52 protein-coding genes (2 of these 52 running past the window's edge) are annotated in these 57671 nt (G+C 43.8%); 21 read left to right on the forward strand and 31 right to left on the reverse strand.

What is annotated here, in order from left to right; translation table 11 throughout:
• Positions 1–493: the final stretch of an 8-oxoguanine deaminase gene (locus tag ACO05V_RS02630; protein ID WP_421847219.1), read on the forward strand. The gene continues 869 nt to the left of window position 1, outside the view; 493 of the gene's 1362 nt are visible here — the last part of the coding sequence; its start codon lies off the left edge, out of view; the stop codon is at positions 491–493.
• A 120-nt stretch (positions 494–613) separates the two neighbouring features.
• Here ACO05V_RS02630 and ACO05V_RS02635 read toward each other — a convergent pair whose 3' ends face one another.
• Complete coding sequence (locus ACO05V_RS02635; RefSeq protein ID WP_421847221.1) at positions 614–1672, reverse strand: NAD(P)-dependent alcohol dehydrogenase; 1059 nt, start codon at positions 1670–1672, stop codon at positions 614–616.
• Between the two features lie 186 nt (positions 1673–1858).
• Between ACO05V_RS02635 and ACO05V_RS02640 the strand changes: the two genes are divergently transcribed.
• The 8 genes from ACO05V_RS02640 to ACO05V_RS02675 all read left to right on the forward strand — a co-directional run bounded on the left by ACO05V_RS02640 (position 1859) and on the right by ACO05V_RS02675 (position 9820).
• Complete coding sequence (locus ACO05V_RS02640) at positions 1859–2737, forward strand: AraC family transcriptional regulator (RefSeq protein WP_421847223.1); 879 nt, start codon at positions 1859–1861, stop codon at positions 2735–2737.
• Positions 2738–2841: 104 nt separating this feature from the next.
• Complete coding sequence (locus tag ACO05V_RS02645) at positions 2842–3513, forward strand: TetR family transcriptional regulator C-terminal domain-containing protein (RefSeq protein ID WP_421847225.1); 672 nt, start codon at positions 2842–2844, stop codon at positions 3511–3513.
• Positions 3514–3583: 70 nt separating this feature from the next.
• On the forward strand, positions 3584–4570 hold the full coding sequence (locus ACO05V_RS02650; RefSeq protein ID WP_421847227.1) for an MDR family oxidoreductase: 987 nt from the start codon (positions 3584–3586) through the stop codon (positions 4568–4570).
• A gap of 72 nt (positions 4571–4642) precedes the next feature.
• Positions 4643–5800, forward strand: a complete 1158-nt coding sequence (locus ACO05V_RS02655; protein WP_421847229.1) for a glycerate kinase — start codon at positions 4643–4645, stop codon at positions 5798–5800.
• Positions 5801–5932: 132 nt separating this feature from the next.
• Entirely contained in the window at positions 5933–7003 is a 1071-nt protein-coding gene (locus ACO05V_RS02660; RefSeq protein WP_421847231.1) for a sensor histidine kinase, read from the forward strand.
• Positions 7000–7689 (forward strand): response regulator transcription factor, encoded by a 690-nt coding sequence (locus tag ACO05V_RS02665; protein ID WP_421847233.1) that lies wholly within the window; start codon positions 7000–7002, stop codon positions 7687–7689. The genes ACO05V_RS02660 and ACO05V_RS02665 overlap by 4 nt, the downstream gene beginning before the upstream one ends.
• A gap of 108 nt (positions 7690–7797) precedes the next feature.
• Positions 7798–8451: a potassium channel family protein gene (locus ACO05V_RS02670; RefSeq protein WP_421847235.1), complete on the forward strand. Its 654-nt coding sequence runs from the start codon at positions 7798–7800 to the stop codon at positions 8449–8451.
• Positions 8417–9820: a TrkH family potassium uptake protein gene (locus tag ACO05V_RS02675; RefSeq protein ID WP_421847237.1), complete on the forward strand. Its 1404-nt coding sequence runs from the start codon at positions 8417–8419 to the stop codon at positions 9818–9820. The genes ACO05V_RS02670 and ACO05V_RS02675 overlap by 35 nt, the downstream gene beginning before the upstream one ends.
• A gap of 101 nt (positions 9821–9921) precedes the next feature.
• Here the strand turns inward: ACO05V_RS02675 and ACO05V_RS02680 are convergent, their stop codons facing one another.
• The 6 genes from ACO05V_RS02680 to rpmH all read right to left on the reverse strand — a co-directional run bounded on the left by ACO05V_RS02680 (position 9922) and on the right by rpmH (position 15275).
• Positions 9922–10356: a type II toxin-antitoxin system death-on-curing family toxin gene (locus ACO05V_RS02680; RefSeq protein WP_100187224.1), complete on the reverse strand. Its 435-nt coding sequence runs from the start codon at positions 10354–10356 to the stop codon at positions 9922–9924.
• Position 10357: 1 nt separating this feature from the next.
• Positions 10358–11377 (reverse strand): DNA-binding protein, encoded by a 1020-nt coding sequence (locus ACO05V_RS02685; protein WP_421847239.1) that lies wholly within the window; start codon positions 11375–11377, stop codon positions 10358–10360.
• Positions 11378–11458: 81 nt separating this feature from the next.
• Entirely contained in the window at positions 11459–12838 is a 1380-nt protein-coding gene (gene mnmE / locus ACO05V_RS02690; protein ID WP_421847241.1) for a tRNA uridine-5-carboxymethylaminomethyl(34) synthesis GTPase MnmE, read from the reverse strand.
• A 145-nt stretch (positions 12839–12983) separates the two neighbouring features.
• A complete protein-coding gene (gene yidC / locus ACO05V_RS02695) occupies positions 12984–14639 on the reverse strand; it encodes a membrane protein insertase YidC (protein WP_421847243.1) in 1656 nt (551 codons plus the stop codon).
• A gap of 94 nt (positions 14640–14733) precedes the next feature.
• Positions 14734–15132 (reverse strand): ribonuclease P protein component, encoded by a 399-nt coding sequence (gene rnpA / locus ACO05V_RS02700; RefSeq protein WP_100636222.1) that lies wholly within the window; start codon positions 15130–15132, stop codon positions 14734–14736.
• 8 nt (positions 15133–15140) lie between these two features.
• Positions 15141–15275, reverse strand: coding sequence for a 50S ribosomal protein L34 (rpmH, locus tag ACO05V_RS02705; protein ID WP_012072147.1), 135 nt, complete (start codon positions 15273–15275; stop codon positions 15141–15143).
• Between the two features lie 512 nt (positions 15276–15787).
• On the opposite strand from rpmH, the gene dnaA reads away from it, so the two are divergent.
• The 4 genes from dnaA (at position 15788) to gyrB (ending at position 22097) form a co-directional block, all read left to right on the forward strand.
• Entirely contained in the window at positions 15788–17338 is a 1551-nt protein-coding gene (gene dnaA, locus ACO05V_RS02710; RefSeq protein WP_421847246.1) for a chromosomal replication initiator protein DnaA, read from the forward strand.
• 32 nt (positions 17339–17370) lie between these two features.
• On the forward strand, positions 17371–18468 hold the full coding sequence (dnaN, locus tag ACO05V_RS02715; protein ID WP_421847248.1) for a DNA polymerase III subunit beta: 1098 nt from the start codon (positions 17371–17373) through the stop codon (positions 18466–18468).
• A 98-nt stretch (positions 18469–18566) separates the two neighbouring features.
• Positions 18567–19673 (forward strand): DNA replication/repair protein RecF, encoded by a 1107-nt coding sequence (gene recF, locus ACO05V_RS02720; protein ID WP_421847250.1) that lies wholly within the window; start codon positions 18567–18569, stop codon positions 19671–19673.
• Positions 19674–22097 (forward strand): DNA topoisomerase (ATP-hydrolyzing) subunit B, encoded by a 2424-nt coding sequence (gene gyrB / locus ACO05V_RS02725; RefSeq protein WP_421847252.1) that lies wholly within the window; start codon positions 19674–19676, stop codon positions 22095–22097.
• Between the two features lie 193 nt (positions 22098–22290).
• Here the strand turns inward: gyrB and ACO05V_RS02730 are convergent, their stop codons facing one another.
• From ACO05V_RS02730 to ACO05V_RS02780, 11 genes are all read right to left on the reverse strand, one after another.
• Entirely contained in the window at positions 22291–23277 is a 987-nt protein-coding gene (locus ACO05V_RS02730; protein ID WP_421847254.1) for a hypothetical protein, read from the reverse strand.
• The gene (locus tag ACO05V_RS02735; protein ID WP_421856849.1) at positions 23274–24863 is read right to left on the reverse strand and encodes a hypothetical protein; all 1590 of its coding nucleotides are present in this window, start codon (positions 24861–24863) and stop codon (positions 23274–23276) included. The genes ACO05V_RS02730 and ACO05V_RS02735 overlap by 4 nt, the downstream gene beginning before the upstream one ends.
• Positions 24836–26083 (reverse strand): metallophosphoesterase, encoded by a 1248-nt coding sequence (locus ACO05V_RS02740; RefSeq protein WP_421847256.1) that lies wholly within the window; start codon positions 26081–26083, stop codon positions 24836–24838. The genes ACO05V_RS02735 and ACO05V_RS02740 overlap by 28 nt, the downstream gene beginning before the upstream one ends.
• Positions 26084–26111: 28 nt before the next feature.
• Complete coding sequence (locus tag ACO05V_RS02745) at positions 26112–27167, reverse strand: DNA cytosine methyltransferase (RefSeq protein WP_421847258.1); 1056 nt, start codon at positions 27165–27167, stop codon at positions 26112–26114.
• A gap of 318 nt (positions 27168–27485) precedes the next feature.
• Entirely contained in the window at positions 27486–28313 is an 828-nt protein-coding gene (locus ACO05V_RS02750; RefSeq protein ID WP_421847260.1) for a sulfite exporter TauE/SafE family protein, read from the reverse strand.
• A gap of 43 nt (positions 28314–28356) precedes the next feature.
• Positions 28357–29949 (reverse strand): gamma-glutamyltransferase, encoded by a 1593-nt coding sequence (gene ggt / locus ACO05V_RS02755; RefSeq protein ID WP_421847262.1) that lies wholly within the window; start codon positions 29947–29949, stop codon positions 28357–28359.
• Positions 29950–30007: 58 nt separating this feature from the next.
• Positions 30008–30703, reverse strand: coding sequence for an ABC transporter permease (locus ACO05V_RS02760; protein ID WP_421847264.1), 696 nt, complete (start codon positions 30701–30703; stop codon positions 30008–30010).
• A 13-nt stretch (positions 30704–30716) separates the two neighbouring features.
• Positions 30717–31415: an ABC transporter permease gene (locus ACO05V_RS02765; protein WP_421847266.1), complete on the reverse strand. Its 699-nt coding sequence runs from the start codon at positions 31413–31415 to the stop codon at positions 30717–30719.
• A 167-nt stretch (positions 31416–31582) separates the two neighbouring features.
• On the reverse strand, positions 31583–32419 hold the full coding sequence (locus ACO05V_RS02770; protein WP_421847268.1) for a transporter substrate-binding domain-containing protein: 837 nt from the start codon (positions 32417–32419) through the stop codon (positions 31583–31585).
• Positions 32420–32507: 88 nt separating this feature from the next.
• On the reverse strand, positions 32508–33176 hold the full coding sequence (locus ACO05V_RS02775) for a GntR family transcriptional regulator (protein ID WP_421847270.1): 669 nt from the start codon (positions 33174–33176) through the stop codon (positions 32508–32510).
• Positions 33177–33438: 262 nt separating this feature from the next.
• On the reverse strand, positions 33439–34284 hold the full coding sequence (locus ACO05V_RS02780) for an SDR family oxidoreductase (protein WP_421847272.1): 846 nt from the start codon (positions 34282–34284) through the stop codon (positions 33439–33441).
• Positions 34285–34367: 83 nt separating this feature from the next.
• Here ACO05V_RS02780 and ACO05V_RS02785 point away from each other — a divergent pair, with 83 nt between their 5' ends.
• Positions 34368–34781: a winged helix-turn-helix transcriptional regulator gene (locus ACO05V_RS02785; RefSeq protein WP_421847274.1), complete on the forward strand. Its 414-nt coding sequence runs from the start codon at positions 34368–34370 to the stop codon at positions 34779–34781.
• A 77-nt stretch (positions 34782–34858) separates the two neighbouring features.
• On the opposite strand, the gene gmhB is transcribed toward ACO05V_RS02785, so the two are convergent.
• The 7 genes from gmhB to def all read right to left on the reverse strand — a co-directional run bounded on the left by gmhB (position 34859) and on the right by def (position 42295).
• The gene (gmhB, locus tag ACO05V_RS02790) at positions 34859–35416 is read right to left on the reverse strand and encodes a D-glycero-beta-D-manno-heptose 1,7-bisphosphate 7-phosphatase (RefSeq protein ID WP_421847276.1); all 558 of its coding nucleotides are present in this window, start codon (positions 35414–35416) and stop codon (positions 34859–34861) included.
• A 69-nt stretch (positions 35417–35485) separates the two neighbouring features.
• Positions 35486–35959 carry a Cys-tRNA(Pro) deacylase gene (gene ybaK, locus ACO05V_RS02795; protein ID WP_421847278.1) on the reverse strand — a complete coding sequence of 158 codons (474 nt, stop codon included), beginning with the start codon at positions 35957–35959 and terminating at the stop codon, positions 35486–35488.
• A gap of 30 nt (positions 35960–35989) precedes the next feature.
• On the reverse strand, positions 35990–37438 hold the full coding sequence (locus ACO05V_RS02800; RefSeq protein ID WP_421847280.1) for a TrkH family potassium uptake protein: 1449 nt from the start codon (positions 37436–37438) through the stop codon (positions 35990–35992).
• Positions 37439–37531: 93 nt separating this feature from the next.
• On the reverse strand, positions 37532–38905 hold the full coding sequence (trkA, locus tag ACO05V_RS02805; RefSeq protein WP_421847282.1) for a Trk system potassium transporter TrkA: 1374 nt from the start codon (positions 38903–38905) through the stop codon (positions 37532–37534).
• 405 nt (positions 38906–39310) lie between these two features.
• Positions 39311–40681, reverse strand: coding sequence for a 16S rRNA (cytosine(967)-C(5))-methyltransferase RsmB (rsmB, locus tag ACO05V_RS02810; RefSeq protein ID WP_421847284.1), 1371 nt, complete (start codon positions 40679–40681; stop codon positions 39311–39313).
• Entirely contained in the window at positions 40678–41694 is a 1017-nt protein-coding gene (gene fmt, locus ACO05V_RS02815; protein ID WP_421847286.1) for a methionyl-tRNA formyltransferase, read from the reverse strand. The genes rsmB and fmt overlap by 4 nt, the downstream gene beginning before the upstream one ends.
• A gap of 85 nt (positions 41695–41779) precedes the next feature.
• Entirely contained in the window at positions 41780–42295 is a 516-nt protein-coding gene (gene def / locus ACO05V_RS02820) for a peptide deformylase (protein ID WP_421847288.1), read from the reverse strand.
• A 256-nt stretch (positions 42296–42551) separates the two neighbouring features.
• Between def and dprA the strand changes: the two genes are divergently transcribed.
• The gene (gene dprA / locus ACO05V_RS02825; protein ID WP_421847290.1) at positions 42552–43865 is read left to right on the forward strand and encodes a DNA-processing protein DprA; all 1314 of its coding nucleotides are present in this window, start codon (positions 42552–42554) and stop codon (positions 43863–43865) included.
• Positions 43866–43922: 57 nt separating this feature from the next.
• Here the strand turns inward: dprA and ACO05V_RS02830 are convergent, their stop codons facing one another.
• Positions 43923–44339, reverse strand: coding sequence for an RNA-binding S4 domain-containing protein (locus ACO05V_RS02830; protein ID WP_421847292.1), 417 nt, complete (start codon positions 44337–44339; stop codon positions 43923–43925).
• 44 nt (positions 44340–44383) lie between these two features.
• Here ACO05V_RS02830 and cysQ point away from each other — a divergent pair, with 44 nt between their 5' ends.
• From cysQ to ACO05V_RS02850, 4 genes are all read left to right on the forward strand, one after another.
• Positions 44384–45253, forward strand: a complete 870-nt coding sequence (gene cysQ / locus ACO05V_RS02835; protein WP_421847294.1) for a 3'(2'),5'-bisphosphate nucleotidase CysQ — start codon at positions 44384–44386, stop codon at positions 45251–45253.
• Between the two features lie 174 nt (positions 45254–45427).
• On the forward strand, positions 45428–47485 hold the full coding sequence (locus ACO05V_RS02840; protein ID WP_421847296.1) for a phospholipase effector Tle1 domain-containing protein: 2058 nt from the start codon (positions 45428–45430) through the stop codon (positions 47483–47485).
• 33 nt (positions 47486–47518) lie between these two features.
• Positions 47519–48328 (forward strand): hypothetical protein, encoded by an 810-nt coding sequence (locus tag ACO05V_RS02845; RefSeq protein ID WP_421847298.1) that lies wholly within the window; start codon positions 47519–47521, stop codon positions 48326–48328.
• Positions 48315–48911, forward strand: a complete 597-nt coding sequence (locus tag ACO05V_RS02850) for a hypothetical protein (RefSeq protein WP_421847300.1) — start codon at positions 48315–48317, stop codon at positions 48909–48911. The genes ACO05V_RS02845 and ACO05V_RS02850 overlap by 14 nt, the downstream gene beginning before the upstream one ends.
• Positions 48912–48917: 6 nt before the next feature.
• Here ACO05V_RS02850 and ACO05V_RS02855 read toward each other — a convergent pair whose 3' ends face one another.
• Positions 48918–49499, reverse strand: coding sequence for a TetR/AcrR family transcriptional regulator (locus ACO05V_RS02855; protein WP_421847302.1), 582 nt, complete (start codon positions 49497–49499; stop codon positions 48918–48920).
• Positions 49500–49640: 141 nt separating this feature from the next.
• Between ACO05V_RS02855 and fabF the strand changes: the two genes are divergently transcribed.
• Positions 49641–50909: a beta-ketoacyl-ACP synthase II gene (gene fabF, locus ACO05V_RS02860; protein WP_421847304.1), complete on the forward strand. Its 1269-nt coding sequence runs from the start codon at positions 49641–49643 to the stop codon at positions 50907–50909.
• 103 nt (positions 50910–51012) lie between these two features.
• Here fabF and ACO05V_RS02865 read toward each other — a convergent pair whose 3' ends face one another.
• From ACO05V_RS02865 to ACO05V_RS02880, 4 genes are all read right to left on the reverse strand, one after another.
• Positions 51013–52335, reverse strand: coding sequence for a TRAP transporter large permease (locus ACO05V_RS02865; RefSeq protein WP_421847306.1), 1323 nt, complete (start codon positions 52333–52335; stop codon positions 51013–51015).
• Positions 52332–52886, reverse strand: a complete 555-nt coding sequence (locus ACO05V_RS02870) for a TRAP transporter small permease subunit (RefSeq protein ID WP_421847308.1) — start codon at positions 52884–52886, stop codon at positions 52332–52334. The genes ACO05V_RS02865 and ACO05V_RS02870 overlap by 4 nt, the downstream gene beginning before the upstream one ends.
• A 345-nt stretch (positions 52887–53231) precedes the next feature.
• Positions 53232–54257 carry a TRAP transporter substrate-binding protein gene (locus ACO05V_RS02875; protein ID WP_421847310.1) on the reverse strand — a complete coding sequence of 342 codons (1026 nt, stop codon included), beginning with the start codon at positions 54255–54257 and terminating at the stop codon, positions 53232–53234.
• 399 nt (positions 54258–54656) lie between these two features.
• Positions 54657–56552, reverse strand: coding sequence for a methyl-accepting chemotaxis protein (locus ACO05V_RS02880; RefSeq protein ID WP_421847312.1), 1896 nt, complete (start codon positions 56550–56552; stop codon positions 54657–54659).
• Positions 56553–56968: 416 nt separating this feature from the next.
• Here ACO05V_RS02880 and ACO05V_RS02885 point away from each other — a divergent pair, with 416 nt between their 5' ends.
• Positions 56969–57671, forward strand: partial view of a LysR family transcriptional regulator gene (locus tag ACO05V_RS02885; RefSeq protein ID WP_421847314.1) — the 5' portion only. Its footprint extends 233 nt past the window's final position; the window shows 703 of its 936 coding nt (coding positions 1–703); its start codon is at positions 56969–56971; its stop codon lies beyond the right edge, outside the window.

Raw genomic sequence — 57671 nt, forward strand, 5'->3', positions numbered from 1 at the left:
TCCAACCTCAAACATGATGTTGGGTTCAGGGATTGCAAGAAACAATGAATTAGAAGCGGCTGGTGCCTTGGTTGGACTCGGTGTTGATGGTTCCGCATCAAACGACGGCTCGAATATGATTATGGAAGTTCGCCAAGCCTTATATATCCAACGATTACGCTATGGTTCCGCCAATGTTTCTCACTTCGATGCTTATCGTTGGGCGACCAAAGGTTCCGCTGCCGTACTGGGGCGTGAAGACATTGGTGAAATCGCTGTTGGGAAGCAGGCTGATTTGGCGCTTTTTAAATTGGATGAATTACGCTTTTCAGGCAGTCATGACCCTTTAGCGGCACTTCTATTATGTGGTGCACAAAAAGCCAATCGAGTAATGATCGCGGGAAAATGGACGGTAGAAGATGGTCATGCAATTGGTATTGATAGACAACAATTGATGGCTGAGCACTCTGCTCATGCACAGCGTTTAGCGAATAAGTTACTAGCAAAAAAATAACGTAATTGTTCTTAACTCTCTAAATAGGGAACAATAGAAAATAGAACAAAAAAAGCGCCCATCAAAGGCGCTTTTTAACTATTAAGCTATTTTAAGGCAGCCCAAAGGAGCTACGCTCGATTAAGCTTCTTCTTTCAAGCTTTTCATATCAATAATAAAGCGGTATTTCACATCGCCTTTTTTCATGCGCTGATAAGCTTGATTAATATCTTGGATATTGATCATCTCGGCATCGCATTCGATATTATGCTCCGCACAGAAATCCAACATTTCTTGTGTTTCTGCAATACCACCAATCATAGAGCCTGTAATAGTACGACGTTTCGTAATTAAACTTGCTGTGTGAGGTGCTGGTTCCATCGGCTCTACTAAGCCAACTAGAATATGAACACCATCAACTTTTAAGCAATTAAGATAACCATTCAACTCATGTTGTACAGGAATCGTATCTAATAAGTAGTCAAACGTCATCGCGGCCGCTTTCATTTGCTCTTCATCTGTCGACACAATGACGTGATCTGCGCCTTGTTTTTTCGCTTCCGTAATTTTGCTTTCAGAACGAGTGAAAATAGTCACTTCCGCGCCAAAGGCTTTAGCGAATTTCACGCCCATATGGCCTAAACCACCCATACCGAGTACGCCGACTTTATCACCTGCTTTAATGCCGTGATGACGAAGTGGGGAATACGTCGTAATACCAGCACACAATAAAGGCGCAGCTTTACTCAATTCCAAGGCTTGAGGAATGGATAAGACGAATTTTTCACGCACAACGATGTGATCAGAATAACCGCCGTAGGTTAAAGTACCGTCGATTAAATCGTGAGCACCATACGTTCCAACTGGGCCATTATCGCAATATTGCTCTAAGTCAGCCACACAATGGGAACAATGTTGGCAAGAGTCGACCATACAACCCACGCCGACAATATCGCCTACCTTGTATTTAGAGACTTTACTGCCAACTTCTGTTACTTTACCGACGATTTCATGGCCAGGAACGATTGGGTAATTACTTGGGCCCCAATCACTTTCCGCCGTATGAATATCAGAATGACAAACACCACAATAAAGAATATCGATGTTTACATCGTCTTCACGAAGGTCGCGGCGCTCAAATGAAAATGGTGCTAAAGGGGTTGTTGCCGAGAGTGCAGCATAGGATTTTGCTTGGCTCATAAATTGTTACTCCAGTGTTTGAACATGAAATACGTGTTATCCAGTGTAGAGTAAACTTTTTCGTTTTGTGTTGTGCATTCTTGCTATTGTTTTGCCTATTCCTCCAAATACCTAAAACTTAACTTTTCCTACACAATCTTGTATGCATAATAACCCCATTGATTTTTATAGATGGGTGGATCAAAGATGAGCGATATAAATTTAGTCGATTTGCTCAAACCTCTAGTGAGCGACGATGGCTTTTGCGATACCTTGATTGCCAATGTTCGTTTGATGAAGTGTGCAAAATCATTACCTCGAATGCCGCTTATTTATCGGCCAGGACTCACTATTATTGTTCAGGGGCGAAAAATTGGCTATTTAGGTGACCGTGAAATCCATTACAACTCTGGTCACTACTTGGTGCAAACCTTGCCCTTGCCTTTCGAATGCGAAACCTTTGCAAGCCAACAAGAACCGCTTCTGGGGGTCTCTATTGATATCGACCCTGTAGTATTATCTGAGTTAGTTTCTGTTTCTTCTGAAGAGACGTTAAACTCATCTGTATCTCATTTTCCTATGTCATCCGTACCAATGAGTGATGACATGATTGAATCTGTGTCTCGCCTTATCAAAGCGTTACATGATCCGTATACCGCAAAAATCATGGGGCAAAGTCGAGTTAGAGAGGTCATTTTTGAAGCCTTACAAAGCCCACAAGGTGATGCTTTACGCGCCTTAGTCTTAAACCAAGGGCGTTTTTCATTGATAGTGAACTCTCTTAAGCAATTACATCAGCAGTTGGATCAAGAGGTTCGTGTTGAGCAACTTGCTGAAGACGCCAACATGAGTGTTTCCAGTTTTCACCATCATTTTAAAAATATCGCAGGATCTTCTCCTCTGCAGTACTTGAAGCGTCTACGTCTTTTAAAAGCACAAATGCTGTTAAACCAAGGTCATCTAAATGTCAGTCAGATTGCTTTAGAAGTCGGCTATAAAAGCGTGCATCAATTTAGTCGAGACTATAAGCGCTACTTCGGCGCGCCTCCGACAAAAGACAAGCTAAGAGAAGACGCCGTAATATAATTTTTTCCTTATTGAATTTACTTTCTTGAATTAGCCTTCTTGAATTTAATAGGCGAGTGGTCTAAATTAATGCCTATCGTATTTTATTGCCTAGGTATAAACACTTGCTCTCTATCCTTGATGAACCAGATACCACCGTTAATCTGCCGAATAAACCTCGTCGTGGTCGTCCTAAAAAACAAACAAGCGATTCTTTGGATACCAAAGAGGCTTTGCTGCGTGCAGGCATGCTGATACTGACGGAATCTGGTTTTACCCGCAGCGGTATTGATCCGATTTTAAAATCGATTGGTGTGCCAAAGGGGTCTTTCTATCATTATTTTTCTAGTAAAGAAGCCTTTGGTTTGGCGGTCTTAGAGCGTTATCGCCGTTATTTTGAAGCTAAGTTAGATGATTTCTTACTGGACGAAGCTTTTTCTCCCCTAGAGCGATTACAGCGCTTTGCCCAAGACGCCCAAGATGGCATTGTTCGTCATGAATTCAAACGCGGCTGTTTAGTCGGCAACTTGGAGCAAGAATCTACCCTGTTGTCAGAAGCATTTCGAGAGCAGTTACAAGCGACCTATCAAAGCTGGCAGTCACGCGTTGCGACCTGTTTATTAGAAAGCCAAAAACAAGGTGAAATTGATCTACAAGGCAGTATTGAAGAGACTTCTCAAGCATTTTGGATTGGCTGGGAAGGCGCGGTTCATCGAGCTAGATTAGTAAAAAGTACTCAGCCATTACGCTTATTTATAAACTTTTTTATCCAAGCTACTCAAAGTAAAACCCATTAACAATAAACCAGGCAGTAAAGCCTGGGTTTTTAGCTATTTAACTAGACGAACGGTCTAAAGTGGAGGATTTATGTTCAAAGGTTTATTGATCACCCAAGAAGACAAGAAAAGCACAGCATCCGTGGTTGAACTGCAGGAAGATCAGCTGCCAGAAGGTGATGTGTTGATTGAAGTGCATTACAGCACCTTAAATTACAAAGACGGCTTAGCTATTACTGGTAAGTCTCCTGTTGTGCGTTCTTTTCCTATGGTGCCGGGAATCGATTTAGTCGGTAAAGTTTTACAAAGCGACTCTGATCGCTTCTCTGAAGGCGATTTCGTCATACTGAATGGCTTTGGTGTGGGTGAAATGCATTGGGGTGGGCTTGCACAAAAAGCTCGACTCAAAAGTGATTGGCTTATTCCACTTCCAAAAGGTATAGACGCTAAACAATCGATGACAATAGGTACAGCAGGTTACACCGCTATGTTGTCGGTACTTGCGCTTGAAAAACAAGGTGTTACGCCAGATTCTGGTGAAATTTTAGTCACGGGTGCCAACGGTGGTGTCGGCAGCTTTGCTATTCGCCTACTGAATCGTCTTGGTTATCATGTGGTTGCCTCCACTGGACGATTGGAAGAAAGCGATTATTTGAAAAGTCTTGGCGCGAGCGACATCATTGACCGAAAGTCACTTTCCGAGCCCAGTAAACCTTTGCAGAAAGAGCGTTGGGCTGGCGTCATCGATTGTGTCGGTAGTCACACTTTAGCCAATGCTTGTGCGAGTACAAAATACGGTGGCGTAGTGACTGCCTGCGGCTTAGCTCAAGGGATGGACTTCCCTGCTTCTGTTGCGCCGTTCATTTTGCGCGGCGTCAAGCTAATCGGCATCGACAGCGTCATGCGCCCCTTAGCAGACCGTATTGAAGCGTGGCAACGCTTAAGCGAACTGTTGCAACCAGAAGACTTTGACAGCATCAGTGAAGAAATCGGTTTAGATGACGTGGTAGAAACGGCCTATAAATTGCTTGATGGAAAGGTACGTGGTCGAGTATTGGTTAATGTAAAAGCTCAATAACACGCTTTTTCTATTTCATCGACGATGACTTATTTTACCAGCAGCAAGTTTTACCAGCAGCAAGGATTGACTATGAAGATTGTGATTGCACCGGATTCCTTTAAAGAAAGTTTAACCGCGCTGGAAGTAGCGAATGCGATTGAAGCGGGCTTTCGTCAGGTGTTTGCTGACGCACAATACATTAAAGTCCCGATGGCCGATGGCGGTGAAGGCACGGTGCAGTCTATGGTTGATGCGACTCAAGGTCATTTAGTTGATCTTGAAGTGACCGATCCGTTGGGTAATAGAGTCATGGCGCAATACGGTATTTTAGGCGCTGTAGAGGGTCAAACATCGACCACCGCGGTGATCGAAATGGCCTCTGCTTCAGGGTTACATTTGGTGCCACGGGATCAGCGTGATCCACTTTACACCACCAGCTTCGGAACCGGTGAACTGATCAAAGATGCCCTAGATCGAGGCATTAAACACATTGTTTTGGGATTAGGTGGCAGTGCGACCAATGACGCGGGTGTTGGTTTGGCACAAGCATTGGGCATTAAATTTCTAGGCGAGAACAATCAAGAATTGCCCTTTGGCGGCATGGCGCTCGCGCAATTGAGTCAGGTTGATGTGAGCCAAGCGCACCCTCTTCTCGCCGAATGCCGCTTCGATGTTGCCTGTGATGTTGATAATCCTTTATGTGGCGAACGCGGTGCTTCCGCTATTTTTGGCCCACAAAAAGGTGCAACACCTGAAATGGTGACCTTGTTAGACAAGACGTTAGCGCACTTTTCGGATGTCTTAGTGCAGAATGGTTTTGCTGACCATCGACTCGATCCTGGCGCCGGCGCGGCTGGTGGCATGGGATTGGGCGCAAAAGTGTTTCTTAATGCGACTCTAAAGCCTGGTATCGAGATTGTCATGGACACCGTTGGTCTGGCTGACAAGATGCAAAATGCCGACTTAGTCATTACTGGCGAAGGCCGAATTGATGGCCAAACTGTCTTTGGCAAAACACCTATGGGCGTGTTGAAACAAGCCAACGCAAACGGGGTTCCAACCATTGGTATTGCTGGTAGCTTGGGTAAAGACGCCGAAGCGATTTTAGCTTATGGAATGTTAGCGATATTTCCCATTATTCCGGCTCTCGATAGTTTGGATAATGTCTTGGCTCAAGCCGAAAGCAATCTAATCAACTCGTCACGAAACATCGCCGCTGCTATTCAATTAGGTCGTTTGATCAGCTAATTAATGTGGCTGTCTAATCAATGTGATGACCTAATGAAAACGTTACGGTTTTTTTACGCGCCAATACCTCCGCCCTTTGCTACAGTCTTGCTTGTGCTCTTCCTTACTTAAAAGGCGTTGACAAGCGACACTATGAAAATAAACACATCAACCATCCCTTCTCACTATTTAGCTGTGCTGGCTGTTAGCACGGCTTTGCTGATCAGTTATGGATTAGATATTTGGCTTGGGTCCAATATTGCCGTTTTGCTGATTTTACAATTGGCCGTGGTGGTGGTCGCTTTATCCTGTCGTTCTCGTTGGGTATATGGCGTGGCGCTGTTTGAAGCTTTGTGCTTTAACTTTTTATTTACCGTGCCGCGTTATTCATTCGAGATGTTCAATGGCGATGACATGGTGAATTTGCTGGTGTTTCTGCTGGTGGCGGTAATTACCAGCAAATTGGCAGAGTTATATCAAGATCAGCAAAACCAATTAAAACAAGAGCAGCTGCGTAACAGTATTTTATTGTCGGTTTCTCATGATCTACGCACGCCTCTGGCGACCATTATTGGTACTTTGAGCACTTTAAAAGAATACATGGATAAGCTCTCTGAGCAGGAAAAGCAAGAGTTGCTAGACAGCGCCACTATCGAAAGTCATCGTCTTCATCAATACATTGAGAACTTACTGCAAGCAACAAAACTGCACCATGGCGTGGTGGTTCCAAGAGTGTCTGAGCAATCTGCCGTTGCCATTATTCATCTTGTTATGGATCGTTTTAGTCAGCAAAAATCCCGTTTGATTCTACAAATAGACGATAAGTTGCCGCTGGTTTCGGTGAGTGCTTCACTTATTCAGCAGGCAATTTTTAACGTTATCGATAATGCCTTGCGATACTCTCCTATAGATAAAACTGTCACTATTTCGATAAAAAAACTGGATACAGATAACAAACATCCTCAGGTGGTTATTGATGTGCGAGATCAAGGAGTTGGTATCAGCTCTGCCCAGTCTGAAAGCATCTTTGAGCTGTTTTATTCAGTCGACTCTTTCAAGCGAAATGACAGCGGCACAGGTTTAGGTTTGGCGGTATCAAAAGGTATTATTGCGGCTCACCATGGTTCTATTCAATCTGTTCCCGTCGAGCAAGGCTGTTTAATTCGTATCTGTTTGCCTGCGAGCATTGAACCGTCTATTAACGAAAAAGGTAGTGCATCGTGACCTCTTATAAAATCTTGGTGGTCGATGACGAACCTCAAATCCATACTTTTATTCGTATTTCATTAGCAGCAGAAGGCTTTGAGTATCTTGGTGCCGAATCCATCGCTGCTGCAAAACGTTTGATAGAACAAAATTCACCGCATTTGTTGATTTTGGATTTAGGCTTACCAGACGGCGACGGCATGGATTTGGTCAACTATGTTCGAGCCACCAGCAACACACCTATTTTGATTCTGACTGCTCGGGATGAAGAAGATGAAAAGATTCGCCTGCTTGAAGCGGGCGCGAATGATTACCTGAGCAAACCCTTCGGCATTCGCGAATTAATTGTTCGAGTGAAAGTCTTGTTACGGGATTTAGTGAATACCCACTCACCGGCAGATGTTCTAGAAACAGGTAATATTAAGTTAGAAATCAGTAGCAATCAGGTGTGGTTACAAGGTGAGTCCCTAGCGTTAACCAAGAAGGAATTTGCCTTTTTACGCATGCTGATGACCACGCCAGACAAACTGGTGATGCAAGAAGAGTTGCTGGCCAAAATTTGGGGCGTGACTCATACCCGAGACTCGCATTACTTGCGGATTTTAGTTAGCCAGCTGCGTAAAAAGCTCAACGATAATGCCAATGATCAGCGCGTTATCAAAACGGAACCTGGTCTAGGTTATCGATTGTTATCAGACAGTTAATCCGAGACTTTTGCCTCGTCTTGGCTTCGCTCGTGACTTCGTGCAAAGGTCTCAATCCATCAAAAATGTTAAAAAGTTTTCAAAAGGCATAATTAAAAGGTAATCAATATGGCGCATTTTACGGTGATTGGTTTGGGGCGTTTTGGTGTTGCAGCAAGCATGGAGCTTATTTATTTAGGCCATACGGTAACGGGCGTAGATCGAGATGCAAAAATTGCGGAAAAGTATGTCGATGATTTCACCCAAGTGATGATTTGCGATTCCAGCGACGAAAACGCGTTAAGAGAACTTGACCTGATCAACAGTGATGCCGTGCTGGTGGCCATTGGTGAAGACATGGAATCCAGCCTATTGTGCATTTTGGCACTGAAAAAGATTGGTGTGAAAGAAATCTGGGTCAAAGCTAGTAGTCGTGCGCATCACACTATTGTTTCTAAACTCGGCGTGGCACGTATTATTCATCCAGAAGAAGAAATGGGTGTGCGAGTGGCGCAAGCACTGAATTACCCGATGGTGAACGATTATTTGTCGATTGGGTATGGTTTGTATGTTGTAGAAATTCATATCAAACCACAGTTAGACGGACATCCATTGGGTGATGTATTAAAGGCGTCGAAAGGTAAAATTGATGCAGTGATGGTCAAACGAGAGCAAGAGACGTTTTTGCAGCTAGACAAAACCTTTGTTCTAAAAGAAAAAGACATCTTGCTGCTATGTGGTCCTCGCAGTGAACTTAAACACATTGCACCAAGGTTGGTGTGAGATGGTGAATTGGGATCCGGCGGTTGCCGTTATCGAGCGACATCCAAAAGCGGCGAAAAAAATCATGGCGGCACCACCTTTGATTTTATGTGGCGGCTTTTTATTGCTGATTACCATCGGTACCTTGTTACTTAAATTGCCGATTGCCACGACACAACCGATTTCTTGGTTACACAGTGTCTTTACCGCCACGTCTGCCGTCACTGTAACAGGCTTAGTAGTAGAGGATACTGGCACGGCTTTTACCACGTTTGGGCAGGTGGTGATTGCGATTTTGATTCAATGCGGCGGCCTTGGCTTAATGACCTTCGCTATCGTCACTCTCGTCGCGCTGGGCGGCCGTATTGGCTTTTTGCAGCGTACCGTAGCCATTGAAGCATTCAATCAAACAGACGCCTCTAGCATCGTTTCTACGGCTAAGTCGGTATTACTGTTTTCTTTGATTGTCGAAGTCATCGGCATGCTGATTCTCGCGCTACATTGGAGTGAGACCTTGGGATGGAAAACCAGTTTATTTCATGGTTTTTTCTATACCATCAGCGCTTTTAATAACGCTGGATTTGCGCTTTCCTCGGCGAGCTTAATGCCCTACGTAGCCGATCCTATCGTGAATTTTACTATCAGCGGCTTGTTTATAATTGGCGGTTTGGGTTTTTCCGTGTGGATTGATCTGATGAAAAATCGCCGCTGGGCGAGACTTTCCCCCTACAGCAAAATGATGATTACCGGCACGATTGTTACCAATTTTGTCGCCCTGCTTGCTATCTATTTTATCGAATACAGTAATCCGAATACTCTTGGACCACTGAGCGAAACGGGCAAGTGGCTGGCGTCTTGGTTTCAAGCGGTCACCCCGCGTACGGCAGGGTTTAATACTCTCGCTATTGAAGAGCTAAGAGACGCGACGACGTCACTGATGTTGGTATTGATGTTCATTGGTGGTGGATCCTTGAGTACCGCCAGCGGCATCAAGGTGGTGACTTTTATGTTGCTGGTCTTAGCGACTTACGCTTACCTGCGCCGTGATGAAGAAGTAAACGTTTTTAAACGCGAGATTCCTAAGGAAGTAATCAGTAAAGCTCTGGCCTTGAGCATGATTTCCATCGGTGTTACTTGGTTGGCTATATTCGTATTATTAGTGAGTGAAAAACACGCGCAGATGATCGACGTTGTCTTCGAAGCCGTATCGGCACTGGGCACGGTTGGTCTTTCTCGTGGCTTAACCGGTTCCTTGAGTAACACAGGGGAAGGCATCATCATCTTCTTGATGTTTATCGGCCGCCTTGGGCCACTGACGCTCGCCTACTTCCTCGCCAGTCCAAGAAGTAAAAAAGTCCGCTACCCGAAAGTCAAAATGACCGTGGGTTAAGAGGCTTTTTCGAGCTTTAAACCATAAGGTTTAAAGCTCGAATGCTTTTTACTTGTTTATCACTTCCCAATACAAAACGAGCTAAAAGTGCTGTGTATTTTTCAGTTAATGGCGTCTATTAGCTCAATTTTAAGTGTTTCTGGATAATCATCATCCATGATTAGAGATGTAATTAATTTCAGCAGTAGTTCTTTTGAGACTTTTCCTTCTGCCAGCCATACCACGATATTTTCCATCTCTAGTACAAATTTTTTCACGCAATAGTCATAGCCATTTAGTTCTAGAAAATATGCACCTAAGACCAAACTTGAACGTTTATTACCATCATTGAATGCGTGAAACTTATTGATAGCAAATACTAGATGATTGAGTTTTTCTTCGAAAGTTGGATAGAATAAGTCATTCTGTATATGCTCTAGTACACTTGAAATCTGTCCAGCATCTTTGATACCTGAAAGCCCTCCTGAATTTTCAATAATCCAGTCGTGTTGGCTTATTGCATGCTCTGGATCGAAATAAAGGATAGTGAAATCCATATTATCGATCCTTTAACCTTTTTAAGACATTGAGAGTTTCAGTGTCGATAAGTTGTTGTTCTAAAGAGCGACTTTTCTCCCCTAGAAATCGATCAAAGTCACCTTCTGGTACTGATTGAATATAGTGCTCAAGCTTCTCATGTAGGGCGTCCCGAAATCCTAGATCACGGCTTGCCATACGGATACGAGCGTCTTCTATAGCAGGCTTTAGAAAAGGATTAGATTCTGCCGCAGTGATCATATTGTCCAATTCTATTGGTTTGAGCATTCGACCTAATTTTTCTGATTCTTGTCTTAATTGCACAGCAAGTCCATGTTCAAAACTAGCTATGGCTTTTAGAACTTCTGTGTACATTGTTTCACGTGTTTTATCTTTATCTGCTAAGCGTAGTACTTTCTTATATTCAGTGGCATTTTCACAGAATACAGCTTGGTAAATTTTATCTGTGTAAATGGCATATTTAAAATGCCCCATATCTAGACAGTCTTTCAAGGCATCAGTAAATTGTTTGCGGTAGCTTTCTTCCATGTATGCTGTAGGTAAATAGTCTTTGTCACGCTGATTTATATATTTTGTATGACCTCCAGCCTTTTCAGCAATTATATCAATCACAAGATCTAACATACGACTACGAATAGCTTTTGCTCGATCGCTCTCTGTGACCAGCATTGCTAGATTGAGCAAAGCTCGAAAGGTAAATATGCCAAGTGACGGTGCTTTAGGGCTTATGTCGACGACATTTGTGTCGTTAACATACATTAAACGTAAGGATTTCAATTGCTTACCTTTTAAAACCCGATAGCCATTTGATTTAAGCTCATCAGCGTAACCACTTAAATAGCGATCAATAGTACGTTCATCAATAGTAAGAATGTCTGCAGCCTGTTGTTTGGTAAAAACAGTTTCCCCATCGAAAGCTAATCCACCAAGTTGAAAATTAGATTCCAATTGGCTGAGTGCGTAGGGGTTGTTAAGTACATTTTTTCGTGCGACTAATGAGTTTGTAAGATCTTTATTCATTTAGTTACCTGCATCAGTTATTACTTACTAATCAATAAACTGAAAAATATTCAGTCAATCGAATTTGCTGATTTTTTGTCTTCACTTCCCAATACAAAACGAGCCGAAGATACGTCCTAGCAGGTCATCGCTGGTAAAAGCACCGGTAATTTCGCTAAGCGCTTGCTGCGCTTCTTTTAGATCTTCGGCGAGCAATTCCCCTGCGCCGTAACCATGAAGTTGCTCGTTACCGGCGTCTAAGAAGCGGTTGGCTTTGTTAAGCGCTTCGATGTGGCGACGACGAGCGATAAAACCCCCTTCAGTCGTGCTGTCGAAGCCCATAACGGCTTTTAGGTGATCTGTTAAATCAGTGACGCCCTCGCCTGTTTTTGCCGATAGAGAGACAACAGGGACGCCTGAGACCATTTCAATGCCCGTGCCTTCTTTGGTTAAGTCGACTTTGTTGCGTACCAAGGTCAGGTGTTTGGTATCGCCGAGTTTTTCCATGAATTCTGGCCAGATTTCGCTTGGGTCTTTTGAATCTATCGATTGGCTGTCGACCATCATTAGAATGCGATCTGCTTTGCTGATTTCGTCCCAAGCGCGCTGAATACCAATGCGTTCTACTTCGTCTGGGCTATCGCGTAAACCGGCGGTGTCGATAATGTGCAGCGGCATGCCATCTAGGTGAATGTGTTCGCGCAATACGTCACGCGTGGTGCCTTCGATGTTGGTGACAATGGCGGATTCTTTGCCCGATAAGGCGTTCAATAAGCTGGATTTACCCGCATTGGGACGTCCTGCAATAACCACGCTCATCCCTTCGCGAATCAAGGCGCCTTGATTCGCTTCTTTGAGTACTTCTGCCAGTTTAATTTGAATACCAGCCAGTTCTGCCGCGACTTTACCGTCGCCGATGAAGTCGATTTCTTCTTCTGGAAAATCAATCGCTGCTTCCACGTAAATACGTAGGTGAATCAAGGCTTCGACCAGTTCGTCAACACGTTTCGAGAAAGCGCCTTGTAAGGAGCGTAACGCGCATTTAGCCGCTTGTTCTGAGGTACTGTCGATCAAGTCGGCAATGGCTTCTGCTTGGGTTAAGTCCATCTTGTCGTTCATGAAAGCACGTTCGGAGAATTCCCCCGGACGAGCTAAGCGCGCCCCAAGCGCTACACAATGGCTAAGCAGCATGTCCATAATAACGGGGCCGCCATGGCCTTGTAGTTCAAAGACGTCTTCGCCAGTGAAGGAGTTTGGCCCTGGAAAATATAAGGCGATGCCTTCGTCGAGCTGTTCTTGATTCGTCGTTTTGAAAGGTACGTAATGGGCATAACGTGGTTTGGGTTCAAAGCCGACAATTTGCTTGGCAATGGCAAAGCTTTTTGGGCCGGATAAACGAATGATCCCTACGCCACCTCGGCCAGGAGCGGTGGCTTGTGCGGCAATCGTGTCTTGGTCTGTGGCGTATTGGAAATCGGTCATAATCAAACTCTGTGCGGTAAAAGGAAATAAATTGAGGTTTTTTTTGTTAGCCATTGTCCGTTAGCAAGACAAGCATGGCAATCTAAACGTAAAAAAGGCCTCCCAATGGGAAGCCTTTTTAATCGAAATCTAAGCCTGTTTAATATCAGACTTCTTTTTCGATACGTTTTGTAATCACATACTGTTGCAATATGGATAAGGTGTTGTTCGTTACCCAGTATAGAACCAAACCAGCTGGGAACCACAAGAAGAAGATGGAGAATGCCACTGGCATGATCTTCATGATTCGCGCTTGCATTGGATCTGGAGGCGTTGGGTTAAGTGATTGTTGGACAAACATACTAATACCCATCAAGATTGGCAGTATGAAGTACGGATCCATCACGGATAAATCGTGAATCCATAGGAAGAATGGCGCATGGCGCAATTCAACAGATTCCATCAAGACCCAGTACAATGAAAGGAAAACCGGCATTTGAACCAAGATAGGCAAACAACCACCTAAGGGGTTAATTTTTTCTTTCTTGTAAAGCGCCATCATTTCTTGTGACATCTTCTGACGGTCGTCACCATGCTTTTCTTTCAGCTTGGCAATTTCGGGTCCGAATTTACGCATTTTCGCCATTGAACGGTAGCTTGCCGCTGATAACTTGAAGAAAACAGCTTTTACACAAACCACGATCAAGATAATCGCAATACCCCAGTTGATAACGAAAGACTGGATCAGTGTTAGCAACCAGAAAAGCGGTTTAGCCAACCACCATAACCAGCCGTAATCGACGGTCAGATCAAGGTTTTCTGCCGTGCTTTCTAGGTGATCTTGTAGTTTTGGACCTACATAGAAAGTCGAGCTCAATGTACCTTGTTTACCCGGAGAAATTTCCACTGGCGTGCCAGTGAAACCAATGATGTTAAAGTCACCATTAGTACGAGCTTGCAAGGTTACTTTTTGACCTTGTTCTGGGATCCAAGCAGATACGAAGTAATGCTGAAGTACCGCAACCCAACCTTTCGTTGTGGTTGTTTTAACCGGCTCTTCTTTCATGTCAGAGAAAGAAACTTTATGGTATTTCGTTTGCTCGTCAGAAATCGCGCCACCTAGATAAGGCTGTAATCCCATGCTAGTCGCTTTGCTTGGATCTGGCGTGTTGTCACGTTTGATCTGTGCAAACAGGTTGCCGCGCCAAGTGCTTGATGAGGTGTTGTCTACTGTGATCAACTGGCGAATACGGTACTTACCTTTCATGAAGCGGAAGGTTTTCGTGTATTTCACGCCTTTTGCGTCGGTGTAGTACAGATTCACATCAAGAGAATCTTCACCATCCGCTAAGGTGTAAGCTGTTTTTTCAGATTGGTAAACTGGACGACCTTCAGGAGAAGCATCTGGACCGTCTTGACCCACTAAACCACTTTGAGTCACATAAGTGCGCTCGCTGCCGTCTTCTAGGATGACAAATGGATCAGGCTTGCCTAATTCTTTTTTGTATTGAAGAAGAGCCGCTTCAACTAAGTCACCACCGACAGGATTGATCGCAACACGAAGGGTATCTGTTGTTACTTCAATCAATTTCCCCGGTGCGATTTTTGTCACACTTTGCGGAATCTCGGCATTGGCTTCGGTTGTGCTTTGAGTTGCCATAGGCAAATCATCGCTCATTTGAGAGTTTGTCTCAGATTGAGACTGTGTGCTTTGAGCTACGCTTTGAGTGGACTGAGGACCATAATCTTGGCTCCACTGTAAGAACAGTAGGTAGCCACTGATAAAAAGCGCACCCCATAAAAAGTAACGTCTGAAATCCATGGTATTCAACTAATTTGTTTGGTTGGACAATAGGTTCACAGAACCCTTATAAAATTCACGCGCTATTAAACCAGCCTTTGCCAGTTTTTTCAGCCTATTTCTGTCTAGATTGATCGCGTTTTTTATTTTGAGCGGGTTTTAAGGCTTTTTTTGCCAACTGATCCCATGCTTTATCGAGTCGGTTGTGCAAATCAGCGTTTTCCAGTTCCTTAATACCTTGTCGTGCTAAGAAGACAATATCAAGACCAGAAAGAGGGATTTTGTGGTGACGAAAGGAATCACGTACCAAACGTTTGATACGATTCCTGCCTACCGCGCGTTTATCCGTTTTTTTGGACACAATAAGACCCAACCGAGTTTGGTCATCATCTCGTTTTCGTGCCAATAAAAGAAATTCGCCTGCGAAGACTTTGGAGGAGGTGTCGTTAAAGACAGATTGATAATCCCCGGCATTCAGAAGTCTGACATGCCGAGGAAAACAATATTCGGTCATCAGCGTACTTATGCGCTTAGAACCTTACGGCCGCGAGCACGACGACGAGCGATAACTTGACGTCCGCCTTTAGTAGCCATACGAGCACGGAAACCGTGGTTACGTTTGCGTTTTAGAACGCTAGGTTGGAAAGTTCTTTTCATCTTAATTCTCTCACTGAATGCAGTGTTTGAGTTTTGAGGGTTAGCGACCGCCAAGCCTCTACATTTGATTGGTCAAATCAGGGCGCGGATTTTAGAGCCTTTCCTCAGTAAATTCAATGCTTAGCACAGCTTAATTAATAAAAAAATAGCTACACAATTCATTAAACACTTACACACAGACTTCTACCTCGTTAGTGGATAAAGAAGATTTCATAAAAAAATCTTATCCACAGAGACGTTTTTTTATTAATTAATGTGCATAAGAATCAAAAAGATAAAATCTTTTCCACTTGTGGGTAATATAAAAATAAACCAATTTTATTATGTGTATAACTAGGTGGTTTATGCACATGATTAATATTTTATCTACTGCTGTGTATAACCTTATGTGTTATTAACATTTTGTAATTTAAGAGGCTTTGAGGTTTTTTTCTATTTATGTGTGGATAACTTTTATTGCCCGATGTAAAATCCGCTTCTTGTCTGTCACTCAACCAGGGAGTACGTCTACAGTGTCTTTGGAGCATTGGAATCTTTGTCTGCAGCGCTTGCAGGGTGAGTTTTCCACATCTCAGTTCAACACCTGGATTCGTCCATTGCAGGCTGAAATGATGCCGAATGGAGAATTGTGCCTAAGTGCACCAAACCGTTTTGTGTTGGATTGGGTGAGTAACAAATATCAAACGCGCATCAAGGAATTATTGTCTGAATTTGCTGGCGATGATCTTGCACCTACTTTAAAGCTAGCGGTGAAAGCTCAAAATTTTGCCCAAGCTAATCAGATGTCTCCTCCACCGCCTCCGGTTTCAAGTGAACCCGCTATTAATCCTTTAAATAATGAAGTGGCGAGAGAATCTGGCTATCGTCCAGGTTTTGGCTTAATGGATGACGAAGAAGGCAGCCCAAATGCTGACCTTGAATTTGAAGCGCCATTAACCTTATCTGGTACGGGATTGCGTGGCGAGCTTGAACCTTATGAACAGGGTCAACTGCCATTAACGGCGCCCAAACGTAAAGTACAAGTAGAAGGTGGTATTAACCACGGCGCGAATCTAAATAATTCCTTTACCTTTGATAACTTCATTGAAGGTAAATCCAACCAGCTCGCGCATGCCGCGGCTTTGCAGGTCGCTGAAAATCCTGGCGGTGCTTACAACCCTCTCTTTATATACGGCGGGGTTGGCTTGGGTAAAACTCACTTAATGCAAGCCGTTGGTACGGAAATGATGCGTCATAATCCGAATGCTAAGGTGGTTTACCTGCATTCTGAACGTTTCGTTGCCGACATGGTAAAAGCGCTACAGTTGAACGCGATTAACGATTTCAAACGTTATTATCGTTCTGTGGATGCTTTACTAATCGATGATATCCAGTTTTTTGCCGGCAAAGACCGCACGCAAGAAGAGTTTTTTCATACCTTTAACGCTTTGTTAGAAGGTGGTCAGCAGATGATTTTGACCTGTGACCGCTATCCTAAAGAGATCCAAGGTTTGGAAGATCGTCTTAAGTCGCGTTTTGGCTGGGGTTTAACGGTTGCTATTGAACCGCCAGAATTAGAAACACGTGTCGCCATTTTGATGCGTAAAGCAGATGAAAGTGGTATCAAGTTATCTTATGATTCTGCCTTCTTTATCGCTCAAAAAATACGTTCAAATGTACGTGAGTTAGAAGGCGCGTTAAAACGTGTTATCGCTAACTCGCACTTTACTGGACGAGCGATTACGCCAGATTTTGTCCGCGAATCGTTAAAAGACCTTTTGGCCTTGCAAGACAAGCTGGTAAACATCGATAATATCCAGCGAATTGTGGCGGAATACTACAAAATTAAGATCAGTGATCTGCTGTCGAAGCGTCGTAGTCGATCTGTTGCTCGTCCACGCCAAGTGGCGATGTCGTTAGCAAAAGAATTGACTAACCATAGTTTGCCCGAAATTGGCGATGCTTTTGGTGGCCGCGACCATACGACAGCCTTGCATGCGATTCGCAAGATTAAAGAACTGCAAGATACGGATTCGGATATCCGTGAAGACTATAAACAATTGATGCGAATTCTGACCACCTGATGGTCTAAGACTTTGAGTTTACGAGGAAAATAATGAAATTTTCAGTCGTCCGCGAGACACTTCTTAAGCCACTTCAACTAGTGGCAGGCGTTGTAGAGCGCAAACAAACCATGCCCGTCTTGGCCAATGTGTTGGTGGAAGTTAAAGACCAACTATTAACTCTTACTGGTTCTGACTTAGAAGTCGAATTGGTGGGTCATGTACCATTGGATGAATGCGAAGAAGGCCGTATTACTGTGCCAGCTCGTAAACTAATGGACATTTGCAAAAGCTTACCAGACAGCGCCGTGATTGAATTTACCTTGGATGACCAAAAAGCGGTTATTCGTTCAGGTCGTTCACGTTTTAGCTTGTCTACCTTGCCTGCAGATGAATTCCCGAATATCCAAGATATGCAAGGCGATCTAACGGTTTCTATCGCGCAAAATAGCGTACGTCGTTTGATCGACCGTACGGGTTTTGCGATGGCGAACCAAGACGTGCGCTACTACCTTAATGGCATGTTGTTAGAAGTGGCTGATGGTCAGTTGCGTGTTGTAGCAACTGACGGACACCGTTTAGCGACCGCGGTTGAAGACGCTCAGGTGAATGGCGATTTAACGCAAGTGATCGTGCCGCGCAAAGGTATTTTAGAATTAAACCGTTTGCTAAACGATACTGATGAAACAGTTGAGTTGACCATAGGTACAAACCATATTCGCGCAAAAGTAGCAGAATATGTATTCACCTCTAAGCTAGTTGATGGCAAATTCCCTGATTATCATCGTGTTATTCCTCGTAATAATGAAAAAATCGTCATTGCAGATCGTTTGGAATTACGTCAAGTATTCCTACGTGCATCGATTCTTTCTAACGAGAAATACCGTGGTGTGCGTTTGATTTTGTCTAACGGCATGTTGCAAGTCTTTGCCAATAACCCAGAGCAAGAAGAAGCCGAAGAATCCGTATTGGTGCAATACCAAGGCGACAATATGGAAGTGGGCTTCAACGTGGGTTACTTGTTAGACGTACTAGGTGTCGTAGACTCTCAAGAAGTGCGTTTATCATTGAACGACTCTAACAGCAGTGCCTTGATCGAAGAAGCACAAAGCCACGCAGCACAATACGTTGTGATGCCGATGCGTCTATAATCATCGCTTAGATGATAGACCTATCACCCGCTTGGCGATTTAGTATTCTAAAATGCCAAGCGGGTTGTCTTCCCTCCCCCAATTAAGGTTTAAGAGTTATGCCGCTGGTGCGTTTGGACATCTCTCATGTTCGCAACCTTTCTAGTGTGCGCTTTGAACCTTCGCCCCAAGTAAATGTGATTGTTGGCAAAAATGGCAGCGGTAAAACTTCTGTATTAGAAGCCATTCACCTATTGTCATTTGGTCGTTCCTTTCGTAGTCACAAGCACAAGACCTATATTCAACACGAAAATGAGGCCTGTATTGTTTTTGCGCAGCTTCATCAAACGCAAGGCCGCCCGATTCGAGTCGGTCTGCAGCGCTATCGTGATGGTCAAATTGACGTGCGTATCCAAGGACAACGAGCCCAATCGGTTATTGAGTTGGCAGAACGTCTCCCGGTACAGCTTATTAACCCCGATGCCTTTCGATTATTAGAGGGTTCTCCGAGCATTCGACGCCAATTTATTGACTGGGGTGCGTTTCATTTCGATAAAGACTTCATTCAAGCGTGGCGAGGCTGGCAAAAAGCATTAAAACAGCGGAATACCTTGCTCAGACGTGGTAAAATATCCCTCAGTTTACTGGCGGCATTTGATCAGGAATTGATCCGACTGGGTGAGCAAGTAAATCAATCTCGCAAAGCGTACGTGGAAAAATTAACACCGCATTTTGTGAAGGTTTTATCGCTATTAACCACAGAGCTTTCAGTGAGTTTACAGTTCTTTCAAGGCTGGGATGCACAAAAAAACTTAGCGATGGCGGTTGAAGCGGGACGTGAGCGAGATATCGAATTAGGTTATACGCACACTGGCCCCCAAAGAGCAGATTTGCGTGTGAAAACAGCGACGGGAGATGCGTTAGATACGCTGTCTCGTGGTCAACAAAAACTGGTTGTTTCAGCGTTAAAGATTGCTCAAGGACAGCTACTGATCGATATGGGTCGCCCTCTGGTATTCTTAGTGGATGATTTACCAGCAGAGTTGGACGCTAACCACAGACAGAAACTCTGTCAGTTGTTGGAGTCATTAAACAGCCAAATTTTTATTACCAGTGTCGAGCCCGACACTACGGATTTTACTTGGGCCGATACTACAGACGTTCGTCAGTTTTCTATGACTAATGGCGAATTGTCTTTATTGAGCAAAGGTTTGCAGGAGAGTTAAATGAGTGAAAATAAATACGATTCGTCCAGTATCAAGGTGCTCAAAGGGCTAGATGCCGTACGTAAACGCCCAGGCATGTACATTGGCGATACTGACGATGGCACCGGTTTGCATCACATGGTGTTCGAAGTCGTGGATAACTCCATCGATGAAGCCCTTGCTGGTCACTGTGATACGATCACAGTACTGATTCACCCAGATGAATCTATTTCTGTTTCGGATAACGGCCGTGGTATTCCGGTTGATATGCACGAAGAAGAAGGCGTTTCCGCAGCCGAAGTTATCATGACGGTACTTCACGCCGGCGGTAAGTTTGACGATAACTCATACAAAGTTTCCGGTGGTCTTCACGGTGTCGGTGTTTCAGTAGTAAACGCCCTATCTGAAGAACTGACTTTGACCATTCGCAAAAACGGCAAAGTATACGAACAACACTACAAACATGGTGTTCCACAAGCACCACTTGCTATTGTTGGTGATTCTGACGGCAAGGGAACAACGGTTCACTTTAAACCTTCTCCAGCTACCTTTACTAACATCTTATTTTATTATGACATCTTGGCTAAACGTCTACGTGAATTGTCATTCTTGAACTCGGGCGTTGCTATCCGACTTAAAGATGAGCGCTCTGGCAAAGAAGATTTCTTTAACTACACTGGTGGTTTGCGTTCTTTTGTTGAGCATTTGAATACCAACAAAACGCCAATCAATGATATTTTCCACTTCATCTGCCAGCGTGATGACCTAGAAGACGGTATCGCCGTAGAAGTCGCATTGCAGTGGAACGAAGGCTTCCAAGAGAACATCTACTGTTACACCAACAACATCCCACAACGCGATGGTGGTACTCACCTTGCCGGTTTCCGTGGTGCTTTGACTCGTACTCTAAACACTTTCATCGAGAAAGAAGGTTTAGCGAAAAAGCAGAAAGTGGCGACAACAGGCGATGATAGCCGCGAAGGTTTGACTGCGATCGTATCGGTAAAAGTACCGGATCCGAAATTCTCTTCTCAGACCAAAGACAAGCTCGTATCTTCTGAAGTAAAAACCGCAGTAGAACAAGAAATGGCTAAACGTTTTTCTGAGTATTTACTTGAGAAACCTGGCGAAGCCAAAATCATCGTTAACAAAATGATCGATGCGGCTCGTGCCCGTGAAGCAGCACGTCGTGCTCGTGATATGACACGTCGTAAAGGTGCTCTAGACATCGCAGGTTTGCCAGGTAAATTGGCCGATTGTCAGGAAAAAGATCCAGCGCTTTCTGAAATCTACCTAGTGGAGGGTGACTCTGCAGGTGGCTCGGCAAAACAAGGTCGTGATCGTCGTACGCAAGCGATTTTGCCTCTTAAAGGTAAAATCTTGAACGTCGAGAAAGCCCGTTTTGACAAAATGCTCGCGTCTGTTGAAGTTGGCACCCTGATTACTGCATTAGGTTGTGGTATCGGCCGTGACGAATTCAACGCTGACAAATTACGTTACCACAGCATCGTTATCATGACCGATGCCGACGTCGATGGATCGCACATTCGTACCCTGCTTTTGACCTTCTTCTTCCGTCAAATGCCAGAAATCATCGAACGTGGTCACATCTTCATTGCACAACCGCCTTTGTTCAAGATCAAACGTGGTAAGCAAGAACAGTACATCAAAGATGAAGCGGCGATGGATCAACATCTAATCGAAGTGGCACTTGATGGCGCTCATATGCATGTCAACGAAGATGCTCCAGGCATCCAAGGCGAGCATTTAGCGAAATTAGTACGTGATTACATCCACATTGAAGCCGATGTTGAACGTTTGTCTCGTGTGTATCCAAAAGATGTAATGGGTAAACTTCTGTACTGCAAAGCGCTAACACAAGAAGATTTGACCAAAGAAGCAGCGGTTATGGAATGGGTTGAAGCTATCCGTAGCCAAATGCCACAAGATGCTCGCACAGGTTTCCGTTTTGACTTCTCTGTAGAGAAAGACGAAGAACGTAATATCTACTTACCAGTGGTCGACATCATGTCTCATGGCGTTTCTAACCGTTACCGTTTTGAAGGCACCTTCTTCAACTCACCAGAGTACAAACGCATTGTTGCTATGTCTGAAACCGTAGCAGAATTGTTTGGTGAAGAGTCTTACATCCAACGTGGCGAACGTCGTGAAACCGTGAAAACCATCAGCGACATGAAAGCGTGGCTGATGAAAGAAGCGTCTCGCGGCATGACTATCCAGCGTTATAAAGGTCTGGGTGAGATGAACCCTGAGCAACTTTGGGAAACTACCATGGATCCAGAAGCGCGCCGCATGCTTCGTGTTACCATCGACGATGCTGTTGCCGCTGACCAAATGTTCACCACCTTGATGGGTGACGAAGTAGAACCACGTCGTAACTTCATTCAAGAAAACGCCTTGAACGTAGCGAACCTAGACGTATAAGTTTTCGATTTATCGATTTAAAAAGCCCCGATTTCGAGAGAAATCGGGGCTTTTTGTTTGTTGGATCCCGTAATTCGTGAACTGGAAAAGGCTTGAGAATAATATCTAATCTAAAATTTGGTGTAATTACTAAATAAAATAGTCATAAATCTGATAGAATATCCCTAGCTTTTAAATGGATTCTTTTTTAAGATCAATTAAATTTAAAGCTACCGAAATAACTTCCAGCCTTACTACTCGAATAATTTTCAATATTATATATTTGAGGGTAAGCGTGGACTATTTGAATTTCTCTATGTTGGATACATACAATCATAGCTCCTAATACTTGAAGCTTAGTTCCATTAGCACTAACGATAATATTATATTTTTCTTTGTATTTCATATAAAGCATTTCTAGCTTATTTTTAGTATCCATAGGGTCTGAAAATGAACTCTCAACTCTCTCTATTATATTATATTCATCAAAAATAGGTGCATTTTCCCTATTACTTATGATTTTTGTTTCTTTATTTATCTGTTCGTCACCCTGACCTATAATTATTAATTTATCAGGTTCAATATTTTTTAAAATAATTTGAGATCTTTCACCTTCATGACCTATAATCATTATTAATAAAGATTCTTTTCTAGTTTTTTGATTTCCATTAAATCTTGGTATAGGTGATATTTTTCTAACCCCCTTTGTCAACCAACCGTTTTTTTCTTCTGTAGAATAACTTTTAGGTGATGTATATATAAACTCTATAGATGTATCTACTGATCTGATTTGTATAAGGTAATCTATGAGGCAAATTAAGCGATCTCTTGGAAATGTTGAAATATCAATTAAAAAACCATTAAATGTTTTATTTTCCTTAAATAAAATTTCATGGATGTCTTTTAGAAACTTTACAGGCTCATCTCTGTTTGCTATTACTTCCATCGATTTTTTTGTTGATATTTTTTCAACATATGTTTTTAATGTAGCTTTGTTTTTAATATAAAAATTATTACTAAGGTATTCTTCTGATGAAATTTGAATTGAGATGTCAATTTTATTTTCTAAAAAAGAAAAATCGATAATAGATAAACTTCTCTCTTCATAGCTGCTATGACAAAATAAAAAATATGATTTCTTATCTAATGCAGTTACATCATTTACTCTATTTATTTCAATGCTAATATTAGAATCAATCATAATAAAGAACCTTGCATTTCATTTTCAATAGGTTTTTTAGAAGATTTTTTGGCTGAAAATTTCTTTAAAAATTCATCAGTATTCGTTGCAGCTAACTCAATATCATCTATGTTTATTTCATAACGCCCTTGCATTTTCACTCCAAGATTTCCTTTAGGGGCAAGCCTTTTATTTAATGAAAAAGTTGGAAGTCTTCCTTCTGAATGTGTTTTAGATGGGTAGTCAATATTTCGTCTCTGCAGTATTGATTCTCTTACAGCTATATCCAGAATTGATTTTGAAAAGGAAGGGCTGAATAAATCACCTTTAATAGCTACAGCTATAACTTCAGCATCTTTTACATCACTATATAATCTATTTGAAAATAAACGAATAAGACTATTTGATAAATTAATAAGGTGTGTACTAGTAATATCAAATTCACATTGAGATAACGTACTAACGTCTCCTGCTGTTTCTCCAAGACTTCGAAGCATGTCATTTGCATACTCTCTAATAGTTATATTTTGAACATCTTGCCTTATTTTTTTGTTAGGTTCTGGAGTCCAGTTTCGATCTAGGGCTGATGAAACTATTCGGCTATTAAGCTCAAGAAATTGTCTGAAAATGCCGGAAGAAAGGTCTATTATCGTATTGGGACCTGAATATAAATGTTCAATTTTTTTTGATTTAAGGTGTCTAAAATATCTGGCATCACCTTGTTTTGACCATAAGCTTGAGAAGCTTTCAGGTCTTTTTTCCATACCCTCATACTCTTCTAATGCAATTTTTCTCACTTCATTTCTTATGTTATTTCCATTAGACCAGTTATTATATAACGATAAATACTTTATTTCATCTGGCCAGTTTGAAGCTTCAATACGTTTATTTGCAATTTTAACAACAGTACTTTTATAGTTTCCTTTAGCTCCCTTTTCAGAGCTTAAGCCTCTATCATGCCATTGAAGTGGAATATGATCATAATCATCACCTTCTCTATATGTAATTCCGTCACCAGCTAAAAAATTCTTTTGTCCTAATGTCATTAAACCATACTTAAAACAAACAAGCTCATGTGATCTCTCTCTAGCAACTTTAAATATAAAGCCTTGTTGTTCAGCTGTTAAAGTATCAAAATCATCTAGTAGTAGAAAAAATGGCGCTGTAAGGTTTAATGCTTTATAGATTTTACCTAATATTTTTTTCAATGTATTAGATATTGAAAGTCTTGGATTAAACGAAATGGGGGTTCCCCCAGGAAGCAAAGAGGCTACATGTTGATCAATATCTGCAATAAGTTCATCACAAATATCTGATGTCAGTTCGGAAAGTTCTTCCCAATTAGTGATACTTAAAAATTCATCACAATTTAATGTACGACTAAGTGATTTTGATATAGTGGTACAGATTTTTTCTTCAATATTTGAGTCTTTTATCAATGGAAAAATTGATTTAATAGTATCTGATAATAAATATAATGAAATTCGATGATTAAATAGAGCCTCTCGTCTTAATTTCTCTTTAACTACTTCAAAGTCTGATCTGTTAAATCCGGCATTAGATAGTCTTGAGTATATACCTATATAATTTTTTTCTCTCTGAATGATTCTAAAACATTTAAATTATTTTTCTCTACTATATAGGACTGTACTTCAATCGATAAATATCGAAGCAACATCGTTTTTCCTGTTCCTCTTTGTCCTTCTATCATGCTATCAAAGGATTTAGAGATTCTATTAATAGAATTATTTTCATCAACAAATAATTCTGGAATAATATCTGGTGATAATGAGTTTGAAGCAACGTTATCAAAAGGGTTGTCCCATCTTCGTATATTTTTTTCTTGAGGAGATTGTATGATTGTTTTTTCTTTTTCTTTCTTTATATCAGGCAGTCGAATAGGGATGGGTCTACTACTAGATGGATCATGATCCCATCGTCCAGAAGTTGAATGATAGGAAAAAATATCGTTTATTATTTCACGCTTCAGAAAATCCACAGTCAAGACTGAAAAAGATTGTGGCCATTTGGAACCTTGGTATGCAGCTCCAGAAGTAAAGTAACATAAACCACTACCACTAGATTGATAACTTCCAAGTGTTTGATGATTATGTACGTGTCCATGCATATAAATATGTGGACCATTTTCTTGCTCAAGAATAGTAGATATTTTTTCTGAATTCCAATTAGGAAGCCACCCATTGATTGGATGATGTCCAATTGATATAACAAATTCTTTATTAGAGTCTGCACCTTTGAGTGCAGAATTTAGAGCTGCTACATCAACACATAATTTTCCCTCATCATCATTGCCGCAAGATAGAGCTGCTGTATTAAGAGCGACTATGTGTATATCAATATTTTTAATACTTATTTTTGAGGAAGTGGTAAATATTTGATCTTTCCACATACTAATAAAGTTGTCATCTCTTTCACTAGCATTTTGATGCCAGTCCATAAAGGGTTTTATATGACTATGGTTTTTATATATTTTAGATTTTGAAAGTTGAAAGGACTCTTCTGAACTATATGCTAGTCGAAGTGTTTCTGTATTAGCTTCAGTTCTATCCATATCATGATTACCTGGACAGACTAATATTTTTCCTCCAGTAATACTTTGAATTGTTCGTAACCAATCTTCTCCATTTTGAAATTCACTAGGTAGTGCTCGTTGAGTTAAGTCCCCAGTAAAAATGATGAGATCCGTTTTTATTTCGTTTTCATTAAGAGCTTTTGTAATTCCACTAATCAATCTGTCTTGTTCATTATCTATATCAGGATGGCCAAAATGTATATCTGATAAATGGAGAATGTTGAGTTTTGTCATAGTGTCTATCCTTTCACATTATGGCTATTTATATTTGATTAATTAGTGATCTAAATAAGCTTTTGGCTAATAAGGGTGGAACGGCATTCCCTACTTGCTGTTGTTGAAAACCAATTGAACCTTTAAATACAAATTCATCTGGAAATGATTGCAGCCTAGCAGCTTCTCTAACGGATAGCCCTCTGTTTTCTGTTGGATGAATAAGCATGTTTTTTCTATAGTTTCCAATGACTACCGAGGGCTTATCTAGTTCTAGTCTTCTATAAATTCCAGTATGACACCTAGATTTATCTGCATAATTTTCCATTAAATGGTCTGGAATATTTTCCCAATTACCGCCTTGAGGGATTTGTTTGTAACGTTCGATGATTATTTCACCATTGCGTGTCACTAGGTGGTTTGAGCAACCGTTCATCCCTTTACGCATTGACTTTGCGTATCTATTAGTCGCTTTACTCGTATAATTAAGATAGCAAGTAGAAGCTCCATTAGACAATGTAGGGAGGTCAGATATAGCTTGAGATACTGTTATTGGCTTTTTGTGAGAAGCTTCTGGAAATGTATATGTTTTTCCATGTAGTGACCCTACAATAAAAAAACGAGCTCTTCTCTGTGGAACACCAAAGTCGGTAGCATGTAGTAAGTCTACTGATACAGTATAGCCAAGTAACTGAAACTGCTCGATTATTTGATCGACAAATATACCTCCCTCAGTTTCAATAATTCCTCTGACATTTTCGAATACAAACCAATCTGGGCGATAAACCTTCACAGAACGGACAAACTCTTGAAAAAGCCAATTTTTTTCGTTGTCTAAAGATCTAGTTCTTTGGTTAGACGTCGAGAATCCTTGACAAGGAGGGCCACCGAAAACAATTAGACCTTCATTATCTCTGTTCTGAATTTTCTGAGGTTCAAATTTTCTTATATCATCAACGAAAATGCCATATTTAGGCTGATGGTTTGCAAAGTAAGTGGCCGCTGCGTGTTTATCCGCCTCAACTACTTGTTGAACATCTATCCCTGCTCTCCTAGCACCTAATGACATTCCGCCCGCCCCAGAGAATAAATCAATCCCAATCATATTAACTTATCGGATCCATAACATATTAAATACATGTAGCGTATAGGAATAGATTGAATAGTAAAAGTTTGTTTTATATACAATCGTAATTTTCGGTTGGACTTAACAGATTTCATGCGGATTAACCAAGAATTATGGGATTTCAGGAAAATTGAAAATCCCATAATTCTTGAACTCGTTAGTAATTACATGAACTACTGAGTCAATGAATTATGGATTTTCTTAGTTTGATCTACAAAAAAAGCCTTGATGTTATGCATCAGGGCTTTTTTTATGATTCGAAACGCTATTAATCTATCTAGTTACTTTTTTGCTAGCTTAAACTATGCCTGAAACCTGAATTAACATGCGTGTTCCAGTGATAAACAGCACTACAGCGAAGGCGCGTTTGAGAGATTGTTGATTCAGTCTCGCGGCGATTTTTGCGCCTACGGGAGCGAATAAAATGGTCAATGGAATGATGAGGATAAAGGCCGGAATGTTGACCAATCGCCAAGTACCGACCGGTGCATCTGCAGGTGTTTGTCCTATTGCCAGCAAGGTTATTACGCCGGGCAAGGCGATCAGTAGACCAAAGGCTGCGGCGGTGCCGACCGCTTTATGAGCCGAAACATTGAAGCTGGTGAGTAAAGGAACGCCTATGGTCCCACCTCCGATGCCGATCATAACGGACAATCCACCTACCAGAATTGCCATGATCATTTGCCCTACTTTCCCCGGTAATGATTGAACCAGAGCGGACGATTTGGCTCGGAAAAGCATGTTTAGGCTGACAAAAATAGCGATGATACTGAACATCCAAGTCAAGAAGTCGCCAGACACTTTAGTGGCAAAATAACTTCCTACAACGGAAGCTATTAGTATGAATCCGCCCCAAAACTTTAATAAGGGTACATCGACATTGCCTTTTTGATGATGCGAGCGAATGGACGAAATGGCCGTTGGAACAATGGTTGCCAGACTGGTTGCCGTTGCAATGGCCATGGCGGATGTGGGACTGACGCCAAAGTTTTGCAGTAAAAAATACAACACTGGCACAATGACAATTCCGCCGCCAACACCAAATAACCCCGCTAAAATTCCCGCGAGCACACCTGTCGCCATAAGCGCTAGGCCGATAGGCCATATTGCAATAAGTTGATCCATTTTGCTTTCCTAATATTTATTCTGAGTGGTATTGAACTCGACCTTAAAGGCCGAGCGCACAACCATCTTTACGTGGCTCGGAACCACCAAGTAATGTGCCATTTTCCCAATCGATAAAAATGGCTTGAGCGCCGCCGATGGGGGTTTCAGCTGGTACGATGTGAAAGCCCCGTCGTTCTAGTTCTTGAACAATCTCTGCGGGTAACGTGTGTTCGGCTTCGACATTGGTTGATCCGGAAACTGGCATGACTCGTGGCAAGTTGATCGCTTCTTGTATGTCCATTTTGCAGTCCAATATCTTCGATAATAAATGCGCATGCCCCATGGCTTGGTAATAGCCCCCCATGACGCCAAAAGGCATAACTGCTCTGCCATCTTTCACTAACATGCCGGGAATAATGGTGTGCAGTGGTCGTTTATTGGGAGCAAGGCAATTCGGATGCGCAGGATCAACGGAAAAACTTTCGCCACGGTTATGAAATAAGACACCGGATTTTGGCGCAACATACCCCGTGCCGAAGCTGTCAAATACCGAGTTAATAAAGCTCACACAGTTGCGATCTTTGTCGACGATAGAAATATACACAGTGTCGCGATGCACTGGGCCAGCAAACTCTGGCAAGTCTTGAATGGCATGTTCAAGATCGATCTTAGCAGCAAGCTCATCGGCTAATTCGTCTGACAAAAGGTAATCTGTGGGCACTTCGACAAGGTTAGGGTCCGCCAATAGTGCGTCACGAGCGGCATAAGCCAGCCTTGTGGCTTCAATTTCTCTGTGTAACCTATTTGCAGATAAGGCATCTTCTGTGTCTTTAAAACGCGCTAAGATGTTTAAAATCATCAAAGCAATGATGCCTTGCCCATTGGGCGGACATTCAAAAACGTCGTGATCTAAAAAGCGAGTTTTTATCGGCGTAACGTATTCTCCCCGAGCCTTGGCAAAATCTTCTAACGTGTGAGAGCCGCCGATGCTTTGTAAGTATGTCACCATGTCTTCTGCGACTGGGCCCTTGTAAAAGCCTTCTCTGCCCTGCTCTGCAATCTGTCTTAAGGTTGCGCCTAACTCTGGTTGCTTGTGTATTTCTCCGACTTTTGGCGCGCGCCCTTTAGGCAGAAAGATCCGTTTTGCCGTGTCATTTTTAGAGAGCAAAGATTCTTCTAAAGCCCAGTCATTGTGAACTCTGGGCGCAATAGCATAGCCGTTTTCAGCCAGTTGAATGGCGGGAGCGAGCAAGTCTTTAAAAGGCAGTTTACCATGGTCTTTATGTAGCTGAGTCCAAGCATCAATGGCACCTGGAATGGTGATTGCCCAATGTGATTGGCGCTCTACTTTGCTGTCTGGACCTTGTTGAAACTGGTTGAAATCCAAACTTGACGGTGTTTTCCCCGAGCCGTTGTAGGCCAGAATATTGTCGCTGCCTTTTAAAGAAAGCAAAGCGAAGCAGTCGCCCCCTATTCCGGTTGAACAAGGTTCGACGACGCACTGTACCGCGCATGCGGCAATTGCGGCATCAATAGCATTTCCGCCCGCGTTTAATATTTGCGTGGCAATGAGTGTGGCCGTGGGATGAGAGGTTGCCGCCATGGCTTGAGTGGTAACGGTTGTTGAACGAGTTGGTTTCTCAAAATTTCTCATAATAAGTGTCTTTCATCATGTTAAAGAATCATTGTGCTAACGGTTATAAATGATCTGGTTAAGTGCGTTTTCGCATATAAGGCGGTGATAATCGGTACTCTAAAGCGGCGAGTCCGCGAATGATTAAAAAATTGATCGTCAGGTAAATGGCTCCTGCGCAGACAAAAACTTCAATCGCTCGGTAGGTTTCAGAAATTAAGCCATGCGCAATGCCTGTGACTTCCATCAGGGTAACAACGGAGGCGAGAGACGTGCCTTTTACCATCAGAATAATTTCGTTGCCGTAGCTGGGAATCGCTTGTCGCAGGGCAATAGGCAGAACGACTAGGCGCATGGTCAAATAATATGACAATCCAGAAGCGCGTGCGGCTTCTACTAAGCCTTTCGGAACAGATTGAATTGCCCCGCGCAGAATTTCACTACCATAGGCGGCCGTATTGAGGCTTAACGCGAGAATGGCACACCAATAAGGTTCACGGAAAAAACTCCATAGACCAACAAATTGCAGCTCTTTACGAAACTGGCCTAAGCCATAGTAGATAAGGAAAATTTGCAGCAACAGCGGCGTTCCACGAAAAATGGCAACAAAAGAGCTGACTGGCAAAGTAATGAAGCGCTGCTTGGTTTGCATGAGCAGCGCCAAAATCAGCGCCAAAATAAAGCCTAAACTGACTGAAATTGCTGTCAGCTGAAGGGTAATTGGCAGTCCGGATAACAGCTTTGGAATAATAGTGAGGTAAAACGAAAAATCCATGTGATTGCCCTATTCAATGAGAAGTTCGACGTTCTGCGTATTTAAAAATGAACCCTGTCAGGACGGTTATCACCAGATAGAGGCAAGCCGCAGCAATGTAAAACACAAAGGGTTCTCGGGTCGAACCTGCACCAATCTGTGCTTGTCGCATCAATTCCACCAAACCGATAATCGAAATTAGCGCTGAATCTTTTAGAATCAGTTGCCAAACATTCGAAACTCCCGGTAAGGCTAAACGCATGACTTGCGGCATGATGACAAATCGCAACGTGGGCCATTTCGGCAAGCCAAGGGCTTTCGCGGCTTCTAACTGACCTTTATCTAGGGCTAAATATGCGCCACGAAAAATCTCGGCAAGGTAAGCTCCGGAGATAATGGCTAACGCCAACATACCTGTGGCAAAGGTCGGTAAACCGATAAAACCATCCCAACCAAATAATTTACCCGTCGACGTCAGCAAAATGCTGCCGCCGTAGTAGAGCAAATAGATGGTGAGAAGGTCCGGAATACCACGGAATAAAGTGCAGTAGCTGCGACCAAAGATATTTAAAATTCGATACTTTCCGACACGAAACGTAGCAATGACACCGCCAAATAGGATGCCAACCGAGAAACTGGATAGGGAAAGGAGAAGCGTGACTAAAGTGGCGGAAAGTAGGGACTTTCCCCAACCTCCTTCTCCAAAACCAAGAAGATGTAATACATCAATCATATTACGAGCCTTTCTGAAGTTAGATAAATAGGCTTCAAGAAGCGCTATAGCGGGTGACTAAAAGTGACACTAACGGCATTGGTGTGAGTTTTGCCCTAACCTCTCCCAAAGAAGGTTTTCTTTCTCTGACAGAGGAAGAGCAATGATTTCACCCTACTGTTCGTTATTTAGTTGCCAGGTGTGACGTCCACACCCACCCATTTTTCAGAAAGTTGTTTAATGGTACCGTCAGCAATGGCCGATTGAATGGCCTTGTTTAGCTTCTCGCGCAGTTCATCGTCTCCTTTACGAACGCCAGCCCCGACGCCTCGACCAAATAATCCCTCATAAAAACCGGGACCGGCAATAACGAAGTCTTGGAAGCCATCATTTTTTAAGGTCGCGGCTAGCGCAGTGCGTTGTCCATAAATGGCGTCCACGCGACCTGCGGCTAGGTCAAGGTCTTGTTGTTCAGTGGTTTTGTATGTACGGATTTCAATATCATCACCGAAGTAGGTTTTTAGAAATTCGTACAGCGTGGTGGCGGTTTGTACACCGACGATTTTGCCTTTGAGTAATGGGCGTAATTTTTCTATTGCCGCTTTGGCTTTTTCAGGGTTGTTTAACGAAATTTTCTCAGAGCTGATTAATTTGCCTAGCTCACTGTCTTTTTCGACGGCAAAGCTCGAAGGATCAATCGCATAGGGCTGGCTGAAGTTCATCACTTCTAGGCGTTTGTCGGTGATGAACATGCTTGCCATGATGACATCGAATTTGCCCGCATTAAGAGCTGGAATCAAGCCGCTCCAATCCTGAGCAACAATGGTGCAATCCATCGCCATTTTTTTACACAGCACCTTGGCTAAATCCACTTCCAGACCATCTAATTGATCTTCAGATGTGGTGAAGTTCCAAGGTGCGTAAGCGCCTTCTGTGGCAATAGTAATGGCGTTTGAAGCTGCATGAGCACCTTGATAAACACTTAAAGCGAGTAGTGTCGCGATCAGTTTGAGTGACTTGGTCATAACTTGGTTCCTTTTGTTCCTAGCTGTATTTTTACAGTCTTTTAGGGTGTTGATACTGCGGTTTTACCCGTCAGCATCGGTAATCAATCTACGCCGAAGGACGCCGATTGGGGCTTGCATACTCGGCCAGCAAAGGTGCTGTTTCGAGTATGTGTTCTTTAATAACGGTTTCTGCCAGATTCACATCGCCGGATTTGAAGGCGTTAATCAGTTCTTGGTGTTCTTGTCGTGCGCTGATGGGCTTTTCGATGGAATCAAACCAAATACGCATATAGGGCTCGATGATGATGTGTTGCGCGGCAATTTGACGGATAAGCTTTGGACGACCTGATAGACGGACTATGTAGTTGTGGAATTCTTGATGTCGGACGACCCAATCTGTGCCGCTTTTTGAACCTGCAAACTCCATTCTGTCGAGTAGAAATTCTAATTCGGCAATCACATCTTGATCTATGTGCGGCATGGCTAACCGAATAGCTAATCCTTCTAGTACCGAACGAATTTCAAAATTTTCGTAGAGCTCGTCAAGTGTCAGTCCTGCCACAATACAGCTGCGATTAGACCGTAAAATGACCAAGCCATCGCCTGCTAAGCGCCTTAATGCCTCTCTTACCGGCATTCGGCTGACACCGATTTGCGTAGCGATATCATCCGCTATCAGTCTGGAATTGGGCGGATACTGTCCCATTCGCAATTTATTTTGAATGTGGCGGTAAGCTTCTTCTTCTGCTGTCGCAGCTTGATTTGTAAATGGCATGATCACGCTTCCTATCGTTTTTCAAAATTGGATACATTTATCCAAGAATGCATAAATACACTATTCACCAAGTTGTATTTTTTTTGTACACCCCTTTTGGGTAGGTATGGGAGAAAAGCAGAAAGGTATGCGCTTTTTGGAAAGCTAATGATTTGATTTCTATTGGAAAAAGCAGGTTAAGAGAAGGGAGGAATAAAAAAAATGCCATTCAAGAAAGCCTTGAATGGCATTTATAGTCAGCTATTTGTCACCAGAGATTGGCTTATAGCGCAGCTTTGATGCTGTCTTCAATGGACGTGGTTGGACGACCAATTAGCGTTGATAAGTCTTTGCTGTCGCTAAAAAGTGCGCCTTTAGATGCGCCGATCTCAGAGTCTGCAAGAATGGCGGCAAAGCCTTCTGGAAGACCAACGCTTACTAGAATCTTGGTGAACTCTTCTTCTGGAACATTGTGATAAGCCACATCTTTACCAGCGACTTTGCTAACAGCGGCTGCGTATTCGCTTAGTGTGAAAGCATTATCGCCGGCTAGTTCATACACTTTGCCAGCTTGTCCGTCTTTTACTAGTACCGCAGCAGCTGCGGCTGCGTAATCGGCACGGGACGCTGTTGCCAATTTGCCGTCGCCTGCGCAACCGACTTGGCCATGTTCAATGGTCGCTGCTACGCTCATTGTGTAGTTTTCTGAGTACCAGCTATTGCGAAGTAATACATAAGGCACGCCAGAATCAGCCAATAGCTTTTCTGTTTCTACGTGTTCTTTTGCAAGGATCAAAGGCGAGGTGTCGGCTTTTAGAATACTGGTGTAAGCAATCAATTGAACGCCAGTTTGTTTCGCTGCTTTAATCACATTGCTGTGTTGAGCGGTACGTTGGCCAACTTCGCTGGAAGAGATTAACAATACTTTCTCGACGCCTTGCATGGCCGCAATAAGGGAATCCAAATCATTGTAATCGGCTTGGCGAACTTGAATGCCCTTTTCTGCTAAATCTGCGACTTTCTCTGGGCTACGAACCGCAGCCACGATTTGCTTGGCTGGTGTCGTGTTTAGAAGATTTTCAATAACCAAACGACCAAGTTGGCCAGATGCGCCAGTCACTAAAATCATAATATTCTCCTTTGTGTTTTAAGTTGATGGCAGTAGAATATCTTACTAACAAACTTTTAGTAAGTACGAACAAAAAGGTAAGTATGGAAAATATTTTACAAGATTCCCAAAACGGCATGTCGCGCTTATTTGAAAAAGGCGACGTGTTTTCAGACAAATGCCCTTCCCGTGATATTTTGAAGCACGTCACCAGCCGGTGGGGCGTGTTGGTGTTGTTTGCCCTGAAAAATGGTGAGACACAACGCTTTAGCGAATTGCGTCGTAAGATCCTTGGCGTCAGTGAAAAGATGCTTGCGCAAACCCTTCAAGCGTTGGAATTAGACGGCTTTGTTTTACGTACGTCTTATCCTGTGGTGCCACCTCATGTGGAATACAGTCTGACGGAGTTAGGGCTTGAAGTGTCTGTTCGGGTTGCCAGTTTAGCGGATTGGATTGAAGATAATATTACCGATATCTTGGCTGTACAGTCACAACGAAGTGAAGAGTTAGCCTCTTAAATAGCAATATTTTCATGTACTAAATTGAAAGTGAATACTCACATTTTCTATCTGGATGTTGAATTAGCTGAATCCGCTTAGCTGTATTTGTGCAGTGTCGCAATGGTGAATGCGGCAAGATCTGTATAAACGCTGAATGGGAAATCTATCGTCTTGTACTGCGTTTCACGGCCCTTCCCTGTTAAAACCAATACTGGTGAGCAACCACGCGCATTTCCTGCCTGAAGGTCTCGTAGAGAGTCTCCGACCATAATAGCGGGATGATCTTTGAACGATAAACCTAACTCTGCTTCAATCGCTTCAATCATGCCGCTTTTGGGCTTGCGACAGTTGCAGTCATCATCTGGTCCATGGGGGCAATATTGGATGCCATCCACTTTACCGCCCTCTGCTTCGACTAGCGCGGTCATTTTATCATGCATGGCATGTAATGTGGCTTCGTCATAATAGCCGCGAGCAATACCAGATTGATTGGTGACCACAAAGACTTTAAAACCTGCTTTAGACAATGCCGCAATGGATTTAATGCTGCCTGGAATCGGCTGCCATTCCTCGACAGATTTCACATAAGCGTCTGAGTCTTGGTTAATGACGCCGTCTCGATCTAATAAAATAATGGGTTTAATTTGCGCCATGGGAATGCCTTTTTTAAATTGAGAGAGTCTTTAAATTAAGAGAGTAGATTCGCAGTGTTATCTTTTATGCTATTTGGTTTCGCCAATCGCCGCAAAGATGGCGTTGCGACAAGCGCGGCTAAGATCGTTGGGCGCTAGGCCGATATCTAGCCCTCGCTGTCCGCCGCTGACATAGATTTTCTCAAACGCCTGCGCACTTTGATCAATGCAAGTCACGAGACTTTTCTTTTGCCCTACTGGGCTGATGCCGCCAACCAAATATCCTGTGAGTCGCTCAGCATCTTTCACGTCTGCCATGTGCAATTTTTTTACGCCTAGCGCACTGGCCGCTCGTTTTAAATTTAAAGTGCCAGTGACTGGCACAATAGTAACAAAGGTATTTTTGTCGTCCGTGACTAAGAGAGTCTTGAACACACAAGCTGGATCGAGACTAAGTTTCTCTGCGGCCTCTTCGCCAAAATTAGAGCAATGCGGATCGTGTTCGTATTCGTGAATACTATACTCAATCTTCAGTTTTTTAAGCTGGTTGATGGCTGGTGTCACTGTCTTAATCCTTCTAATTTTTACCGTTCTCTATTTTTGCCAGAACATTGGTGTGAACAATACCAACAGGGTAAAGACTTCCAAACGACCCAACAACATAGAAAAACACAGCATCCATTTTGCAGGATCACTGACACTGGTGAAACTGGCAGCCACGTCGCCCAAACCTGGACCTAGGTTATTCAATGTTGCCGCAACAGCCGACCAAGCCGTTACCTGATCCAATCCTGTTGCCATTAGGCCAATCATCAGCACCACGTAAACCAATAAATACGCAGAGAAGAATCCCCAGACTGCAGATACAACTCGTTCATTGATCGCCTTGCCGCCAACCTTAACCGGAATGACGGCATTTGGGTGGATCAAGCGTTTGATCTCTCGCATTCCTTGTTTAAGGATCAAAAGGATACGAATAACTTTCATGCCGCCACCGGTTGAACTGGCACAGCCACCGACAAACGAGGTGACGATCAACAAGAATGGCAAGAAATGTGGCCAGCTAGCAAAGTCGGATGTGCCGAAGCCCGATGTCGTTGCGATAGAAACACTTTCGAATACCGCATAGCGTATTGAGGTACTCCAATCATAAGTCGATGTCATGGCAAGTACGAGCGTTGACAAGATGACCGTGCAGGAAAGAATCAATAAAAAGAAACGTGCTTCCGGATCTTTAAAATAATGCCATACACTTTTGTGACGCCAAGCGTAGAAGTGCAGTGCGAAGTTAAATGCTGAGACAATCATAAAGAAGGTACAAATCATTTCGATAGCGACACTATTGAAGTAACCGATACTCTCATCATGAGTGGAGAAACCGCCGATTGCGACAGTCGAGAAACTATGGCAAATCGCGTCGAACAAACTCATCCCTGCGATCCAATATCCTAAGGCACAAACGCTGGTCAAGGTCGCATAAATATACCAAAGGGCTTTTGCAGTTTCGGCAATGCGTGGCGTCAATTTGGTGTCTTTTACTGGCCCTGGCGTTTCAGCACGATACAGCTGCATACCACCGATTCCCAACATAGGCATGATGGCAACGGCCAACACGATGATACCCATACCACCTAACCAAGTGAGTAACTGACGATAGAACAAGATGGATTGAGGTAAAGCATCAATGCCAGTGAGGATGGTTGCCCCAGTGGTAGTTAACCCTGAGATGGATTCGAACAAGGCATCAGTAAAGGTTAAGTCTGGTGTTTCAGCCAAGAAGAAAGGCACCGAACCGAACAAGCCCAGTACCGTCCAAAACAACACGGTGACCAAGAAACCATCGCGAATTTTTAACTCGCCACGTTCATTTCGAACCGGGAACCATAGAAGAAAGCCGCCTAATAAGTTCACGCCCAATGCATAAAGAAATGCATTGAGTGCGCCATCAGAATAAATCAAAGAAACGATAATAGGTGGAATCAGCGACACACTGAACACCATTACCAATAATCCGATGACACGTAAAATAACACTAAAATGCATACTTGCTTCCTAGAACCCAACGTCATTCTTGTGCCGGGTCATTGTTAAAAATCAGGTGAAGCCATCGAGGCAAGCTTCTATTTTTGCTAAACGTTAGAAGAAGGATAAACCCACTTGGAATAGCTGTTCTACCGCTGGAATTTGTTTTTTGTTGGTCACGAATATGATGACGTGATCTTCTGCTTGGATCACTAGTTCACTGGTAGCGACAATCAAATCATCTTCACGAACGATGGCGCCAATGGTCGCACCTTCAGGCAAGTTCAAATTGGCAATGCTGCGGCCAACTACTTTTGAAGAACGATAATCACCGTGTGCGACTGCCTCTAATGCTTCTGCCGCACCTTTGCGCATCGAGTGAACGTTGACCACGTCACCGCGTCGGATATAACTTAATAGCGAACTGATGGTGGTTTGTTGCGGCGAAATCGCAATATCGATCATGCCTTCTTGAACGATGTCGACGTACGCTGGGTTGTTGATGATGGTCATAACCGTGCGAACGCCAAGTACTTTGGCCAACATGGACGACATGATATTGGCTTCATCATTGTTGGTTAAGGCGCAAAATACGTCAGTGGATTCGATGTTTTCTTCCAGCAGCAGTTCCTGCTTAGACGCATCGCCGTTTAGCACAATTGTGTTGTCCAAGGTTTCGGACAAATAACGACAGCGCTCTGGATCGCGTTCGATGATTTTAACGCGGTATTCTTTTTCCAAACTCTGCGCTAAACGTTCCCCAATGTTACCGCCGCCGGCGATAATGATGCGTCGGTAAGGAACGTCCAATGGACGCAGCTCACTCATCACATCTAAAACATCTCGTTGAGCCGTAAGAAAGAAGACTTCGTCGTTGGCGCGAATGTGAGTATTGCCGTCAGGAGAAATCGATTTACCATCACGATAAATCGCCGCAATACGCGTTTGGATCGACGGCATGTGTTCTTTCAAAAAGCTGATTGGCTGATCGATCAGTGGACCGCCCTTTTCTGCTTTGACGACAACAAGCTGTACTTTGCCTTCCGCAAATTCCATCACCTGCAACGCGCCCGGATAACGAATCAAGCGGCTTAAATGTTTCGTCACTTCTTTTTCTGGGCTGATACGAACGTCCATCGGGATGGCGGTATCAACAAAAAGTTCTGGGTAATTAGCATAGGCACTAGAACGAACACGACCAATTTTAGTTGGCGTTTTAAATAGCGTGTGCGCAATCTGACAGGCGATCATATTGGTTTCGTCTTGGTTGCTCACCGCTATTAGCATGTCGGCATCGTTGCAACCAGCTTGATCTAATACAGCCGGATGTGAACCACTGCCTTCAACTGTTTGAATGTCGAGACGATCTTGCAGCTCTCTAAGGCGAGTTAAATCTGTATCAATGACGGTAATATCGTTATCTTCACTTGCCAAGTTTTCCGCAAGCGTGGCGCCAACCTGCCCCGCGCCTATAATGATGATTTTCATAGTCTGCCTTAGAGCGTGATGTGTTTTCGGCTCTTTGTTTAGTGTATTAATTCAAATGTCAAAATTGAGTCGAGCGATCAATCGAGCGTGCATATTTTTTGCTCGAATCAAGTAGAGCAAGTTTACCCACTTAAGGACAATTATTTAACTTGAACTTGATAAATACTCGTAATTATTTTGGATGATCGTGTAATGAGATTTCTTTTGTTACTTATCGAGTGTTGAAACTGAGAGACAGGTTCGCAATCAGCAAAGGATAATATTAATTGAACGCAAAAAAATGCCCAACAAACTGTGTTTCATGTGAAACAATTTGTCGGGCTTTTTTATAAAACGATCTATTTTTCAGTCGTTTTCCGTAGGTGATCTGTGCCTGTTTTTTTGATTCCTATTTGCTAGGAAGGCTTAAGCTTTTTGCAGAAGGCAGTAGTAGAAACCATCGTGACCATCCGCATGGGGAAATAATTGTCGACCGTGACTAACCGGAATTCCCCATTCTACTGCAAGATCCGGCGCCAAAGAATTTAACGCGACTTCTTTTGCATCTTCTTGGTTTGCTAAGAAGTGCTGAATTTGTTGTTCGTTTTCTTCTGGCATCAAGGAACAAGTTGCGTACAACATGAAGCCACCAGATTTTAACGTTGTCCAAACCTTGTTAAGAATCTCTCGCTGGATGATAACCAGATCATCAATGTCAGCTGGCTTTCGATTGATCTTAATGTCTGGGTTACGACGAATAACACCCGTCGCCGTACAAGGAATGTCGAGTAGGATTTTGTCGAAATGCTCACCATTCCACCATGCATCCAAATCGCTCGCATCGGCACAAATTAGATGAGCAGAATAGCCAAGGCGTGCCAAATTGGATTCTATCTTTTCCATGCGCCATGGCTCTAGCTCAACAGCAGTCAGTTCCATTGAGCTTAATCCAGCAGAGTTTGCTTTCTCTAACAAGTGGCCTGTTTTTCCTCCGGGCGCAGCGCAAGCATCCAATACTTTTTCGCCGTTTTTAGGCGATAAAATTTGCGCAGAAAGTTGAGCTGCTTCATCTTGAACGCTAACAAAGCCGTCATCAAAACCTGGTAACTCTGCTACACGAACGGCATTTCTTAGATACAGAGCTGAGTCTGAAAACTTACCTTCATCTGAGTCTATACCCAGATCCGCAAGCTGCTCCTTGTATGTTTCACGTGAAACCAGACTCTCGTTTACGCGAATACACATCGGCGGATGTGTGTTGCTGGCTTCGATAATATCTTCAAGATGCTCTGGCCAATGTTTGTTAAAACGCTTAACCAGCCATTTTGGCATGTTGAATTCTACGGAAGGCTGGGCTTCTAAAATCTCAACTATATCGTCTGCTTCTCTTTGGTAACGACGAAGCACTGCATTCATTAATTTGGTGGCCCAGTCTTTTTTCAAGATTCGACACGCTTCTACTGTTTCGTTTACGGCGGCATGATCTGGAGTATTCATATAGGTTAATTGATACAAACCTAAAAGTAAGACAGCGTATAAATCTGTGTCCTTTTCTTCAAAAGGATGCGCCAATAAATGCAATGCAATGCTGTTTAGTCTTGGGTATTGACGACACACACCGAAGCATAATTCCTTGAGCATTGGAGCATGTTCGCTTGCGACATCTAATTGATGACGAGCCAGTTGCGTACTAAGCGAACCTTGTTGAAGCAGGATATTGGTGATGACTTTAACCGCAACTTGGCGAGGGCTTTGCTGGCCTGCGTTGGATGAGAAGCTTTCGTCATATTGGTTCATGCTGTTTGCTCACACTTGTTTTCACTTTCATTAACGCCAAGACGTTGACCAATTTCTAGGGCGGCTTTATGTTTACCATTTAAGGCATCTTGCACTTTCAGGCGTTTGCCACCAGCAAATTGGATCTCAGTAATTAGGATAGAACCTTGCCCCGTGGCAACAATAATACCCTCTTTGCTAACCACCAAAATATCACCTGGCGTAGACGCTTCGTCGCTTACGCTGGCAATGTGTGCCGCATGGATTTTCATCACACCAGCAAGACTATTGGTGTAAGCCACTGGCCAAGGAGATAATCCACGAATTTGACGCTCGATTAATTCTGCCGAAGATGCCCAGTTCACATCGCCCTCTTGCTTGGTGAGTTTAGCGGCGTAGCAAGTAAGGCTTTCGTCTTGTTGCTCAGGCACTAATGTGCCGGCTCTGAACTTTTCTAGAGCTTCAATTAATGCACTTCCACCCAGAACCGCTAAGCGATCGTGTAGCGTTTCTGACGTGTCTGTTGGTTTGATATCACAGTATGCTTTTAACAGCATATCGCCAGTATCCAAGCCAACATCCATTTGCATGATGGTGATGCCGGTTTCGCTATCGCCAGCAATCAAAGAACGATGGATAGGAGCAGCCCCGCGCCAGCGTGGTAGCAGAGAAGCGTGGACGTTGATGCAACCAAACTTAGGCGTATCCAATACCACTTTTGGCAGGATGATTCCGTACGCGGCGACAATCATAAGGTCGGCTTCTAACGCTGCCAGTTGTGCTTTGTCTTCATCAAGTTTGAAATTCAGCGGCTGATAAACCGGAATATCGTTGGCGATAGCAAGTTGTTTAACAGGGCTCTGAACCAGTTTTTGACCACGACCTGCTGGACGATCTGGCTGAGTGTAAACGCCGACTATCTCATACTGGCTTTCAGCGTTCGAATCTTTCATCTTTGTTAAGAGTGCTTGCAGGCTGGCCGCTGCGAATTCAGGTGTGCCAGCAAAAACAATACGAAGTGGTGAGGTTGGCATTAAAGGTTCCTTAACAAAAAATCAGGCCAAAGCCTGATTTTATAATACGAGTATCAATGTTCTTTTGGCTAAACAGAGCGTTTTCCTAGCCTTGTTTTAGAGCCAGCTTGTGGGCTTTTTCTAGTTTGCTCTTAATGCGATTGCGCTTTAGAGGCGTTAAATAATCGACCATCAGTTTGCCATCTAGGTGATCAACTTCATGTTGAACACAAACCGCCATTAACTCATCTACTTCTAAAGTGAATGGTTTGCCGTTGCGGTCTAATGCTTTCACTCTGACTTTCGCCGCACGATAAATGTGCTCGTAAAAGCCAGGGACAGACAAACAACCTTCTTGGAATTCATTTGGCTCGTCGTCCAATATTTCGAATTCTGGATTAATAAAAACGATGGGCTCGTTACGTTCTTCAGAAAAATCCATCACCACAAGACGGTGGTGATAATCCACTTGAGTTGCTGCTAAGCCCAAACCGTTTTCGTCATACATGGTATCAAGCATGTCGTCGATTTTTGTTTGTAGCTCGTCAGTGAACTCGGTAATTGGCTTCGCAATTTTGCGTAAGCGTTTGTCTGGGTATTCAAGTACAGTTAAAACAGCCATGATCTTTTCCAACGATGTGTCTTTGTTCATGAGTGGAGAGGTTCTCTCCTACTCTTTTCATTACGTCTATTGTAACGCAAGTCTGGCCGTTGAGCAGTCTTCTCATGGCGGTTTTTTGGCCAATATGATTGAATAGCCTCCATAGCCAAAGACTATTCGCTCTTGGTTTTGTATTTTAAGTACTCTTATTTTGTTTTTTTAAGTAAACGTACGGGCAAGGAATGCCCATGTTTAACTCGCAAGGAAGCCACTTATCATGTCTACCTCTAACACCTCAGGCTTGTCGAAAACCGATTGGTTATGCCTAAGTTTCTTATCTGGCATTGGTCCATCTCGACTCTCACGTCTTTATACGTATCTCAGTCAACTTGATCATCATGCATTAATGGATGATGCTGAGAGCTTTCCTTTATTTAGTAATGAAGAACTAAACGATGCAAGTTCCCCAGAGACGATAACCTATGATTTGTTGATCGCCTTAAAGTGGCCAGAGATTACCGCGCGTCAGGCCATGGATTATTTTGCCACTGGCATGCTTACCAAAGAACAAGAAACCAAACGTGACGAATCCTTAGCTTGGTTGGAAGAAGCCGATCACCACTTAGTACTGCAAGAAGACGAACACTATCCCACGGCCTTAAAAGAGATCTCCGTCGCGCCGGCGTTTCTTTATGTAGAAGGTAACCGAGATGCCTTGTCATTGCCGAAAATCGGCATTGTGGGAGCGCGCAAATGTACGCGTTATGGAAGAGATGCCACCTTTCAATTTGCCGAGCAACTATCGGCTCGTGGCATTTGTGTGGTGAGTGGCGGCGCTATGGGTGTCGATACTGCAGCTCATCAGGGCGCTTTATATAACAAGACAACACCAACTATTGCGGTAATGGGAACTGGCTTGTTTCACCGCTACCCACACCACAATCGCAAGATGTTTAAAGAAATCCTAGAAAAAGGCGGCGCATTAATAAGTGAATACCCACTATCAACTAGTCCGCGACCTCACCTGTTTCCGCCGCGGAATCGAATTATCAGTGGTTTAAGTATGGGCGTGCTGGTATCAGAGGCTTCTATCAAAAGTGGTTCATTGATCAGTGCGAGTTATGCCATCCAACAGAACCGAGAAGTGTTCGCCTTGCCCGGTCGTTTGATTGATCCCCAATCAGAAGGTTGTCATCAATTACTTCGACAAGGTGCCACCTTGGTTCGTCATGTAGATGATATTTTAGCCGAGTGCTCAGAACTGTCCTGTGCTTCTATAACTAAAATAATTAAGACCGCTAAAAGCTCGACCGCTAACAAAAATAGTAAAAAACAACCATCTGAAAATAGAAATCAAACTGCTGAAAGCACACCTATTTTAGTGTCGAATCAGGTGCATGCTTTACCGGAATCTACGTCCGATAGCGCAAAGGCAGTTATTGTCATTATGGAACAAGAAGCACAACCTATGGATTTTGATGCCTTGATTCGCCAAAGCAAAATGGACGCAGGATTGATGATGCAGGTGTTAATGGAATTGGAATTGTATGGCTGTGTGGAGAATCGAGAAGGTCTGTATTGTCGTTGTTGAATATACGTTACAGACCTTCTCTCTTTGAAAATCAAGTGTGTGTTAGTTAGAAAAGGATTAGTTGTCGCTAAAAATATCTTTCTTCAGCTGCTTAATATCACGACGTTCTTTTTTGTTTGGTTTGTGGTCGGACATAATTCGGCCACCAAAAGACTTGTTTTCGAGAGCGCGCTTTTCCCGTTTCTCAATCGACTCTGGCGTTTCTTCATAAAGCAATTGTGCTTCAGGGGCGCCGCGTCGTTGGCCGCTGATGTCTTTGATTTCGACGATCTTTTCATCCCAACCAACTCGTATACCAATTAAGGCACCAATTTCCACATTGCGGCTGGCTTTGCCCTTACTCCCGTTGTAAGACACCTTGCCGCCATCGATGGCGTCTTTACAAAGTGAACGAGTTTTAAAAAAACGTGCGGCCCAAAGCCACTTATCTAAACGAACGGCTTGTGGTGCCGACTGCTTTTCTGGTTTACTCATAAAGAATGCGTTGACCCTATTCTGTTGTCATATTTGAGGCTGTTATGCAGGACGTTAGTAAACACCCAATTTTTCAAGCTCTTCAAAAAATAATACACGATGCCGCCGATGTGATCATGGATATTTATCAACGTGCCGATTTGGGTATCGAGCAAAAACTGGACGACAGTCCGGTGACCGCTGCCGATCTCGCTGCGCACAAAGTGATTCTAGCAGGTTTGCAAGCACTTACACCTAATATTCCTGTTCTTTCAGAAGAGAGCTCTGAAGAAGCTCAGGTGACGTTTGAAGAGCGTTCTAAATGGCCAATGTTGTGGATCGTTGATCCGCTCGATGGCACCAAAGAGTTCATCAAGCGCAATGGCGAATTCAGTATTAATATCGCCTTGGTAGAAAACGGCGCACCCATTCTTGGTGTGGTGTATTTACCGACCACAACCGAAGGCTATTTCGGAGTGACTAAAGCCTGGCAAGATTTGCCTATTGGCGCGTTTAAATGGCAAGGCGATGAATACGAAAGCATCAACGTCCGTGAACCACGCGAACCTATTATTGCCATGACCAGCCGCAGCCACGGCCCTGCTCTTCCAGCCTCGCTGAAAAATAAATTAAAGCAAAGTTACGAGCAAGTACGAGAGTTACCAAAAGGCAGCTCAATTAAAGGCTGTCGAATTGCTGAAGGGATTGCTGACTTGCATCTGCGTCGTGGCCCAACAAGTGAATGGGACACTGCTGCTCAGCAAGCCATCATTGAAGCCGCTGGCGGAATGCTCGTCACACCGGATGGAAAACCATTTCGCTATAACCAAAGAGAAACCCTACTTAACGGCCACTTCTTTGTATCGGGGGCTGAACTTGCCCCGTATGTGATGAACTGGTATCTAGAAAACGAGGAAGAAGAGGAAGAAGAGTAAGCACTACTCTTCTTGTTCTTCTCTTTCTTGCTTTGCCTTATCTGATTGTTTCACGTGAAAAAACTCAATATATTCAATCTGTGTCCTAATATTTCTTATTAGAATTGATTCATTTCTCTGCAACCAATAAAATCTACATAACTAACATTCATAAACTGCGACAAGGATTTGTCCATGACATACCGTTTGATTAAACTGGATAGCTTAATGGCAATGGATTTTGCGTACGTTGAAGGCAGTGACCTGACACACATCAACGAGAGAGAGCTGCAACCCGCATTACCCAAAGGCTGGAATACCGCAACCTTGATTGATAAAGTTCATTCTGGCGAATACGCTCTACTCACCGATCATCCTGCCCAATCGTTACTGATTCAAGAGCGTAAGAAGTTTGGCAAGAGTGAGTGGCAAATTAACCCAGACACAAAAGACACTCTGCCAGCGGGATTATTAGGCGCGGTGACGCAACGCCTCAGCATGATGGGGCAAGGGTCAGGATCTTCCGAAGCCAATAACCGAGGCAACCTCCATCCTGCTATCGAACCTGATTACACTCCCGAGCCCGTCATTCGCGCCCGGGATCCTTCGCACGAGTCCACCAAGCCCGTTGCCGAATACAATCTGGAAATTGCTTTTTCCAAGAACAAGCCCAAACATCCTGTTGAGCTCAGTATGACGCTCTACGACACTAAGAACAAAATGGCGAAAGGAGATTGGCAAGCCACCCCAACCCAATACGGCACCCGATACGCCATCACCACCACAAATAAAAAGCCTCATCATTTGCAGATCCAAGCGGTTCATCGGGCTATGGGGATCTCACGCAAAAACGTGACCTTAGTGCCCATGGGCTCAGGTAAAATCGGTGACGCCTTTATTCCAGTCATGCCGCAAGTCCAATTTGGTGAGCGTTTGGCCTTTGCCACCGCGGGTTATGTGTACCATTTCAAAGGCACCGAACTGGTTCAAAAATACCAATGGTTGGACGATGGCACTTTAACGCCTTTGCCGGATAACAAGAACACAGACGCCTTTCGTCATGCCAGTCTCTATCTACTCATCCATTGGAAAATCGCGGGTCAGGTCGTGACCGATCAACACCTATTGTATCGAAGTGAATCCTTAACGCATGACGAATTGAACACTATTTCCACCGAATGGCTAGACGATCACGCGGTAAAGCTGGACCCCGAAGCCATTTTGGCCGTTTCCGATACCTCCGAATTACCACGAGACGCTTACCAAAAAGCCGCTCCTAAAAGTAACCTGATTTATCATACCGTGGTAGAAAATCCTGCTACTCAGCAGCGTGAAACTTGGCCTGACATCGCCAGCCAATACGGTTTGTCCGCCAAAGCACTACTTGAGCAGAACCCCAGTTACGATGCTAACCCCAGCGCGCTCAAAGTGGGAGACGTACTGAGCATTATCCAAAAAGAAGCCGAAGCACCGGTCGAGTTCGAGCGTTTTGAAACGCCGCCCGAAGCCCCTAGCACATACAACAGCGCACAAAACAGTCATTACGTCAGTCACAAAAAACGCTTCACCCTTGCCTATGGTGCGCCGCTTCTGCCCTTAGAACAGCGTAAGGTCAAAAAAGGCTTACCGTTAGTCAACGTCAAACCAGAACGCATCTTACGCATCGGCGTGTTTTTTGATGGCACAGCGCAAAACAACCGAAATGACGCGTATAAAGAAGAACATGGCGACAAGTCCCGAACCAACATCGCTAGGTTATTTGAAGCCTATCCACAAGAACTAGGAAAATCAGCGGCTATTTATATTTCGGGTGTCGGTACGGTGGATGGGGCATGGCAAACGCCCAAGATGATTGATGAGGGGAAAGACGAAAGTCGTCTGTCTGGTGCTACTGGTCTTTACGACGACAATGGTGCCTTTCAGAAATGGCAGACGCTCTTAAAGTCTCTACGCGATATCATTATTGAACAGCTTCAAAAAGGCATTTATGACGAAGTGACTCACATCGCTCTTGATGTGTTCGGGTTCAGTCGTGGGGCGGCGTTAGCACGGCATTTCGTGAATGCATTGAAAATGGGATTGCCCGATTACACCAAAGATCGTTTAGGAAAAGACACGAGCCGGATTACGCCTAATTTACTGGGCGCTACGGAAGGGGAGAAATACAATCTAAACGCGGGTTACCAAGCAGACACCCAACGCAGTGCCAGTGTGCGCTTTTTAGGGTTATTTGATACGGTCGGCTCATTTTAGTTACCAGGTAATGAGAATAACGGCGTATTTAACTTGCATGTCAACTCAGCGGATGTGGGTCATGCGTTTCAAATTTGCGCCCACCATGAATACCGTAGCAACTTCCCTCTCACCTCCTTGAAAACCCGAGGGCAGCTCGCACCTAATTTTTATGAAGAAGTCTTCCCCGGGGCTCACTCCGATGTTGGCGGTGGTTATCCTTTTGTAGAGCAATACAAGAAGACCGATCTGCCAAAGCGCTATGGAGTCCCTATAAAGAGCACCTACAACAGAGAGCTTATTAAGACTCTGTCTTATCAAGATCAGAAAGAGGAATACGCCTACAAAGGCAGACTTGTCGACTTTGATAAGTGGTTTTATCAAGAACAACAGCGCCACCAAACGGAGTGGGAAGCAGAATGCAAATCGACTTATAAGCAATATGGCAAAGTAGAACAGGAAAACGCTACTTTATACTTCTACCGCCTGCACCCCATCGATTCTAGCCTTGCAGGATTGGCCCAAGAACGGATGAAGCAGCAGGCAGCGACGTATGGCATAAAATGGAATGATGATGCCTATGCAAAAGCCTTCGATAAGCATGATTATCATGGTAGCCCTGCGCAAAGTAATATTTGGCCAATATTAGAGAGTCGAAAACTCGGAAGTATCACACCAGAAGATTGGCAGAGCTTGCTGCCAAGCGATGCGGTACACCGTTCTCATGATAGTGTTATCAACCCTGGTTGCAGTGACCCAATCGATAGTCAAGTAAATGGAATTGCTAACCTAAAAGCATTTAAACGTTACCAACCTAATGCACCACTGAACATACCAACAAGAGAAATCTATGACAATGAATAAGCTGCTCTTAATCCTCGCCATTTTACTAATGCTTACGGGGTGTGAAGAGAAACCCTTTTATGTTGCCAGTATTGGCAATGGCGGTAGTTTAGATGGCCCATATGTTCTAGGACCGATTAGTGTGGCTGATGTGTTAGGCGGCGGCGGCGGCTTTGGTTATGGTGCGGTTAATGGTTATCCTGGAAAAAGTGCCGACATTGGCCGTATGGGAGTGCCTAAACATATTGAAGGCTATTGGGCGAAACAAAATCCAAATGCACGTGGCTATGTTGCCTTTTACCGTATTTCCGTCGACATCGACAGCGAATTGGCTGAGAAAAAGATTCGGACTCTTAGGAATTATTACCAAGAGTACAAACGTGATATGGGAGTTATGCAAGTTGAGGTCGAAGAAGAACGAATTCGTATTTTCTATACATTGAAATGCTTCTCCAGAGTTGATAACTGTAGTGTAAAAGAAAATGCTGACCCTAATGGTTGGGTTGTTTATTCACCTAATAATACAACGCATGTAGTCGTCCTATTTGACGGCAAAGGCGAAATATCCCCCACTCCATTTCCAGATTCGCCTTATGAAAATTAAGATGTCCTATTTTAATCCGCTGTTAAGTCGGTTGACGATGCGTTCTTGGGCGCGTTTTAAAAAATCGCTTTGTAGCGGTTTGTCAAAGGAGCGTGCAATGGCGACAGTTCCCACTAACGAGACGACTGTCTCTTCTGCTAGCGCTTCGGCCTCTTGGCTACCTCGTTTTTTTAGAATCCCTGCAAGACGGTCAACCAGACTATCAAAACACGCTTGGTAGGCTTGGCGAACTTTTTCTTCTTTGTGTGCGGCATCAGTTACGAGAAACTCCAATGGCGATGGATGTTCTTTGTCGCTGCGACTCCAGCTTAGATAACGAGTAACCAATGCTTTTAGATGCGTTTCATTATTTTCGGTTTGCTTGTCATTTCGCGCCCAAAAACCATTAGAGGTAGCGAATTGCATGGCAGCTTCGTACAGGCTGCTCTTACCGGAAAAATGTGCATAAAAGGCACCGTGTGTCATGTTGGCTTTTTTCATGATTTGGGTAAGCGTGACGCGATCAAAGCCGTTCGAGCAAAACAGTTTCGCCGCGGCTTGTAATATCCGTTGTCTAGTTTGTTCTTTGTGTCTTGGTGTGTAAGACATAGTTAAAACCTCCTAGGTGAGCTCCTGTAGATCCTATTGAGACTCCCAGTATAAATCGGAATCTAAATATTATCTTGATCATATATAGACTCACTCTAGCATGGTGACTTTCTTTCTGCTGAAACTTAAGAGGGTTATCTCATGTCGCTTAAAGAACGTATTGTTATTACAGGTATGGGGCTGGTGTCGCCACTTGGTTTAGGCGTGGCTTCTGTCTGGGATCGCTTGGTTCGCGGTGAATCCGGTATTCGCTTGTTGCCGACGAGCTTGTCAGAAGGGCTAAACACTCATATTGCCGGACAAGTGCCAAGTCATACGGAACAGGTGAATGGTTTGAATGAATCGGACTATCTGTCACCTAAAGATCGTAAACGTGTCGATCTGTTTACATTATTTGCTCTGGCGGCGGCCGAAGAAGCGTTAACGCAAGCCAATTGGCGACCAACGACTACTGAAGACCAAGAAGCGACCGCCACCATCATAGCAACAGGGATAGGTGGTTTGCCGACCATTACTCATGCGCAATCTGTATTAACAGAGCAAGGCGCGCGGCGCTTGTCGCCTTTTACGGTTCCTGCCTTTCTTGCCAATCTAGCGGCGGGTAATGTTTCGATTAAACATGGATTTAAAGGACCGATTGGCACGCCGGTGACAGCTTGTGCGGCGGGTGTACAAGCGATTGGCGATGCAATGCGTCTGTTGCGTACGGGTGAAGCAAAAGTGGCGTTGGCGGGCGGTACAGAAGCCTGCATCGATCCATTGTCTCTTGCTGGTTTTGGTGCCTTGAAGGCGCTTTCTACTCGGAATGATGATCCACAAAAAGCTTCTCGGCCATTTGATAAAGATCGTGAAGGTTTTGTAATGGGTGAAGGTGCTGGGCTTGTAGTGCTAGAAACCCTTGAGCATGCTTTGGCGCGAGGCGCGACACCATTGGTTGAGATCGTTGGTTACGGCACCAGTGGCGATGCTTATCACCTCACTTCTGGTCCAGAAAATGGCGAAGGTGCCGCTCGCGCTATGCAAACCGCTCTAACCATGGCGGACATTTCGGCCGATCAAATTGGCTATGTGAATGCCCATGCGACATCGACACCAGTTGGTGATCGCGGTGAGATTAATGCGTTACGTCGTGTGTTTGGTGAAAAAGTCACAGAGGTGGCGATCTCTTCTACCAAATCGGCTACAGGTCATTTGCTGGGTGCTGCGGGTGGCGTAGAAACTATTTTCAGTGCGCAGGCGTTAATCACCGGCATTCTGCCTCCGACGTTAAATCTTGAAAACCCAGAAGACAGCATGGCTGATTTGGATCTTATCCCATTGGTTTCACGTGAAAAAAGTGTCGAATATGTATTGTGTAATGGCTTTGGCTTTGGCGGCGTGAATGCGGCGATTATCTTGAAACGTTATTAATCACAGCGACAAAAGTCTTAAAAAAAGAAAGCCAGAGTGATCACTCACTCTGGCTTTGTTTATTTCTAACGATAATGAGCAAGTGTTAGAAATCAGATAAACGCTATGAGTCCATTAATTGGCTAGGCAACCAAGTCACCAATTCTGGGAACATCATTACGATGATCAAGACGAAAAGTTTTAACAGCACAAAAGGAAGGATAGATTTGTAAATATCCAACATGGTGATGCCTGGAGGCGCGATGCCTTTTAGGTAGAACAAAGCAAAACCATAAGGCGGTGTTTGTACGGCGATCTCAATATTTAGAATCATCAAGATACCAAACCAAATTGGATCGTATCCAAGCGACACGGCAATCGGTGTGAAGATAGGCGCACACATTAGGACGATGATAAATTCATCGATAATGAAGCCCAGCAACAGCATGATCAATTGGAACAACATGATGACGACAATCGGTGGCAAGCCCAAATCTTGGGTGAAACCAGCGACCATGTTTTGCACGCCCATCAGCAAATGGAAGTTACTGAATACCGACGCGCCAACAATAATCCACATCGCCACACTGACCAGCAATGCGGCTTGCATACCGGCTTTTTGTACCATGCGTGGTTTGAAGCGTTTAAAGAAAATTGCTAGAACAATGGCGCCAACAACACCGATAGCACCAGATTCTGTTGGTGTCGCGATCCCCATGATGATACTGCCAAGCACGGCAACAATTAGAAGAAGAGACAACAAACCATCACGAGCGGTTAGGAACTTTTCTTTTGGTGTCGGTTGAACTTCTGGCACCACATCCATCGGCGCGCGCTTTGGGTTCAACTTACAGGAAATAACTACGTAACCAATTAGCAAAACGATAGTGATAAGCGCTGGAATCAAGGCACCAATAAACATGCGCCCTACTGAGTTCTGCGTAGACGATGCAAACATGATCATTGGGATGCTAGGTGGAATCAATATACCTAAGCCGCCACCCGCCATAATAACGCCCAATGCGAGACGTTTATCATAACCACGTTCCAACATCGGACGCAGTGCGATACTGCCAGACGTCATAATACCTGCGCCAATAATGCCAACCTTGGCACCAATCATAGAACACACCACGATCACGCTGATAGCGAGTGAGCCACGTACCCGACCAATTAACATTTGGCTGGCGTTAAACATGGCATCGCCAATGCCGGAGCGAGTAAGCAATTGCCCCATGTAAATATACAAAGGAATGGCCAACAGGATGAAACTAAAATGTGTCGATTCAAGCGTGGTAGGAATGACGTTAAAAAGTGCATCGCCCCACGTCATATAACCAATGCCCATGGCAATACCGCCAAGTGCTAAGCCAACGGGAGCGCCTAAGGCAAACGATATTATGATGCAGGCGAATAAAATGGCCGTTAATAATTCAATACTAATCATTGTGCGGCTTCCTCTTGTTCTGTCTGTGCTTCTGGCAATAAGGGTTTACCAGTAATCGCTTGGTGTAAGGAATCAATCCAGTCGCTGGAAAGTTGCAAAATCAGCAGCACACTAGCAATTGCCATCATTAACCAGTAATGATGCATATGAGGAGCCCATTCACTTTGGCGTCGGTAGTTAAACTCGAGCGCTTCTTCAAACTTACCTATGCTCATTTTGCAGACAATAACCATAAAGAACATGGCGAGAGCGAATGAAAATAGGTTAAATATGCTTTTCGTTCGAGCTGAGACTTTGTTGTAAAGGATATCGACATTGATGTGAGCGCGTTGCTGTTGGGCATAAGCACCGCCTAGAGCCGCAATGTAACCAAAAATAAATAACGACGTGTCGTAAGCCCAAATGGTCGGGCTGTCTAAGATGTAACGAGAGAAAACCTCGAAAGCTACGACAAATGCTAATACTGGCATAAGATAGGAAACGGAATTCCCAATGAAAGCCACCAATGCGTGGACTCCAAGACAATAGCGCCTAATCGCAGTTATTATCATTGTTTTGTACCTGTTAGGATGGATCGAAAAAGTAAAACGGCCTTCTAGGGAAGGTGCGAACAAGTCCTCTTGCCTCAGCATGTGGATAAAAGCCTGTTATTCGAGGCGAGTACCGAATGTGAATAGTGGCTCTATTTTCGAGGTGCTCAACAAAGAATACAGGCTTTTAGACCATGCCCTATGGGTCTTTCAGAGAAAACGCCATATGTCGTTGCGACTCTTTGAAAGGTACCTACATTCCTTCAGAGTCGTGCCTTATCTGACGATTTCTCTGAAAGACTGAGGCTTAGTAGACTTATTCGCACCTTCCCTAGGTGAAGGCCGTTTTAGTTATTGCTGAGTCAATTATTTCTGTTCTTTGCGTAGAACGTCAATCAACTCTTTGCTGTATTTGTCTGCAGCTGCGTACTCATCCCAAAGTTTCGCGCCAGCTTCTTTCCATGCTGCTTTATCTGCTGCACTTGGCTCAGGGCTCCACTGTAGACCTTTTGCTTCCATGTCAGCAACGGCTTGAGATTCCCAAAGTTTAGATTTGGTCATTTGCTCTTGCGCGTGAACGGTTGTCGCCGCTTTAACAATGGCTTTTAGGTCCGCTGGAAGTTTGTTCCAAGCACTTTGGTTAACGATAATAGGTAACACTTGTGCACCAGCTAGTGGAAGTGGGTACATGTATTTCGCAACTTCAACGTGGTTACCGTCGCGGTGGTCGATCATGTTAGAACCGATAGAACCGTCGATAACGCCAGTTGAAAGACTTGTGTAGATCTCAGACCAAGCAAGAGAAACAGGAGAAGCGCCTAGGTTACGTAGGAACTTACCGTATGCGCCTGGCGCACGAATTTTTAAGCCTTGGAAGTCGGCAATCGAATTGATTGGTTTCTTAGTGATAACGTAAACCGCTGGCTGAATGTAAGGGTCAAGCCAAACTAGACCTTGCTCGCCGTACGCTTTTTTAAGAATTGGCGCCCAGCCTTTTTCTTGGAACAAGGTAGTTAGTTCACCTACATCACTTGTGCCGCCAGGTAGGCCAATCTCAACCAAACCCGCTGGAAGCTCGCCTGCGTTCAAAGATTGGAACGTTGCGCCCATAGTAATTAGGCCCGTTTTTACGGCACCAAAAATACCAGAAGAACCAACACCTTCACCGTCATATAAAACTTGTACCTTGATGCGGCCGTCAGACATAGTCTCAATGTTTTTTGCTAAATCTTCATACACAGCACCGAAAGCAGAGCCACGGCTGTATAGGTTAGCGAAGCGCCAGTTATAGTCTGCAGCATGCGCTGTAGAAGCTACCGCACCTAGTCCAAGAGCCACCGCTAGAGAGCTTGCAACCAATCGGCTTTTTACTTTTTTTATCGTTTTAATCATTGAGCTACCTCGTTGAATGTAATTTGCACAAAATGTCACATTTTGTCTTCATGTAACGCCTTGTATTCGATACTTTCAAAAAGGCCGTCACCATTAAAGCGCGTAAAATCTATCTAAAGTTTTGTCACTATCAAACAATTAAAAAAGTGAAAAGCCTTTTAAAATCAGTTAACTAAGGGATAGTGATGCACAAAAAACGCCCACGTCGCACCAAAAAGAAGCAGTATATAGTTGAGATGAGCGCATCATTATAGTGAATAATATTGATCTATGATGTTGAAAACGTGCATGTTTTTTGCTTTTTCTCAACCTCGATTTGAAAGCGACCTTGAATAACAAAAACGCCCCGAAATGGGGCGAGTGTTTTTTTAGATTATTCTAGCAAGCCTTTTTAGACCGTTACGCGATGTCAAAACCGTGTATTTGTTTGGCTAATTCGTTGGTTTGATGATGAACATTTTTATTGGCCATTTGGATAGATTGCGTTGCTGTGTGATTGTCTTTGATATCATGAGCAATGCTATCCATGTCCTGTGCCATTTGTGCTGTGGTGAGAGCCACTTCTTGGATGGACTGAGTGATTTCTTGGGTATTGTTCATGGCTTCCAAGGTGTTTTTTTCGATTTGATGAATCGTGATTACGGCATTTTCACCCTGTGCTTTGCTTTGGCTTACTTTCTGTAGGCTCAGCGTCATCGCATCGATGACGGCTTGTGTTTCTCGCTGAATACCTTCGACTTTAGCCGTGATCTCGCCTGATGCTTTAACAGTTTGCTCGGACAATGTCTTCACTTCGTCAGCTACCACGGCGAAACCGCGCCCTGCTTCTCCTGCACGGGCTGCTTCTATGGCGGCGTTGAGTGCCAATAAACTGGTTTGCTCAGCGACTCCGACGATGAGCTCGATAACGACATCAATTTCTTTAGAAAGCGTACCGAGACGGGCGACTCGCTCATTGGTGTCTTGAATGGTGTCAGCCACATTACTAATGCTGGTCATGGCATCACGCATGGCACTGACGCCACTGGTTGCCGATTGATAAGCGACGTTTGCCACCGTTTGGACAGCCTGAGTCATGGATTGCACCGTATCAGCGGTGGCAGAGATTTCTTCTGTGGAAGCCGCCAGGGTGTTACTGCGGTCACGAATACGTTCGCTGCCGCTGACAATGGTTTGAATGCCGTTATCCAACTCGTCGGCGGCAAGAACCAGTTTGCCATTACTGTCGGCAAGATGACCGACTAATAAGCGCAGTCCTTCGGACATTTGGTTGGACGCAATAAATAGCTGCTGGAATTCGTCTGGGTTCGTTGCGTTCGTTTTCGAGCCTTGAGGCTGAAGGCGAAGTTTGCCTTGTGCAACATCTTTTAGTACGGCTAATACGGCTTTTAAATTACGATTTAAGGAGCGAATCACCGTGGACAAAACAAAACCGATAACAAGCGCTAATAACAGGCAAGCAATGATCAAAGAGCTGCGTGCTTGAGTGGCGGTTTCGCTAGAACGCGTTTGCGCCTGAGCCAGTAAGGTGTTTTGTAGATAATTGGCGCTTTCATCCATGGCTTGTGTGTATTGATTGCTGAGAGTTGTCAGATTGTTTTTTTCTGCCTGCAGCTGAATGGACAAGGCAATCACTGGCGCCAACGCGTCTTCGTAAGTCTGAATCATCGGATTGAAGACGTCACCAAAGCCTATGTTGTTGACGCTGTCTTTTAGGGCTTGAATCGCCAAGAGCAAAGCCGCTTGGTGTTCATTATCGCTGTAAGCCAGGAAGTCTTTTTCTTTCGCTCTCACCTCTTTGAAGCTAGAAGCAAAGCTTGCTAATGCTTTGAGTTGCTCTGCCAAGGCTTGTGCTGATTGATTCAATTTTCCAAGTGCGCCAGATTCGCCGTTTAGTCCAAGTTTGGTAAGGTTTTGAAGATGGTTATCCAGAGCGGTCAAATAATCGGGCTGCAAGGCTTGGCTATTTTCCAATAATGCTCGGCCTTGCGGGTCAAGCAAATCGGCACGAATACTAAAGCCCGCAGCGCTTTCTTCTTTGATCTTCGTTAGGGTTTGTTGAGTCGAGTCAAGGTTGTCATCAGACAGTGTGGCTATGCCTCGTTCAAACTTGAGTAACGCAATCTCTAAGTCTTTGACTTCACTAGTTAGTTGGCTTAGTTCACTGGCGTCATTCGAGGCAGTCGACATTTTAGATAAATTATAGATGGAGTATGCCCCAAAACCGGCATAGCCGACGCAGACCAAGACAACAATAGCAATGAGCTTCTGACGAACGGATAACGCAAACGGCATATCGATCTCCTTGGATCTTTTGTGATTAGAGCGAGCATTCAGAATGACAAAAAAAACCTGTTTATCAGGAAAGACAAACAGGCCTAAAAATAAGCTGGAAAAACAAAATGAAGCGAATCTGATCTTCATTTTTGGGTCATCAAGCGGATACAAATCTTCCTGAAGGCAATGTAACCTGAGACCATAAACAAGTTTCATTGCTGTAACCGATACGCATTACCATAAAGAAGCACAAAGAGGGATGAAAGTAAGATAAATCAATGTAAAGTTAGAGAATCAGCGAACTAATTGAGATGATCATTTATCATGCTTTGATCTGAGCTCGTCGTATGATCAGTACAAAAAGTACGGGGAAATCGACGTTATTGAGACCTAAGTTGAGTAATAAATGCATGACAGACAAATGGAGGAAGATAATGAGTGTAAAGAATTACTCACTGGGACAAGTCGGTGATTATGAGATCAAGCAGTTAAAAGTCTTTAAAACCGTGGTGGACTGCGGTGGCTTTTCGGCTGCAGAAACCTCTCTCAATATTGGTCGCTCAACCATTAGTCTGCATATTTCTAATTTAGAAGCGCGTCTTAACCTTGTCCTTTGTAAACGCGGACGTGGCGGGTTTTCCCTAACAGAGGAAGGCGTCATTATTTATAGAATGACTGAAAACCTGTTGGATTCTTTGGATACCTTTCGAACCACGGTGAATAACTTAAACGCCAGTTTAACCGGTAAGCTGCGTTTGGCTTTATCCGATAAAGTGAGTCTCGACCCTCGCAGTCACTTTCCAGAACTCATTGAGCGTTTTTCAATGGAAGCGCCAGAAGTCTTGATCACCACGAATGTGGCTTCTATGTCGAACATTGAACGGATGATTTTGAATGATGAAGCGGATATTGGCTTTATTCCTTATCACCGTAAATTAGATGGCTTAAGTTACGTGCATTTGTATAGCGATGATTGTTATCTGTTTTGCGGCAAAAACCACCCATTAGCGACGATGTCTGCTAAAGATCAAGACGCTCAAGTAGATAAATATCCAGCTACTCATGCAGGGTTGAAACCACACGAAGCGGTCAGTGAACAGATTTCCCGCATGAATCTAACAGCTATTTCTTACTTTT

Source organism: Marinomonas sp., assembly GCF_965225885.1.
Taxonomy (GTDB): domain Bacteria; phylum Pseudomonadota; class Gammaproteobacteria; order Pseudomonadales; family Marinomonadaceae; genus Marinomonas.

Excerpts from the sequence above, each read along its gene's own strand:
- cysQ (WP_421847294.1), top strand. The coding sequence starts at position 44,384 with ATGCAGGACGTTAGTAAACACCCAATTTTTCAAGCTCTTCAAAAAATA.
- ACO05V_RS02775 (WP_421847270.1), bottom strand. The coding sequence starts at position 33,176 with ATGCCATTTACAAATCAAGCTGCGACAGCAGAAGAAGAAGCTTACCGC.
- ACO05V_RS02875 (WP_421847310.1), bottom strand. The coding sequence starts at position 54,257 with ATGATTAAAACGATAAAAAAAGTAAAAAGCCGATTGGTTGCAAGCTCT.
- ACO05V_RS02855 (WP_421847302.1), bottom strand. The coding sequence starts at position 49,499 with ATGTCTTACACACCAAGACACAAAGAACAAACTAGACAACGGATATTA.
- dnaN (WP_421847248.1), top strand. The coding sequence starts at position 17,371 with ATGAAATTTTCAGTCGTCCGCGAGACACTTCTTAAGCCACTTCAACTA.
- ACO05V_RS02760 (WP_421847264.1), bottom strand. The coding sequence starts at position 30,703 with ATGGATTTTTCGTTTTACCTCACTATTATTCCAAAGCTGTTATCCGGA.
- ACO05V_RS02865 (WP_421847306.1), bottom strand. The coding sequence starts at position 52,335 with ATGATTAGTATTGAATTATTAACGGCCATTTTATTCGCCTGCATCATA.
- ACO05V_RS02730 (WP_421847254.1), bottom strand. The coding sequence starts at position 23,277 with ATGATTGATTCTAATATTAGCATTGAAATAAATAGAGTAAATGATGTA.
- ACO05V_RS02800 (WP_421847280.1), bottom strand. The coding sequence starts at position 37,438 with ATGCATTTTAGTGTTATTTTACGTGTCATCGGATTATTGGTAATGGTG.
- yidC (WP_421847243.1), bottom strand. The coding sequence starts at position 14,639 with ATGGATTTCAGACGTTACTTTTTATGGGGTGCGCTTTTTATCAGTGGC.
- ACO05V_RS02685 (WP_421847239.1), bottom strand. The coding sequence starts at position 11,377 with ATGAATAAAGATCTTACAAACTCATTAGTCGCACGAAAAAATGTACTT.
- gmhB (WP_421847276.1), bottom strand. The coding sequence starts at position 35,416 with ATGGCGCAAATTAAACCCATTATTTTATTAGATCGAGACGGCGTCATT.
- ACO05V_RS02660 (WP_421847231.1), top strand. The coding sequence starts at position 5,933 with ATGAAAATAAACACATCAACCATCCCTTCTCACTATTTAGCTGTGCTG.
- ACO05V_RS02880 (WP_421847312.1), bottom strand. The coding sequence starts at position 56,552 with ATGCCGTTTGCGTTATCCGTTCGTCAGAAGCTCATTGCTATTGTTGTC.
- ACO05V_RS02635 (WP_421847221.1), bottom strand. The coding sequence starts at position 1,672 with ATGAGCCAAGCAAAATCCTATGCTGCACTCTCGGCAACAACCCCTTTA.
- ACO05V_RS02640 (WP_421847223.1), top strand. The coding sequence starts at position 1,859 with ATGAGCGATATAAATTTAGTCGATTTGCTCAAACCTCTAGTGAGCGAC.
- ACO05V_RS02680 (WP_100187224.1), bottom strand. The coding sequence starts at position 10,356 with ATGGATTTCACTATCCTTTATTTCGATCCAGAGCATGCAATAAGCCAA.
- ACO05V_RS02870 (WP_421847308.1), bottom strand. The coding sequence starts at position 52,886 with ATGATAATAACTGCGATTAGGCGCTATTGTCTTGGAGTCCACGCATTG.
- ACO05V_RS02840 (WP_421847296.1), top strand. The coding sequence starts at position 45,428 with ATGACATACCGTTTGATTAAACTGGATAGCTTAATGGCAATGGATTTT.
- trkA (WP_421847282.1), bottom strand. The coding sequence starts at position 38,905 with ATGAAAATCATCATTATAGGCGCGGGGCAGGTTGGCGCCACGCTTGCG.
- ACO05V_RS02850 (WP_421847300.1), top strand. The coding sequence starts at position 48,315 with ATGACAATGAATAAGCTGCTCTTAATCCTCGCCATTTTACTAATGCTT.
- ACO05V_RS02765 (WP_421847266.1), bottom strand. The coding sequence starts at position 31,415 with ATGATTGATGTATTACATCTTCTTGGTTTTGGAGAAGGAGGTTGGGGA.
- recF (WP_421847250.1), top strand. The coding sequence starts at position 18,567 with ATGCCGCTGGTGCGTTTGGACATCTCTCATGTTCGCAACCTTTCTAGT.
- mnmE (WP_421847241.1), bottom strand. The coding sequence starts at position 12,838 with ATGACCGATTTCCAATACGCCACAGACCAAGACACGATTGCCGCACAA.
- ACO05V_RS02655 (WP_421847229.1), top strand. The coding sequence starts at position 4,643 with ATGAAGATTGTGATTGCACCGGATTCCTTTAAAGAAAGTTTAACCGCG.
- ACO05V_RS02770 (WP_421847268.1), bottom strand. The coding sequence starts at position 32,419 with ATGACCAAGTCACTCAAACTGATCGCGACACTACTCGCTTTAAGTGTT.
- gyrB (WP_421847252.1), top strand. The coding sequence starts at position 19,674 with ATGAGTGAAAATAAATACGATTCGTCCAGTATCAAGGTGCTCAAAGGG.
- fmt (WP_421847286.1), bottom strand. The coding sequence starts at position 41,694 with ATGCCAACCTCACCACTTCGTATTGTTTTTGCTGGCACACCTGAATTC.
- ACO05V_RS02670 (WP_421847235.1), top strand. The coding sequence starts at position 7,798 with ATGGCGCATTTTACGGTGATTGGTTTGGGGCGTTTTGGTGTTGCAGCA.
- rsmB (WP_421847284.1), bottom strand. The coding sequence starts at position 40,681 with ATGAACCAATATGACGAAAGCTTCTCATCCAACGCAGGCCAGCAAAGC.
- ACO05V_RS02750 (WP_421847260.1), bottom strand. The coding sequence starts at position 28,313 with ATGGATCAACTTATTGCAATATGGCCTATCGGCCTAGCGCTTATGGCG.
- ACO05V_RS02740 (WP_421847256.1), bottom strand. The coding sequence starts at position 26,083 with ATGACAAAACTCAACATTCTCCATTTATCAGATATACATTTTGGCCAT.
- rnpA (WP_100636222.1), bottom strand. The coding sequence starts at position 15,132 with ATGACCGAATATTGTTTTCCTCGGCATGTCAGACTTCTGAATGCCGGG.
- fabF (WP_421847304.1), top strand. The coding sequence starts at position 49,641 with ATGTCGCTTAAAGAACGTATTGTTATTACAGGTATGGGGCTGGTGTCG.
- def (WP_421847288.1), bottom strand. The coding sequence starts at position 42,295 with ATGGCTGTTTTAACTGTACTTGAATACCCAGACAAACGCTTACGCAAA.
- ACO05V_RS02780 (WP_421847272.1), bottom strand. The coding sequence starts at position 34,284 with ATGATTTTAGTGACTGGCGCATCTGGCCAACTTGGTCGTTTGGTTATT.
- ACO05V_RS02650 (WP_421847227.1), top strand. The coding sequence starts at position 3,584 with ATGTTCAAAGGTTTATTGATCACCCAAGAAGACAAGAAAAGCACAGCA.
- ggt (WP_421847262.1), bottom strand. The coding sequence starts at position 29,949 with ATGAGAAATTTTGAGAAACCAACTCGTTCAACAACCGTTACCACTCAA.
- rpmH (WP_012072147.1), bottom strand. The coding sequence starts at position 15,275 with ATGAAAAGAACTTTCCAACCTAGCGTTCTAAAACGCAAACGTAACCAC.
- ACO05V_RS02785 (WP_421847274.1), top strand. The coding sequence starts at position 34,368 with ATGGAAAATATTTTACAAGATTCCCAAAACGGCATGTCGCGCTTATTT.
- ACO05V_RS02745 (WP_421847258.1), bottom strand. The coding sequence starts at position 27,167 with ATGATTGGGATTGATTTATTCTCTGGGGCGGGCGGAATGTCATTAGGT.
- dprA (WP_421847290.1), top strand. The coding sequence starts at position 42,552 with ATGTCTACCTCTAACACCTCAGGCTTGTCGAAAACCGATTGGTTATGC.
- ACO05V_RS02830 (WP_421847292.1), bottom strand. The coding sequence starts at position 44,339 with ATGAGTAAACCAGAAAAGCAGTCGGCACCACAAGCCGTTCGTTTAGAT.